The organism is Helicobacter cetorum MIT 99-5656 (assembly GCF_000259275.1).
Lineage (GTDB): Bacteria > Campylobacterota > Campylobacteria > Campylobacterales > Helicobacteraceae > Helicobacter > Helicobacter cetorum.
Map to the genome: position 1 here is coordinate 749,727 of NC_017735.1, position 57,671 is coordinate 807,397.

Below are 57,671 nucleotides of genomic sequence, written 5' to 3' on the forward strand. Positions count from 1 at the left end.
AAAGTTAAAAAGATTGAAAGGCGTAATGATGGCTATGCATTGATTTCAGAAGACGCTGAAGAAGTGTATGCTAAATTTGTTTTAGTGAATGCTGGCTCTTATGCCCTACCCTTAGCTCAAAGCATGGGCTATGGCCTAGATTTAGGGTGCTTACCTGTGGCGGGTAGCTTTTATTTTGTGCCAGATTTGTTAAGGGGTAAGGTCTATACCGTTCAAAACCCCAAACTCCCCTTTGCAGCCGTGCATGGCGACCCTGATGCTGTGATTAAGGGTAAGACACGAATTGGACCCACCGCATTAGCGATGCCCAAATTAGAACGCAATAAGTATTGGCTCAAGGGCATTAGCCTAGAATTATTGAAAATGGATTTGAATAAAGATGTGTTTAAAATCATGTTTGATTTGATGAGCGATAGAGAAATCCGTAATTATGTGTTTAAAAACATGGTTTTTGAATTACCCGCTATCGGCAAACGACAATTTTTAAAAGACGCTCAAAAAATTATCCCTTCGCTCAGTCTAGAAGATTTAGAATACGCCCATGGTTTTGGCGAAGTGCGTCCGCAAGTATTAGACAGAACCAAGCAAAAACTAGAATTGGGCGAAAAAAAGATTTGCACGCATAAAGGCATCACCTTTAACATGACCCCATCTCCTGGTGCGACAAGTTGCATGCAAAACGCCCTTGTTGATTCCCAAGAAATCGCTGAATATTTAGGCGAGAGCTTTGAATTAGAGCGGTTTTATAAAGATTTGTCCCCAGAAGAATTAGAGAGCTTATAAAAAACAATGCAAGAAAACGAAGCCCTTCTCATCGCTAAACGAGCCATTAAAATCGTCTTTTTCTTAGGACTTTTTGTGCTGCTCTTAATGATGATAAACCTTTATATGCTCATCAATCAAATCAATGCAAGCGCTAAAATGAGCCAACAAATCAAGCAATTAGAAGCCAAACTCCATCATCAAAAGCCAGAGTGAAACACTCAAGCCCAAATGGCATTAAAATCAAACATTAAAATTTTCTTAAATTCAGCAACATTTAAGCTTATTTCTTTATAATGAACGCTTTAAATTTATTAAAGGAAGTCCTATGACAAAGACCGCTAAAGTCAATGACATCGTCCGTGATTGGGTTGTTTTAGACGCTAAAGACAAAGTTTTTGGCCGCTTAATCACCGAAATCGCCGTGCTTTTAAGGGGAAAACACCGCCCTTTTTACACCCCTAATGTAGATTGTGGGGATTTTGTAGTGGTTATCAATGCTGACAAAGTTAAGTTTTCTGGCATGAAGTTAGAAGATAAAGAGTATTTTACCCATTCAGGCTATTTTGGTAGCACTAAAAGTAAAACTCTTCAAGAAATGCTAGAAAAAACCCCTGAAAAGCTCTACCACTTAGCCGTTAGGGGTATGCTTCCTAAGACTAAATTAGGAAAAGCAATGATTAAAAAACTCAAAGTTTATCGTAATGATAAGCACCCCCACACCGCACAAATCAGCAAAAAGGATGCTAAATGAAAAAAATCTATGCTACCGGTAAAAGAAAAACCGCTATCGCTAAAGTTTGGCTAAGCGTTGGAAAAGGGGAAATGTCTATCAATGACCAAAGCTTGAATCAATGGTTAGGTGGGCATGAAGCCATCAAAATGAAGGTTATGCAACCCTTACTTTTAACCAAACAAGAACAATCCGTGGATATTAAAGCAGTGGTTTTTGGTGGGGGTTACTCCGCTCAAGCTGAAGCCTTAAGACATGGTATTTCTAAAGCCTTGAACGCTTATGATATTGCTTTCAGAGCGATTTTAAAACCTAAGGGCTTACTCACTAGAGATTCAAGAGTGGTTGAGCGTAAGAAATATGGTAAAAGAAAGGCTAGAAGAAGCCCACAATTCTCTAAGAGATAATCTCTTCCAAAGGGAGGGCTTTAGGCTCTCTTACTCTCTATATTATTAACCTAATTCTTTTCAATATTGCCTTGATTTTGCGAAACATCTTTAGCTATTTTTGAGCTATTGAGTAAAAATTAATATATAATAGTAGGTTTTTTGTAATCAGTAGTTTAAGGTGAAGGCGATGAAATCCACAAAAATTGGTTCTAAAATTGTTATGAGAGTGTGTGCGGTTGTTATCACTATGACCGCCATTATGGGCTTTATTATCAACAATAAGGTTGAAGTTGTCTTACAGCGCCAAGCCACAGAATTATTGCAAAAAAAAGCTCAATTAGTCAGCCTTAATGTTCAAGGTATTATTAAGCGCATTTTTATTGGAGCGAACACTCTTGAAGGGATTTTAAGCGATGAAAACGGCTCCATTGATGACACACTAAAATGGCGTATACTCTCTGATTATTTAGTCTCAAATCCCCACACTTCTGCAATCAGTATCACTTATATTAACAATAATAAACGCACGCTCACAGTAATGAAAATGGGGCAAAAAATCATGCAACATAATACACCCCTTAATCAGAGGGTTGTAAGTCAGGCTAGTTCACTCAAACATCTGGTCCATTCAGAGCCTTATTATAAAGATATTCATGGCCATAGAATCTATGGAATGGATATTGCCTTTCCTTTAACAGATAAAAATCAAAATGCTGTAGGCGTGCTGAATATCTTTTTAAACATTGATTCGTTTTATATAGATGTAGTAGGCAAGAAAAAAAGCAACACTTTTTTAATGGGGAAAGATGGCAGACTTTTAATCAACTCTAATCGTGAGATTCAAGATAAGATTTTAACCGCTATCAATCCGGATAAACGAGTGCTTAAGGCTATTGAGTATTATAATAAAAACAAAGCTGGTACTTTAAGCTATCACTCATTGAGTGAGGATACAGAAACTTTTTTAGCCATACAGCCTTTTGACTTTTTTGAAGGAGTTTCTAAAAAGGATAGCAGCAACAACTTGCATTGGGCTATTGGAAAATACATTAATAAATCAGAAGTGTTTAAAGAAGCTACAAACACTAGGTTTATAATCATTATCACTTTGATTTTAAGCGTGCTGGGGCTAACTATTTTAGTCTTTATTATCGTTGCAAAGCTAGTAACCAAGCGTATTAATGTAGTCAATAATACCTTAAATAATTTCTTCAACTTGCTAAATAACCCTAAAACAAGCCATACCATACGCCTAACGCCCCCTAGTGCCTATGATGAAATTGGGCAAATGCAAGCTTCTATCAATGAAAACATTCTTAAAACCCAAGAGAATATACAGGCGGATACCGAAGCGATTCAAAACAGCATTGAAGTAGCAACCCATGTAGAGAATGGGGATTTTACCAAAGAAATTACATGTGTGCCTAAAAGCGAAGATTTGCAAGCCCTAAGAAACACTATTAATGGCATTATTCAATATTTTCGCAACCAAATCGGCTCTAACATACATGTCTTAAGTAGCACCTTAGAGCATTATAAAAACTTGGATTTTACCCATAATATCCAAAACCCTAAAGCCAATATGGAAAAAGCAATGAATGCCCTAGGGCAAGAAATTTCTAGTATGCTTAAAGCTTCTTTAGGGTTTGCTAACACGCTTGATAATGAATCAAAAAATTTAAAAACTTGCGTAGACAATCTTACCAAAACCGCCCACAAGCAAGATGAGAGTTTGCAAAATACCACCCATTCTTTAGAAGAAATTACAAGCATCATTACCGCTATTGATTCTAAGAGTCAAGAAATGATTGCACAAAGTCAAGACATTAAAAGCGTAGTAGATATTATTAGAGACATCGCCGACCAAACAAATCTATTAGCCCTAAATGCGGCCATTGAAGCTGCACGAGCGGGCGAGCATGGTAGGGGCTTTGCAGTAGTGGCTGATGAAGTGAGAAAACTTGCTGAAAGAACTCAAAAATCTCTAAGTGAAGTAGAAACCAACATCAATATTCTCGTTCAGAGCATTGCTGATAACGCCGAATCTATCAAAATGCAAAATAAGGGAGTGGAAAATATTCACAACTCTATTGACACACTGCAACAAGATGTTCAAGATAATTTGCATATCGCTAACACTTCTTTACAGGTCAGTGATAGAATTGATGGTATTTCACAAGACATCTTAGAAGATGTGGGTGGGAAGAAGTTTTAATACGCTTCCATATCATTCATATCGCCCATATCCACACTATCATCGCCCCCGGGGTTTTCATCGGTAGGGTCATTGGGGGTATCATCAGTATCGGTCGTTTGGTCGGTAGTGGCATCAGAATTATCTTGTGTGGGCGTTGTAATGGTGTCAGTCATTTCTTTATCGGTAGTCGTATTGTTTGTATCATCAGAATGAGTTTCTGTAGTGGTTGTATCAGTCGAGTCAATAGAATGAGTGTCTGTATCGCTACGCTCTGTGTCATGGGCAGTTTCTGTGGTTTGTTTTAGGTCTTGCATTTTATCTTGCCTCTTATCTTGCAGGGTATCTTGTGAAGTGCTGGTATTTTGAGTGGTATCCTTGTTGTCATGTTCTTTCATTGTGCCACGATAATAGCCCATTAAGTTTGTGTGTTCTAAATCTTTGGTGTCGTCATTATCATTATCGTAGGTATCATTGAGATGATTTTCATGCTCTAAACTCTCTTCTTTATTCAAGGCGTAAAGATAATTCTCTAGCATTAAGTAATCTTGGATTTGTGCCATTAAAACCAAGTTGGGATAGAACCCATACATACCATAATAAAAGCCATACATACCATAATAAGGGCTGTAGTAATTTATAAAATTATGGTGATTCATATTGCTTCTATAAAATCTAGTGTTTTGATTTTGCTCGTTTTCTTGTTGCTTGAGATACACCCCTACCACACTCAAATCAGCAAGCATTTTTTGAGCCACTTCTTGGTCTTTTAAAGAAACGCCCAAAGGAATGTAAATGCCGGTGCGATAGCTATAAAAAGAATTTCTGGCGATGATTTTAAGATTGTATCTCAAGTCTTTTTGTAATTTTAAGGCTTGTTTCAAATATGCATGCGTTCTCAAACCCCCCAAATTAGAGCCAAAACGCATTTTTTCTACTAACTCGCTGAATTTTTTCGCATCGCCATTAGCCACATTGATATAGTTTAAAGCCGTAGCCCCCCATTCTTTAGTGTTACCTTTCCAACCCCCAATATCCACTACCTTTGATACTAGCTCCCCTTTTAAATGCGAATCTTTTAAATCAAACAACGCTTTATTCAAGCTTGTGGCTTTTAAGCTAAGCACCACAATAAAAAGGATTTTTACAACTCTCATCTATAGCCCCCAAAAATATCTCTTGCAATCATTATAAACTAGTTTTAGAAATCAAATGACTAAAAAAGCTTGCTTCTTTCAAAGCTTGCTTAGTTTTTAAAAAGCTTTTTATTTAAAAACCATGCTCTATTTTTTCTAATCGCCCCTTGTATTCAACCCATAAAGTGATGTTGTGAATATCTGTATCCTTGCATGGAGTATAGATTGATATCGTTTCATGCGTAGGATTTAAAGTTTGAATGGGTTTGTTTTTGATTTCTGATAAAAATTTTATAGACTCGCTTAGGGGCTGATTATTAATTTTGTTTTTCTTTTCTTCATTTTTGTATGCCACACAACTCCCTTGATTGAGTTGCAAACGATAAATTTTAGCACTTCCAACATATAACTTAATATCTATCTTTGTAGCTTGTTTGTCATCTGCAAGTTTTTTATTAAAGCCAAATGCTAAGCGAGCCTTACAGGCATGCATATCTTTCTTGCCACAAATATCGTTGTATAAAAAAGATAGGTATATGGGAGAAAAAATTAAGAGTATCAAAGGGATAATCAATCTCTTCCAAATTTCAACTTTAAGCAATATCTTTATATAATCTCTTAAAGTTAAATTTAGTAGTTCTTCAGAAATTTTATCTTTTTTAAGTGGCTTAATTTTTGGTTTTTTTATATTTAATAAATGCTTCTTTAATAGTTTTCTCAATTTCTTTATTATAAAAATCCTATAGATTTTTATAAGGATTTTTCTCTTAAATTTTAGATATCTGTCATAAATTCTCTCAAAGAAAGAAATCCCATAAAATACTGGAGTAAATAAAAGTATTAATATTTTAAAAGCAATATAATTTTTAATTTTCTCGTTAGATTTTTTTATATCATCTTTTCTTTTACGCTCACAAATTATTAATAACCATTTTATCCTAGACTCTTCGTATTCTATTAATTCTTTCAAATCCTTAATCTTATTTTTCTTTCTTAAAAACTTACCATTAATCGCTTTTCTTATTTTATGCAAAGCAATGTTTCTACTAATAGAGACTAGAATCTCTTTTGAGATAATCATTAGAACAGTCAGAAATAATATACCAGCCACAACAATTAAGACTTTAGTGAATCTAAAGAACTTCAAAGATAATATTTTATAGGCAATATCTTTATTGACAATAACAAACACAATCCATGTAAGCAATGCAAAATAAAAATGTTTATCAAGAATTTGAGAATAAAGCATGGATTTTTCTATGCTGTTATCAAATTTCAAAAAACGAACAATAAGATAAATAATGTTGCACACCAAAATTAATAATAAAAATAAAGCAAATATTATGGTTATCCAAACCCCAGAGTTTTCTTTGCTCAATAGTTTGAAAGCTTGAAAAATACCATTTTCATAAAAACTATCTATTAGGATAAATACTGATGGAAATAATGAAAATAAAAGAAATAAAATAAAAAAGGGGAAACCCAGTAAAGAAAGCATTCTGACCATTTCTAACCAATCATTATTTTTTATCTCATTATTCTTAATGAGAGATATAGCACCACAGCCATAGTGAATAGCAAGAAAGAATATCAAAAACAATAATCCACCCTGAAACCAGTGGAACATAAAATACTCATTATCAAGAGTGTGCGAATAACTGAGTGACCAAATATCCCATATTTGCTTGCCTGTCATGTAATTCACTACATAGCAAGCTTGATAAATCACGATTATAAAAGTAGTCAATAAAGAAACCAAAAACACCGAAAGCTCTTTAATGTTTTTCAAAGGCTCATTCGCACGCTCTTGTAAAATTTTATAAACTTCTATTTCTTGTAGTCTTTTAACACAATAACTCATCAAACAGCTCCATATAAACAGACATTCAAATACAAATTTTTTAATCCCACAACACCATTTTAAAACAAATAGGGTTCTATTTAGTAAAACATTGATTAACAGAATTTATAGCTAAAAATATTTGACTAGAAAATCATTTAAACAAACATTTTTGGATTTTTGCAAAACTTTTCTTTTTTAACCCTTTAAAATTTAAAGTTTATCTATATTTGTTTTAATCAACACTCTTACAAATAGAACTATAAATCATTACAAGACTTAAAACAACTTACTTTTAATCACATACAAACACGCCATTTAAACCACAATAATAAGTGGCAATCAAGAGAGAATATTTTAAAAAGCCCTAAGTAGTGAGATTATTGCTAAGCAAAAACCAAACGGAGTTTATTCAAACTGGCTTTGAGCGTGAGCGATTAAAGGGTTAATCACTTCATCTAAATTTCCTGAAAGCATGATTTCTTCTAGGCTATACAAGGTCAAGTTGATTCTGTGTTCGCTCAAGCGATTTTGTGGGTAATTGTAAGTGCGCACTCTTTCGCTTCTATCCCCGCTACCAACTTGCTCTTTCCTGTCTTTAGCGTTAGCGAGCTGTTGCTCTTCAATTTGCTTTTCATAAAGGCGTGCTTTTAAGATTTTTAGGGCTTTGTCCTTATTTTTATGCTGGGATTTTTCATCTTGCATGCTCACGCTGATATTAGTAGGAATATGCGTGATACGAACAGCAGAGTCTGTGGTATTTACGCATTGTCCCCCATGACCTCCGGCACGAAAGACTTCAATTCTCAAATCGCTAGGATTGATAGAGACTTCCACATCATCTACTTCAGGCATAATTGCCACCGTGATAGCAGAAGTATGGATGCGTCCTTGAGATTCTGTCTCTGGAACTCTTTGGACTCTGTGTGTACCTGCTTCAAATTTGAGCCTTGAGTACACGCCCTTACCCTTAATAAGAGCAATGATTTCTTTGTAACCCCCTACGCTGTTTTCACTAGAGCTTACAATCTCTACTCTCCACTTTTTCAAATCCGCATAACGGCAATATGCCTTAAACAAATCCCCCACAAAAATGCCTGCCTCATCGCCCCCTGTACCAGCCCTTAGTTCTAAGTAGATGTTTTTATCGTCGTTAGGGTCTTTAGGAATGAGAAGTTGCTTGATACTTGTTTCAAGCTCGCCTTTTTTAACTTCTAAAACTTTTAATTCTTCTTTGGCTAGTTCGCTTAACTCTTTGTCTTCTAAAAGCTCTTTATTTTCCTTGATACTCTCTAAAACACTCAAATACTCCTTGCTTGCCATTGAAAGTTCTTCAATAGAGCTTTGCTCTTTGCTCAATTCAGTGAGCCTTTTGACATCGCTAATGATTTCACTATCGCTTAATAACGCCGTGATTTCATTATATCGTTTGAGAATAGAAGAAAGCTTTTCTACTAAAATGGACATGCTAAACTACCTGTATCAAAGAAAAATAGCTAAAAACGACACCCATAACAACCAACCATTACGGGTAGAGAGAAGTTAAAAAACGCTTCTTAGAAGACTTGCTCTTTAAGAAGCAAGAGCGATTTTTTTCACCGAAGCATTAAGCCTTGAGACTTTCCTAGAAGCGGTATTTTTCTTTAAAATACCCTTGCTGACAAATTTATGCAACTCTTTATTAGCGATTTTCAAACGCTCTTGAGCTTTTGCTACATCATTAGCTGCGACTGCTTCACGCACTGCCTTAATAATATTCTTAATCTTAGTTTTATAAAACCTGTTACGCTCAGTTCTTTTAATGGTCTGTCTGATTCTCTTTTCTGCGGACTTATGATTTGCCATAGCCTTAGTTTAATCCCTTTGTAATTTAAATTTTGGCATAATTCTATCTAAAAATTAATTAAAAGTAGTTTAAAAGGTATTTTTATAGTGATGAAAATTTTTGGAACTGATGGCGTAAGGGGTAAAGCGGGGGTGAAACTCACCCCTATGTTTGTCATGCGTTTGGGTATTGCAGCGGGGTTGTATTTCAAAAAACATGCTAAGACTCATAAAATCCTAATCGGTAAAGACACAAGAAAAAGTGGCTACATGATAGAAAACGCTTTGGTGAGTGCACTCACTTCTATAGGCTACAATATCATTCAAATAGGACCTATGCCTACTCCAGCGATTGCGTTTTTGACTGAAAACATGCGTTGTGATGCGGGTGTTATGATAAGTGCGAGCCACAACCCTTTTGAAGATAATGGCATTAAATTTTTCAACTCCCTTGGTTACAAACTTCAAGAAGAAGATGAAAAAGCCATTGAAGAAATCTTTCATAATGAAGAATTGCTACACTCTAGCTACAAGATAGGCGAGAATATCGGTAGTGCTAAAAGGATAGATGATGTCATAGGGCGTTACATCGTGCATTTAAAGCATTCTTTCCCCAAACATTTGAATTTGCAGGGCTTAAGAATAGTGCTAGATACAGCTAATGGAGCGGCTTACAAGGTAGCTCCGATAGTTTTTAGCGAGCTTGGGGCTGATGTCTTAGTGATTAATGATGAGCCTAATGGGTGTAATATCAACGAGCAATGCGGAGCGATTTATCCTAACCAGCTCAGCCAAGAAGTGAAAAAATATCGTGCGGATTTGGGTTTTGCTTTTGATGGCGATGCAGATAGGCTAGTGGTGGTGGATAATCTAGGAAATATCGTGCATGGAGATAAGCTTCTAGGGGTGTTAGGGGTTTATCAAAAATCTAAAAACGCTCTTTCTTCTAAAGTCGTTGTCGCCACTAGCATGAGCAACTTAGCCCTTAAAGAGTATTTAAAAACCCAAAATTTAGAGCTTAAGCATTGTGCGATTGGCGATAAATTTGTGAGTGAATGCATGCAATTAAATAAAGCCAATTTTGGGGGCGAACAAAGTGGGCATATTATTTTTAGCGATTACGCAAAAACCGGCGATGGCTTGGTGTGTGCATTACAAGTGAGTGCGTTAGTTTTAGAAAGCAAACAAATGAGTTCAGTCGCATTAAACCCCTTTGAACTATATCCCCAAAGCCTTGTGAATCTCAATATCCAAAGAAAGCTCCCCCTAGAGAGTCTAAAAGGCTATGTCCCACTCATTAAAGGGCTAGAAAAATTACAAATACGCCATCTCATTCGTTATAGTGGGACAGAAAATAAATTACGAATTCTTTTGGAATGCAAGGATGAAAAGCTATTGAACTCAAAAATGCAAGAGTTAAAAGAATTTTTTGAAGGGCATTTGTGTTGAAAACCACTCAAAAAAGCCTGTTGGTTTTTATAGGGGTTTTTCTTCTTATCTTAGGTTTAGACCAAGCGATTAAGCACACTATTTTAGAAGGGTTTCGCTATGAAAGTTCTGTTATAGATATTGTTTTAGTGTTTAATAAGGGCGTAGCGTTTTCGCTACTAAGTTTCTTAGATGAAGCGTTGAAATACCTACAAATCCTTTTAATCATAGGGCTTTTTGTTTTTTTAATGCGGCAAATGGATTTTTTCAAAACCCATTCTATAGAGTTTGGCATGGTATTTGGAGCTGGAACATCTAATATCCTAGACAGATTTGTGCATGGGGGCGTTGTGGATTATGTATACTACCATTATGGATTTGATTTTGCCATTTTTAATTTTGCTGATGTGATGATAGATGTAGGCGTGGGTGTTTTATTACTGAGACAATTCTTTTTTAAGCAAAAACAAAACAAAATTAAGGCATAATCAACTCTTTACTTTTCTAAAAAGGTCGCGTAGCTCAGTTGGTAGAGCACTACCTTGACATGGTAGTGGTCGCTGGTTCAAGTCCAGTCGTGGCCACCATTTACCCCTATTTTTAATTCTCATTTTATCAATTTTTAATTTCCACATGAATTTGTTTTAAAGAACATTAAACACGCTCAAACAATGCTTCAAACTGATAATACTAATTTGTTATACATAATACTTAGTTAATAGCCTATTCTGTTAATCTTAGTTAATAAAAACATTGCTACAATTATCCCAACCTTGATTGCGATATGTCTTCAAGGAAAACCACTAAAAGAAGGAGAACGAGATGAAACTCACCCCAAAAGAGTTGGATAAGTTAATGCTCCACTATGCTGGAGAATTAGCCAAAAAACGCAAAGAAAGAGGTATTAAGCTCAACTATGTAGAAGCTGTAGCTTTAATTAGTGCTCATATTATGGAAGAAGCAAGAGCGGGCAAGAAAAGTGCGGCCGATTTGATGCAAGAAGGACGCACTCTTTTGAAAGCCGATGATGTCATGGATGGTGTAGCTAGCATGATTCATGAAGTAGGCATTGAAGCGATGTTTCCTGATGGAACCAAACTCGTAACCGTGCATACTCCTATTGAATGTAACGGCAAATTAACTCCCGGTGAGTTGTTCTTAAAAGATGAAGACATTACTATCAACGAAGGCAAACAAGCCATTAGCTTAAAAGTTAAGAATGTCGGCGATAGACCTGTTCAAATCGGTTCTCACTTCCATTTCTTTGAAGTGAATAAGTGCTTAGATTTTGACAGAGAGAAAGCTTTTGGCAAGCGTTTAGATATTGCTAGCGGAACAGCGGTAAGGTTTGAGCCTGGTGAAGAAAAATCCGTTGAGTTGATTGAAATTGGCGGAAGCAGAAGAATCTTTGGATTTAACGCATTAGTTGATAGACAAGCGGATAATGAAAGCAAGAAAATTGCTTTACATAGAGCTAAAGAGCGTGGTTTTCATGGTGCTAAAAGCGATGATAACTATGTAAAAACAATTAAGGAGTAAATGATGAAAAAGATTAGTAGAAAAGAATACGCATCTATGTATGGTCCCACTACTGGCGATAAAGTGAGATTGGGCGATACAGAACTTATTGCTGAAGTAGAACACGACTACACTATTTATGGTGAAGAGCTTAAATTTGGTGGCGGTAAAACTTTAAGAGAAGGCATGAGTCAGTCTAATAATCCTAGCAAGGAAGAGTTAGATTTAATCATCACTAACTGCCTAATCGTAGATTATACCGGTATCTATAAGGCTGATATTGGCATTAAGGATGGCAAAATCGCTGGCATTGGTAAGGGCGGAAACAAGGATATGCAAGATGGCGTTAAAAACAATCTTTGCGTAGGTCCTGCTACTGAAGCGTTAGCTGGCGAAGGCTTGATTGTTACTGCAGGTGGGATTGATACACATATCCACTTCATTTCTCCGCAACAAATTCCTACAGCTTTTGCAAGCGGTGTAACTACTATGATTGGTGGAGGCACAGGTCCTGCTGATGGAACAAACGCTACAACCATTACTCCGGGCAGAAGAAATTTAAAGTGGATGCTAAGAGCCGCAGAAGAATATTCTATGAACTTAGGTTTCTTAGGTAAAGGTAATGCCTCTAATGACGCATGCTTAGCTGATCAAATTGAGGCGGGTGCGATTGGCTTTAAAATCCACGAAGACTGGGGCACAACTCCATCTGCAATCAACCATGCTTTAGACATTGCTGATAAATATGATGTTCAAGTGGCCATCCATACAGATACTTTAAATGAAGCAGGTTGTGTAGAAGACACTATGGCTGCCATTGCTGGACGCACAATGCATACATTCCACACTGAAGGTGCTGGTGGAGGACACGCTCCTGATATCATTAAAGTAGCTGGTGAGCATAATATTCTACCTGCTTCAACTAACCCTACTATTCCTTTCACAGTGAATACTGAAGCAGAGCATATGGATATGTTGATGGTTTGCCACCACTTAGATAAGAGCATTAAAGAAGATGTTCAGTTCGCTGATTCAAGAATCCGCCCCCAAACCATTGCGGCTGAAGATGCTTTGCATGACATGGGAATTTTCTCTATTACAAGTTCGGACTCACAAGCTATGGGTCGTGTGGGTGAAGTTATCACTAGAACTTGGCAAACCGCTGATAAAAACAAAAAAGAGTTTGGTCGCTTGAAAGAAGAAAAGGGCGATAATGATAACTTTAGAATCAAACGCTACTTGTCTAAATACACTATTAACCCAGCGATTGCTCATGGCATTAGTGAGTATGTTGGTTCTGTAGAAGTAGGCAAGGTGGCTGACTTAGTATTGTGGAGTCCAGCATTCTTTGGTGTGAAGCCAAACATGATTATTAAGGGTGGTTTCATCGCTCTTTCTCAAATGGGTGATGCAAACGCTTCTATTCCTACCCCTCAACCTGTATATTACAGAGAGATGTTTGCTCATCATGGTAAAGCTAAGTATGATGCAAATATCACTTTTGTATCTCAAGTAGCTTATGAAAACGGCATTAAAGAAGAGTTAGGACTTGAAAGACAAGTATTACCAGTTAAAAATTGCAGAAATATCACTAAAAAGGACATGCAATTTAATGACACTACCGCTCATATTGAAGTCAACCCTGAAACCTACCATGTGCATGTAGATGGCAAAGAAGTAACTTCTAAAGCGGCCGATAAAGTAAGCTTGGCCCAACTCTTTAGTATTTTCTAGGGTTTTTAAGGGAGTGCTTCTCCCCCTTAAATCTTAGTTTTAGCTCTCTAAATTTTTGTTTATCAAAGCCTTAGAGAGCTTATTTTGTTTTTTATTTTCGGTAGATTTACTATTTTTTTTTATGATTAACTTAGCAACAAAAGTTATTTCATAGAGTGCATTTGTTGTGAAAATTTTTGTTTAGAAGGACAGAGCAATGCTAGGACTTGTATTGTTGTATGTTGCAATTGTTTTGATTAGCAACGGAATTTGTGGTTTGACTAAGGTTGACCCAAAAAGCACTGCGGTGATGAACTATTTTGTGGGCGGACTTTCCATTATATGTAACACGATTGCAATTACTTATTTTGCACTCAACCCTAGCACTCCTGTAGAAGGTGCAGAGGATGTTGCTCAAGTATCGCATCATTTGACTAGTTTTTATGGTCCAGCTACCGGTTTGTTATTTGGTTTTACCTACCTATATGCAGCCATCAATCACACTTTCAATCTTGATTGGAGACCTTTCTCTTGGTATAGCTTGTTTGTAGCGATTAACACTATCCCTGCAGCGATTTTGGCTCACTACAGCGATGCTTTAGATGACCACAAAGTAATGGGTATTACCGAAGGCGATTGGTGGGCGATTATTTGGTTGGCTTGGGGTGTTTTGTGGCTTACAGCTTTCATTGAAAACATCTTAAAAATTCCTTTAGGAAAATTCACCCCATGGCTTGCTATCATTGAAGGGATTTTAACCGCTTGGATTCCAGCTTGGTTACTATTCATTCAGCACTGGGTGTGAGATGATTATAGAGCGTTTGAGTGGCAATCTAAGAGATTTAAACCCCTTAGATTTCAATGTGGATTATGTAAATTTAGAGTGGTTTGAAACCAGAAAAAAAATCGCTAGGTTTAAAACCGAGCAAGCTAAAGACATAGCCATACGCCTTAAAGACGCTCCCAAATTAGGACTCTCTCACGGAGATATTTTATTTAAAGAAGGTAAGGATATTATTGCCATCAACATCTTAGCTTCTCAAGTCATTCATATTGAAGCTAAGAGTGTTGCTGAAGTGGCAAAGATTTGCTATGAAATAGGCAATCGCCATGCAGCCTTATACTATGGCGAAAACCCATTTGAATTTAAAACACCATTTGACAAACCCATGTTAGCTTTATTAGAAAAGCTAGGCATTCAAAATCGTGTTTTAAGTTCAAGGCTAGATTCAAAAGAACGCTTGACTGTGAGCATGGCTCATAGTGAGCCTAATTTTAAAGTCTCCTTAGCGAGTGATTTTAAAATTGTGATGAAATGAAGGAAGAAGTGTGAAAAACATCAAAAAGAATGCAAATGTGCTTGCGAAAAATGTTTCCCAAAAGATAGATAATGAATTTTTAATCTTACAAGTGAATGATGCGGTGTTTCCCATTGGCTCTTACACACATTCTTTTGGGCTAGAAACTTATATCCAACAACGCAAGGTTACTGACAAAGAAAACTCCTTAGAGTATCTAAAGGCAAATCTCTCTAGCCAGTTTCTCTATACTGAAATGCTAGGCTTAAAGCTCGCCTATACAAGCACTCTCAAACAAGATTTAAAAAAAATCTTAGAAATTGAAGAAATGATTGTACTCTCTACAAGCCCCATGGAACTACGCTTGGCTAACCAAAAGCTAGGCAATCGCTTCATTAAAACCTTACAGGCTATGAATGAATTAGATATGGGTATGTTTTTTACTGCTTATGCTAAAAAGACCATAAACCCCACCCACGCCACCAGCTATGGGGTCTTTTGTGCAAGTTTAGAAATAGAGCTAAAAAAGGCATTAAGACATTATCTTTACGCTCAAACTTCTAATATGGTGATTAATTGCGTTAAAAGTGTTCCCCTACCCCAAAATGATGGGCAAAAAATCTTGTTGAGCTTACAAAGCCATTTCAACAAACTCATAGAAGAAGTCCTAGAATTAGATGAGAGCTATTTATGTGTAGCAAGTATTCAAAACGATATTAAGGCCATGCAACATGAGAGCTTATACTCACGCCTTTATATGTCTTAAATTTTAATCTCAATATTGAAAGGAAAAATATGGTAAAGATTGGAGTTTGTGGTCCTGTAGGAAGCGGTAAAACCGCCTTAATTGAAGCATTAACCCGCCACATGTCAAAAGATTATGACATGGCGGTTATTACAAATGATATTTACACGAAAGAAGATGCGGAATTTATGTGCAAGAATTCTGTAATGCCACGAGACAGGATTATTGGGGTAGAGACAGGTGGCTGTCCGCACACCGCCATTAGAGAAGACGCTTCTATGAATTTAGAAGCTGTAGAAGAGATGCAACAACGCTTCCCTAATTTGGAATTGCTTTTAATTGAAAGTGGGGGCGATAATCTTTCTACGACTTTTAATCCGGAGTTAGCGGATTTTACGATTTTTGTGATTGATGTGGCTGAAGGCGATAAAATCCCACGAAAAGGCGGGCCAGGAATCACTCGCTCAGACTTGCTTGTCATCAATAAAATTGACTTAGCCCCCTATGTCGGAGCGGATTTAGGCGTAATGGAAAGAGATTCTAAAAAAATGCGTGGCGAAAAACCCTTTATTTTCACTAATATCCGCTCTAAAGAAGGTTTAGATGATGTAATTGCTTGGATTAAACATTACGCCCTATTGGAAGATTGATGAATACTTACGCTCAAGAATCTAAGCTCAGATTAAAAACCAAAATAGGGGCTAATGGAAAATGCGTGATTGAAGACAATTTTTTCACACCCCCTTTTAAGCTTATGGCACCCTTTTATCCTAAAGATGATTTAGCAGAAATCATGCTTTTAGCGGTAAGTCCTGGTATGATGAAAGGCGATGCACAGGATATGCAATTAAATATCGGTCAAAATTGCAAGCTCAGAATCACTTCACAATCCTTTGAAAAAATCCATAACACTGAAGATGGATTTGCTAGTAGGAACATGAACATTGAAGTAGAAGAAAACGCTTTTTTAGACTTTGCACCCTTTCCGTTAATCCCTTTTGAAAACGCTCATTTCAAGGGTAATACCACCATTTCTTTACACTCTAGTTCTCAATTGCTCTATAGTGAGATTATTGTGGCTGGGCGGGTGGCACGAGACGAATTGTTTCAATTCAATCGCTTACACACTAAAATCTCTGTTTTACAGGCTAACAGACCTATCTATTATGACAACACGATTTTAGACCCTAAGACTACGGATATGAAGAATATGTGCATGTTTGATAGCTACACGCATTATCTCAATCTCATTCTCATCAATTGCCCCATAGATTTATTGAGCGTGCGGACATTGATTGAAGAAAGCCAAACGACTAACGGAGTTGATGGGGCAGTGAGTGAAATCGCAAGTTCTCATTTATGCGTGAAAGCCCTAGCAAGTGGCTCAGAAGCTCTGCTAGATTTGAGAGAAAAAATCGCTCGCTTAATCACGCAAAAAATATGAAATAAGCTAAAAACCCTCTTAAGAGAGTTTGAATGCTAATGCCGAGTATCCCAGTGAGTGTGATTGGTATAGTAAGGGTCGCCAAAATCCTTAGGGGTGTAGCGAACTTTCTCTTGCTCAGAAGCCTGGTTATTATAAACAAAGTGTTTAGAATCAAAGTAAGAACACCCACTCAATAAAGAAGCCCCAATCAACACGCTATTTCTAATTGTTTCCATTTTATATCCTTTTGTTTTGCTAAATTTTTTATTTTTTAAAAAACTAAATAACTTTTAAATTATTTATGAAGAGATAATAGTTTTACTCATTAAACCAAAAGTAAATAATGCTAAAAAACATAAAATTACCCCTTATATTCTTGTTATTAATCAATAATGAGTAATTATTATGCTATAATTACTCAAATTTAAACTTAAGTTCTATATTTTCTAAAAATTAGGTCTTTTTTAAAGTGTTTTAAAGAATAGAACAAACAAATAAAACAAACATATTGACTAATCGTTTTTAATATCGCTTTAGGGGCATACCTTGAAAGAGTTTATTAAAAGAAATCGTTACTATGTGCTGTTTATCTTTATTATTGGTGCTACCATCGGCATGGTCTTTTCGCTCACACTGGCAGAAATTGTGGAAAAAACCGCCGATGACAAATTCTGTGGCTATTGCCATATCATGCAACCTATGGTTAAATCTTTCTTGCAAGATTCTCATGGGGGCAATAACAAAGTAGGCTTTAAGGCTAAATGCGTAGATTGCCACTTGCCCCATAACAATGTTACGCATTATCTCTTTGAAAAAGCTAGATTAGGCATCAATGATGTAATAGGAAATGTGTTTTTTGACCCAAAAAACCATGTAAATTGGGAAGAAAAACGCAAAGAAGCTAAAAACTATGTGCCTGATTCTGGGTGTTCGCATTGTCATTCAAATTTGAGAGACGCTACTTCAAGCAATTTAAAAGCTTTCTTACCCCACAGAGATTATTTTGAAAAATACACCACCAAAACTTGCGTAGAGTGCCATGCAAATGAAGTGGGGCATAAAAATTTAAGCAAGCATTTAAAAGATTATTTGAAAGATAATTACAGACCCTACCCCAATAGTCCTAATAAAGACGGCCTATCTCAATAGAAAGGAGCAACCATAATGTTTAAAAGTTTGAGTTTTATCCTCTTGGTTTTTGTTGGCTTGCATGCCCATAAAAATCAAGGCTATAGTGGTGCTAGCACACCCGGATTAAAAATTGATGTTCCCCTAAAAGTTTATAGAGAGCTAAAAGACGAAGCAAAAGGCTGTATTGAATGCCATGCTAAAGAAAATCCAGGCATTGTAGATGATTGGCGAAAGTCTAGGCATGCACATGCGGGTGTGAGCTGTATTGATTGCCATGCAACGACTAAAGATTCGCCCATGCTTACTATGGATGGGCATAGAGGCTCTAAAATCCCTATTTCTGTATTGGTTTCGCCTAATGTATGTGGCAAATGCCATGAAAGAGAAGTGAAAGAATTTCATAATAGCGGGCATGCAAGGGGTGGCTTACAGCCCTTAGCTAAAGGAAATATGCGAGAGCTTATGCGTATGATTGAAGGCAGAAACCACCCTGATTTAAAGCATGCCCCAGAAACGACTGGGTGCTTTCAATGCCATGGAACGGTGATTAAATTAGATAAAAATCGCCGACCAACCCCAGAAACTTGGCCTACTTATGGTATTGGCACAGCTTTTCCTGATGGTTCTGTAGGCAATTGTGCTTCTTGTCATAGTGCACATAAATTCAGTCTAGCAGAGAGCAGAAAACCAGCTGCTTGTGCATCTTGTCATTTAGGGCCAGACCATCCCGATATTGAAGTGTATAATAACTCTATGCATGGGCATATCTTCAATGCTGAAGGTAATTCCTGGAATTTTGACGCTGCACCTGGAACTTGGAAAGCAGGAGACTTTAGAGCCCCAACTTGTGCAACATGCCACATGAGTGGGAACTCCAAATCTAATACCACGCACAATGTAAGCCGCCGCTTGAAATGGAACATGTTTGCTCCAAGAAGTGAATTAAGAAATGGTGGGCTAGAAAGTGCAGCTAAAGAATGGGCAGAAGGCTTTAAAATCACTAAAGGTAACATTTTAGCAGGCAATCCTAAGGGCGTAGAAGCAGCTAGAGAAGAAATGAAAGCGGTATGTAAAGATTGCCATACCTCAACTCATATTGATAATTTCTTCTTAATGGGCGATAAAAATGTCATGCTTTATAACACCTATTATGATGACGCTGTAAAAATGCGCGATGAGCTTAAAAAGAAAGGCTTATTAGATAAAGACCCATGGAATGATGAATTTCAAAAAACATTCTACCACTTATGGCACCATGAAGGTCGCAGAATGCGTCATGGTGGGCTTATGGGAGCACCAGATTATTCGCATTGGCATGGAGTCTTTGAGGTGCAACAAGATATTCGTAAGCTCAAAAAGATTTATGAAAAGCGCATGAAAAGTGGCAAAATTGAAGATTAAAAATTCTAATAAAAAGCTTGAATGAAGGTTAAAAGCCTTTGTTTGAGCCACTACCTAATTCTAAAACAATTTTTATCTTTTGAATTTGTTATTCTTAAAAATGTGAATAAGCTACCTAATTAAGCATTTTTACAAGTCCAATAGCCCTACAACAAACATTATTAAATGAAGTTAGTAACTAAAACCATGCTACAATGAAACTAAATTCTAAGGAGATAGCTATGCAAAAAATCATTGATGACACACTAGAGTTAGCTAGAAAGCTACAAAATAGTATCAGTAATAATCTAAGCGAACAAGAAAAAGCCTTTCATTCTAAAATGCAAAAGCTTTTGAGTAACCCTGAAAATAAGGTCATGCTCATAGAGCTTATGGATAGAAGTTTTAGATGTTATGATAATACGGCTCGTTTTGAAATGATTGAGCATGTTTTAGACAAATATAAAAGCCGTGAGATTTTTTCTTCCTTTGAAAAATTGCTTTTAATGGGATTTTTAAGCTTTGGAAAAATGCTCCCTAATATGAGCGTGCCATTTTTTGTGAATAAGATTAGAACCGACACCAAAGCTATGGTTTTAGAGCAAGAAGAAAGCAAGCTAAAAGAACGCATTTTAGCCAGAAAAAACGAAAAAATCACCTTGAATGTGAATTTTATCGGCGAAGAAGTTTTAGGCGAAGAAGAGGCTCATACACGCTTTGAAAAATACTCACAAGCTTTGAAATCTAACTACATTCAATATATCTCCATTAAAATCACTACGATTTTTTCTCAAATCAATATCCTTGATTTTGAATACTCCAAAAAAGAAATTGTCAAACGCTTAGACGCTCTTTATGCCCTAGCCTTAGAAGAAGAGCAAAAGCAAGGCATTCCCAAATTTATCAACCTAGATATGGAAGAATTTAGAGACTTAGAACTCACGGTGGAGTCTTTTATGGAAAGTATCTCTAAATTTGATTTGAATGCGGGTATTGTGTTGCAAGCCTATATTCCTGATTCTTATGAATATTTGAAAAAATTACACGCCTTTTCTAAAGAAAGGGTTTCAAAAGGATTAAAACCTATAAAAATTCGCTTTGTTAAGGGAGCGAATATGGAGAGCGAAGAGACCATTGCGTCTGTAAAAGACTGGGCGTTGCCTACATTTTCTAGCAAACAAGACACCGATTCTAATTACAATAAAATGCTAGATTTTATTTTAGAAGGCGATAATTATAAATACATTCACATCGGCACAGCCAGCCATAATATCTTTGAAATCGCTTATGTATACACCCGCATTCATGCTCTAAATGACCCTATCGCATTAGAGCATTTTACCTTTGAAATGCTAGAAGGCATGAGCTTACAAGCAAGCCTAGAATTAAAAGACATGCATAAACTCATTTTATACGCTCCGGTTTGTGATGCAGCACATTTTAACAATGCGATTGCTTACTTAGTAAGAAGATTAGACGAAAACACATCAAGCGATAACTTTATGAAAGCTTTCTTCAATCTCAAAGTAGACACCAAAGAATGGAAAGACCAAGAACAACGCTTTTTAGACAGCCTTAAAGGCATTGCTACTTTGGATAATTCTACGAAGAGAACCCAAGATAGAAACGCCAAACAAAGCGGATACACCACTTATAAAAACAACTCCTTTAAAAACGAAAGCGATACGGATTTTATCCTAAAAGCCAACAGAGAGTGGGCTAAAAAAGTGCGTGAAAAAATGTATAACGCCCCTATTTTGGAGCTTTACCCAGAGATTGATGGGCGCTTTGAAAACCCTAATCTAACCCCCTTAGAAGTCTTTGACAAAATCCATAATAAAAAAATCGCAAGCGTGCATTTAGCTGATGAAGAAGCGATTTTAAAAGCCTTAGAAGTAGCCAAAAGCGATAAAAGCCATTTTAGTCAAAAAAGCTTTGAAGAAATTCATGCTTTAATGAGCAAGACCGCTCAACTTTTTAGAGAAAGAAGGGGCGATTTAATAGGCATTTCTGCTTTAGAAGTAGGTAAAACCTTTGTAGAAACGGACGCCGAAGTGAGCGAAGCTATTGATTTCTTAGAATTTTATCCTTATAGCTTAAGGGTGTTACAAGAGCAAAACAAAGAAACACAATTCACCCCAAAAGGTGTGGGCGTGGTGATTGCCCCATGGAATTTTCCTGTAGGCATTTCTGTAGGCACTATTGCAGCCCCTTTGAGTGCCGGAAATAGAGTGATTTATAAGCCTTCAAGTTTATCTAGCGTAACTGGTTACAAGCTTTGTGAATGCTTTTGGGATGCGGGTGTGCCTCGAGATGCGCTCATTTACTTGCCTGCTAAGGGGAGTGATATTAGCAAGTATCTCTTAAAAGATGAGAGTATAAAGTTTGCTATTCTCACAGGGGGCGAAGACACCGCTTATAAAATGCTAGAAGCTAACCCTACTTTGGCTTTGAGCGCAGAAACTGGTGGTAAAAACGCCACTATTGTAAGCAAAATGGCAGACAGAGACCAAGCCATTAAAAATATCGTGCATTCAGCCTTTAGTAATTCCGGACAAAAATGCTCCGCCACTTCGCTTTTAGTGTTAGAAAAAGAAGTCTATGAAGATGAAAATTTTAAAAAGACCTTAATAGATGCTACCTTAAGCCTTAATGTGGGCGACCCGTTTGATTTCAAAAATAAAGTTGGCACTCTAGCAGACAAACCTAATGAAAAAGTGCAAAAAGCGATGAGTGAATTAGAAAAACACGAGCATTACGAAATTCCTGTTTCCTTTGTGAATGATAACCCCTATTTGATGCAACCAAGCATAAAATACGGCACTAAAAAAGGCGATTTCACACACTTAACAGAGCTTTTTACCCCTATACTATCTGTAATGAAAGCACAAGATTTAGATGATGCCATAGAGATAGTTAATTCTACCGGTTATGGTCTTACAAGTGCGTTAGAGTCTTTAGATGAAAGGGAGTGGGAGCATTATTTAGAGCGTATTGAAGCGGGTAATATTTATATCAATAAGCCTACCACAGGAGCCATAGTCTTACGCCAACCTTTTGGGGGGATTAAAAAATCTGCCGTAGGTTTTGGAAGAAAGGTGGGGATTTTTAACTACATTACGCAATTTGTGGATATTCATCAAGAAAAAGAAGATAATAATATCTTAGAAAGTAGCTTGAGTGAGTGTCTAGAGAGCCTAACCAAAAAAGGCTATGACGAGCATACTCACGAATTAAATCGTGCGATTTTTATGGCAAAAAGCTATGCCTACCATTATAAACATGAATTTAGTCAAACCAAAGATTATGTCAAAATTAGGGGCGAAGACAATCTCTTTTCTTACACTAAGGTTAAAAATGTCGGCTATCGCATTACAGAAAGTGATAGCTTAAGCGATATGCTAGGCATTGCTCTAGCGTGCCTAGTCGCTCAAATCCCTTTAACTCTTAGCACAGAAAACAAGCAAACAAACAAGAATTTGGCGTTCTTTTTAGAATGTTTAAACGCTCTTAATTTGAACGCTCCTATTTTTTATGAAAGTTTGCAAGAATTTAGCGAAAAATTGAATGGATTTAATCGGGTGCGTTATTTGAATCACAAGCTGGATTTATTACACCAAAAAGCGAGTTCCTTAGGAATTGTGTTGGCCACTGCTAAACCTTGCTTGAATGGGCGTTTTGAATTGCTTTATTATCATTTGGAGCGTTCAGTCAGCATTTCTTATCATCGTTATGGGAATCTAGGCTCAAGAGCTTTAGAACAAAAAGCATGTCATAAATCATGTTGTCATTAAATATAAATATTGTATTTAATAAGGAGACACTATGGAACAAGTTGTTTTAAGCACCCCTATTGTTACAATGTTTATCGCTTATTCACTTTTGATGCTCTATATCGGTTTTTATTTTTATAGACAAAATGAAACCACTGAAGATTACTTCTTAGGCAATCGCTCTATGGGTCCTGTGATTAGTGCTCTGAGTGCGGGAGCCTCTGATATGAGTGGGTGGCTTTTAATGGGTTTACCTGGAGCTTTGTATGTGGGGGGGCTAATCAACTCACACATCGCTATAGGGTTGAGTTTGGGCGCATTGATTAACTGGGTTTTTGTGGCTAAACGCTTACGCATTTATACAAGTGTTATCGCTAATTCTATTACCATTTCGGATTATTTTGAGACTCGTTTTAGCGATGATAAACACATTCTACGCTTGATTTCAGCCTTTGTGATTTTAATCTTCTTTATTTTCTATATTTCTTCAGGGCTAGTGAGTGGGGCTAAACTCTTTGAAGCGACCTTTGGCATTCAATACACCCATGCCCTAAGCATTGGCACTCTTATCATCGTTTCTTATACTTTCTTAGGGGGGTATAAGGCGGTGTGCTGGACAGATTTGATTCAAGGGCTTTTGATGATGGGTGCTTTAATTGTTGTGCCGATTGTTATGGTAAGTCATATCGGTGGGCTTGAAGAGAGCCTAAAAATCATTAAAGAAATCAAGCCTGAAAACCTTTCTTTTTTACAAGGCTCTAGCTTAGTTGCCATTATTTCAAGCCTTGCTTGGGGCTTAGGCTATTTTGGACAACCCCATATCTTAGTGCGTTTTATGTCTATCCGCTCTATTAAAGATGTTCCAAAAGCCACCACCATTGGCATTTCTTGGATGGTAGTTTCTTTAATTGGAGCGTGTGTTATGGGGCTTTTGGGTATTGCTTATGTGCATAAATTTGATTTAAGCTTAGAAGACCCTGAAAAGATTTTTATCGTGATGAGTCAATTACTCTTTAACCCTTGGATTGCTGGGATTTTACTGAGTGCAATTCTAGCTGCTGTGATGAGCACAGCTAGTTCGCAACTACTTGTAAGCTCTTCTACGATTGCTGAAGACTTTTATGCCATGATTTTTAATAAAAATGCCCCCCAAAAACTTGTGATGACTATCTCTAGGCTTTCGGTGCTTGGCGTAGCTTGTATTGCCTTTTTCATCTCAACTGATAGGAATGCGAGCGTTTTAAGTATTGTTAGTTATGCATGGGCAGGATTTGGTGCGAGCTTTGGCTCTGTGATTTTATTCTCACTCTTTTGGGAAAGAATGACAAGAATTGGAGCGATTGCTGGCATGCTCTCTGGGGCTAGCACGGTGATTTTATACGACAAATTTGGCAAAGGCTTTTTAGATATTTATGAAATTGTTCCGGGCTTTATTGTAGCAAGCATAGCTATTATTGTGTTTAGCTTGTTTTCCAATGTGCGTGCAGGCACTAGAGAGGCGTTTGAAACCATGCTTAGAGAAATTGAAAGCTTAAAACATTAAAATGCCTAAAGTAAGCTTATTTTAGTCTTTAAATACCCTCTATATGCTTTCCAATAAAACTTTAACCTGTATTTCTTTATTTTCTGGGGCGGGGGTGGGGTGCTATGGACTTAGAGAAGAGGGGTTTGAATGCATTGCGACTAATGAGATTTTAGAAAAACGCTTGAATATCCAAAAAATTAATCATAAATGTAAATTTGATGAAAGCTATATCTGTGGAGATATTAAAGAGTTAGAAACCAAAGAAAAAATTTTAAAACAAATTGAGTTTTATTCTAAAAATTTTGATAATGACAGAGTTGATTTAATGATAGCAACCCCACCTTGTCAAGGTATGAGCGTAGCTAATCATAAAAAGAAAAATGATGAAATCAAACGAAACTCTTTGGTCGTTGAGAGTATTGAGCTTATCAAACAAATTAAACCTAGATTTTTTATTTTAGAAAATGTGCCTAGTTTTTATAAAACAGGTTGTATAGATAAAAATGACAATTTATTAGAAATAGGAACTATGATAGAGCAAAATTTGAGTGGTGATTATATGCTCTATAATGAAGTGATAAATTTTAAGAATTACGGAGCAAATTCAAGCCGAACAAGAACCTTAGTTATAGGAGTTTGTAAAGATTTTAAAGATTTTGTAAGCGTGTTAGAATTTTTTCCTGATTTTCAAAAAGAAAAAACATTAAAAGAAATAATTGGCTCATTAAAATCGCTTAATTGGGGCGAATTTGATAGCACAGATTTTTATCATAGTTTTAGAACTTACCCAAAGCATATGCAAGAATGGATTAAGGATTTAAAAGAAGGACAGAGTGCGTTTGATAATACAGAATTAAATAAAAAACCCCATAGAGTAATTGATGGTCAAATTGTCTTAAATGTTTCTAAAAATGGCGACAAGTATAAAAGACAAAGATATGACAGCATAGCCCCATGTATTCATACAAGAAACGACCAAATGGCTAGCCAAAACACCATCCACCCCAAAGACAATAGGGTATTTTCTATTAGAGAGCTTATGCTTTTAATGAATATTCCTAGTGGTTTTAGATGGTTGAATTTAGAACTAGAAAAATTAAACACCCTTAGTCAAAAAGAAAAAGAAAAAATTTCTAAACAAAATGAAATGAATATTAGACAGAGTATTGGAGAGGCAGTCCCTACGATTATTTTTAAGCAAGTTGCTTTAAAAATTAAAAATTTTATGTCTCAAATTCATTTAAGTTATAAAGAAATTATTAAACTTATTGACACGCACACTTTGCAAGAGCCACAAAATTTAAAGCGATTTATTTTGAAAAATAAAAATCAAATTTCAAGGGCTAGTCTAATTAGTTTAGCAGAAATGGCTAATTCTAAACGCACAGAAAAAAGTGCGTATTTTACAAACCCTTTCATCGTTAATGAAATCGCTAAGTTATTGCCAAGTTTTAAACAAGATAGTATCACAATCATAGAACCAAGTGTAGGGTGTGGAAACTTTCTAAGTGTGCTTTTCAAAAAATATGCCTCTATTGGAAAAGTTTATTTAAAGTGTATAGATATTGATAAAAACAGCTTAGAAATTTTAGAGATTTTATATAAAGATTACATTCCTAACAATTTTGAAATAGAATTAATTTGTGCGGATTTTTTAACTTGTAAATGCGATAAAGTAGATTTAATTGTAGGTAATCCCCCTTTTAGTAAAACGCTTGAAAAATTTAAAGATTGCAGTTTAAGTTTAACCAATTTAGCAGGGGTATTTTTAGAAAAATCTTTAAAATTAGCAGAGTATATCGCTTTGATTATGCCTAAAAACCTTTTAAATACTAAAGAATATGCACAAACTAGAACTAAGCTTGAAAAAAAGGGTATAAAAGCTATTTTAGATTTTGGCGAGCTTGGTTTTAGGGGGGTTTTAATAGAAACCATTGCTATTATCACACAAAAATCAAAAGAAATTTTGGTGCGCTCATTACCCCTAAATCTAAGCATAGAGCAAAAACCAAGCTATATATTTGACAAGCAATTGCCCTATTGGGTCATTTATCGTAATGCTTTTTTTGATAGTGTGTTTAACTCTATGCAATTTGGTATTTTTGATGTCTTTAGAGACAGACAAATCACTAATTCTAATTCTACCTTGATTAAAAATGATATTGCTGTGATTAAATCTCGCAACATTGATGAAAAAGGCAACATTATAAGCATTAAAAACTATGATAGTTATATCCAAAAAGAAATTTTAGATAAATTTAAAGTCTCTTCATTTTTAGATAGAGATGATGTCTATTTAACGCCCAATATGACCTATAAGCCAAGGCTTTTGAAAAAAGAAAAGGGCTATGTGGTTAATGGCTCTATGGCTATTTTAATCCCTAAAAATCCTATATCTTTAAGCAAAGAACAATGCAATTATATTTCTAGCATTGAATTTAGAGATTTTTATAAAATTGCTAGAAATTATCAAACACGCACCTTAAATATTGATAGCATGAGTTGTTGGTGGTTTGGAATTTTAAAGGATAGCTAATGAAAGAACAACAAATTATTGATTTTTTAAACTCTAAAAATTATGATATTAGAAAAACACAAAATGCAAGATGGATAGATTAGAAAATGCACCGCCGATGTGTTGTCTATCATTTCTGATTGCATTTTAGAATTTACGCAATATGATATTAAAAAATCATTTTCTGTTAAAGATATTTGGGATAGCCCTTACACACATGAAAATGTCAAAATGATTTTTTCTAAACCTGATTTAAATTCTGATTTTTCTGTGCATGAATACGATAAATTTTTTTCTCAGCCCATTAAATTATTAGCCTATAGTGGTATTTTATCTGAAACCAAAAATGGTAATAAAAATACTTATACGATACAAAATATAGAATTATTAGAGTATCTCATGCAACGAGAAACAAATGCTTTAAAGTTCCTTATTTTATACATTCAAAAGGTGTTAAGAAATAGTGGAATTTATCCTATATTTGACAATTTTTTACAAAAACAAAATAAAGAAAGTTTTATTCAACTAAAAGAAAGTTTTGTGGCTTTTACCATAAATAACACAGCTATCAATAACGCCACCGAATGCTTTAGAATTTTTACTAAAATCCTTAATCCTTTGGCTTTTTATTATGGTAAAAAAGGCACAAGAAAGGGGTATTTATCAGAAACGATTATATCAAGAGATGAACTTAATTATAATCGTATCAATTGGCGAGATGTAGGCAAAGATAAAAATATTACTAGACAAGAACACAAGCTTACGAACCCAAAAATCATCGCTAATGCTAACTATCTTGTTCAAAAAGCTAAGAAAGTTGTAAAACAATACAATGATAGATTCAATAACTCTTTTTCAGAAGTAAAACAAGAAAATGAAAACTCACAAGCTACGCAAATGCACCATATTTTTCCTGTGCAAGATTTTCCTAGTATCGCCGACTACATAGAAAATCTTATTACACTCACGCCCAATCAGCACTTTATTTACGCTCACCCTAACAATCAAACTCGTTTTATTGATAAAGATTTTCAATATATCTGTTTGTTAGCTAAAACAACTACAATTCTTAATGATATTCAAGGCATATACGATTGGAATAATTATATTTTTGTATTAAATATGGGTCTCAATACAACTCTTTTTTGTCAAGTAGGCAACGAATGGGAATTATTGCAAACGATAGATACTTTTTATACAGATTTTGATAAAAACAAATATCAAAACTTGCAATCTAAAAACGATTTAAGAGCGTTTTTTAAACCAAATAACTAATCGCATTCAAATAGCTTTTATTGCTCGCTTTGTTTTGATAAGCAATGTCAAACGCTGTGCCATGGTCAGTAGAAGTGCGTAAAATGGGGGCATTCAAGCTTACATTAATGCTTTCATCAAAATAGAGAGCTTTTAAAGGGGCTAAGCCAGCGTCATGGCTCATGCTCACATAAAAGGGTGTTATAGCCCTTCTTCTATAACTAAAAGCACTATCAGCGCTCAAAGGCCCTAGACAGCATTCAAAGCCTAGCATTTCATTACATTGTTGAATCGCTTTTAGAATCTTTTTATCTTCTTTTCCAAATAAGCCATCTTCGCCCGCATGGGGATTAAAGCCACACACCTGAATAAGTTTGGCTTGAGTGCTTTTTTGAAAGGCTAATAAAAACTTCATTAAAGCCTTAGTTTGAATAAGTTCAGAAACCTTACTTAAAGGCACATGGTCAGTGAATAGCCCCACAAAGAGCTTAGAGCACCCAAGCATCATAATGATTTCATGCTCTTTATAGCGTTGCTTTAAAAAATCGGTATGCCCCACATAAGGAATTTGGGCTTGTTGCCATGCAAGCTTGTTAATAGGCATGGTGCAAATCCCATCAACTTCTTTATTATCTGCTAACTCACAAGCTTTTTTAAAACTTTCAAAGCTATACGCCCCACTTGTTGCATCCACTTTTCCTATCGTGCTAGAATCTAGCAAAGGTAAAGGGGCGTTGATAGCAAGTGTTCTAAGAGATTTAATGTCATAGGCGTTATGAAGTAACTGGTTGGCCTGAACTAAAAGCTTGCTATCAACAATGTATAGTGGTTCACAGAGTTTGCTCACTTCTTTATGGCTTTTTAAAATTAGCTCTAAACTGATACCTTGAATATCCCCACAACTAATGGCAATTTTCTTTTTAACCATTTAGCGTTTAATGAGTTGTGCCATTTCTAAAATCGCCTTTTCTAATCCTACAAACACAGCTTTTGAGATAACGCTATGCCCGATATTAAGTTCTCTTAAGGAAGGAATTTTTAACAATTCTTTTACATTAGAATAATTCAATCCATGCCCAGCGCACACTTCAATGCCCATAAAAAACGCTTCTTTGCTCGCTCTTCTTAATTGTAAAAAAGCGTTTTGCAATTCTTCTTTCAATTCTTTAGGGCTTTTTTCTTTAAGTGAGCTTAAAGCATTAATATGATTATTAGCACTAGAGTGTAAAGCATTGTGTAAATTCGCATACACTCCGGTATGAAACTCCACTTGCTTAATCTTGTATTCTCTTGCAAAATCAAGAGCTTCTTTTAAAGGGTCAATAAATAAGGACACTTCAATACCCCTATTTTGATACGCTCTTATAGCTTTTGGCAAATCTTTTAAAGAGCAATCTAATCCGCCTTCTGTAGTAATCTCAGCCCTATTTTCAGGCACGATAGTAACCTTGCTAGGCTTGATTTTTAAAGAGCATAAAAATTCAGTGACATGAGTATTAATAGAGCATTCAATATTGATAGGCAAAAAACTATTTTCAAGCAATCTAAGAACATCTTCATTTTGAATGTGTCGCCTATCTTCTCTTAAATGAATGGTGATTAAATCCACTTTATGGGTGTTTTTAGCAATAAACAAAGCTTCTAAAATTTCAGGTTCGTAAGTCTTTCTCACTTCCCTTAAAGTAACGATATGGTCAATATTTAATCCAAAACGCATGGTTATCCTTTTATTTTAATAATAATGATTTTTGAAATTGTAACACAAAATCTACTTCTTATATCCATAAAGATTTTGTCATCAAGCTATCTTTTAAAATGCTATAATACCCAAACTAAAACCATTAAAAAGTGTTATCTGTGCTATATTTTTTAACCAGCTTCTTCATTTGCTCTCTAGTTGTCCTGTGGTCTAAAAAATCCATGCTCTTTATAGATAATGCGAACAAAATACAAGGCTTTCACCATGCAAAAACCCCACGAGCTGGGGGGCTTGGTATTTTTTTCTCTTTTGTATTAGCCTACTTTTTAGAGCCTTTGGAAATGCCTTTTAAGGGGGTTTTTGTTTTTTTAGGGTTGTTGTTAGTCTTTTTGAGTGGGTTTTTAGAAGACATTAATCTCTCACTCAGCCCAAAAACTCGCCTTATTTTACAGAGCATAGGGATAGTCTGTATTCTTTTCTCCACGCCTTTAGTAGTGAGTGATTTCTCACCCCTTTTTAGTTTGCCCTATGTTTTGGCATTTTTATTCGCTATTTTTATGCTTGTAGGCATTAGCAACGCCATTAACATCATTGATGGGTTTAACGGACTTGCATCAGGAATTTGTGTCATCACTCTTTTAGTCATTCACTATATAGAGCCCATTAGTTTTGCTTGCCTGTTAGCCTACATGGTGCTTGGCTTTATGGTTTTAAATTTTCCTTTAGGAAAAATCTTTTTGGGCGATGGGGGGGCGTATTTTTTAGGATTAGTGTGTGGGATTTTGCTCTTGCATCTGAGTTTAGAACAAAAAATCAGCGTGTTTTTTGGACTCAATTTAATGCTTTATCCGGTCATTGAAGTGCTTTTTAGTATTCTTAGGCGTAAACTCAGACGCCAAAAAGCCACCATGCCCGATAACTTGCATCTGCACACCCTTTTGTTTAAAGCGTTGCAGCAACGCTCTTTGATTTATCCTAACTCCTTGTGTGCTTTCATTCTTATTCTATGCAACTTGCCTTTTGTTTTGGTGAGCGTCTTTTTTTGTTTGAACGCCCCTGTTTTGATTGCAATAAGCTTAGTTTTTATAGCGTGCTATTTAGTAGCATACGCCTATTTAAACAGACAAGTCCATCCACCCAAAAGGCAAAAATTTTAATGAAAAAACTTAAAAGTCTTTTTTTCAGTTTGCTACTATGGGTATGTCCACTAGAGAGCAAACCCTTGAATGAAGGGGCTTATATCCTACAAGAAATTGGCGATGTGCTTCGTTTCTTGCCTATTTTTGTCGGCACGGTGAGTTTGGCTATGCGAGATTATAGGGGCTTTGGAGAATTAGCTGTAGGGACTTTAGCCGCTCAAACAGTTATCTATGGGATTAAAGGAGCTTTTAGCGCTGCACATAAAAATGGGGCTAAAGTAGAATTTGCTAAACGCCCATGCTGTAATTCATGGCGAGGCATGCCAAGTGGGCATGCTGGGGGGGTGTTTAGTGCGGCTGGGTTTGTATATTATCGCTATGGGTGGAAACCAGCCATTCCTGTTATCGCCCTTGCAATACTCACTGATGCAAGCAGAGTGGTCGCTAAAAAACATAGCGTTTTACAAGTAGTGGTAGGGAGTCTTATAGGCTGGGGAGTTGCGTATTTATTTACCACACGCTACAGACCCAAACAATGGATGCTCTACCCTGAAATCTCTAGTGATTTTAAGGGCAGTAACCGCTATGGGGTGAGCTTTTCTTATCAATGGTGAATAAAAGGTTTTAAAGTGTTAAAAAGATTATTATTAGTGTTATTGTTTTTAGGATTTTTAAGAGCAGAAGCAGATTTGGGGCATTATGAAATAATTGCCGAACTTTCAAAGGCTTTTTTGAAAGCTAAGAATGCCTTTACTATGCTTAATCAAACTCTCAAAACTTGCGTTGAAACAGAAGATGATGCCACTCAAATACGCATTCAAAGCGCTTTCTTGGGAAGTCTGTCTAGTTCAGAGCAACAATTTTATGACTACTTTGAGCAGGGTTTTAAAAGTATAGAAAATCTAAAAACCTTGCTTAAAAACATTGAATCTTTAGAGGAGTCTTCAAGCAAGATTCCATGTGCAATCCAAAAAAATGCTAAAAATTTTGAAATTCTAGATGAAGTTATGGTGCAAATCATAGATTTAGAAGAGCAAATGGATAGGTTTATTAACAACACCAAATAAGGTTGTTTTATCCCTTACTTTAACAAGCTTCATTGTAAATCATCACACAAAACTTCAAAAAGAATAAGTGAGTTGGCAACGCACCCGATACATTCTAATCTGTCCGAATAAATTCGCATAATAAAGTTGGGCTGTGAATCGGTTGCCCACCTTGTAAGCAATGCTTGGGGTAATCTCTCCAAAAGTCGCATTCTTAGTTGCTCTAAAGCCCCTATAGGCTGGATCCCAACCACGATATTGTTTTAAGTCGCTCAAATCAGTATCCCCTTCCCACAAAGTGAAGTTATTTTTACCGGTAACAAACACTAAATCCAACGCAAACAATAAATTCTTGTAGCGATAATCTAGTTGCGAATACACCGAATACATGCTTGTATTCTTAGTCGCTCCCCCACCAATAAGTCCAAAGCCCATGCTACCATGCCCTTGGCTACCATTCCATAATTTACCAGCCGTTTTTAGCCCCCCTACATTATCAATTAAACTTGCATAGCCTTGAGCAAAACTCCCAAAAGTCCCAACCATCGCATAAAACCCATGCCTTTCTACGCTCACTTGAAAATTATAAACCCCCCTACTTTGGGCTAATTCTTGTGGGGCATGACCTAGCATAGTTTCTCGCTTGACTTTATCTTTAAAATAAGTGGCTAAGAATTGCGAACGCTTAGTTTGAAACTCCGCCTTGTTATTCACTCCTGCTGTGGCTAACTGAAACAAGACATTCACAAATTGATGCTCCCCACCCCATTGATAACGATAACTAGCTTCAGTAAAAATCATGTAATCAATAAGCTTATGAGCATATAAATCATACAATTTTGCCCTAAAATGATGGCGGTTTTCAAAACCAAATTTCTTACCATACCCTACCCCACCTATCAAAAGGGCGTTCCCTATGCCAGCTCCCCAAATGCTCCCCTTTGTATTAGCTCCAAGAGTTTTCCCCCTACAATCAAAACGCCCGGTTTTAGGGTTGAGTTTGACACCAGTCAAGCTTCCTTCACATTTCACCCCATTAGTATCATAGCCAACGCCTGCACTATACAAATCGTCCGCCATCCAGCTTCCAAAAGCCGAAAAATCAAATACAAAATCCTTTAAATCCTTACTGCTAAAACTCGCCCCAATCGCTCTGTCCGTGCTTTTATCGTTAAAGGGCGTGTTTAAATTCATCTCGCCCACCTGTGCGTAAGACTTGAATAATGATTTTTTAACAAAAAGATTATTGAAACTAAAAATATCATATTGACTTTTCATTCTCACGCCCCTAGAGCCTTGAATGTCATCCCACACCTGCCTATTTTTAGGTGGCACGCCTGAACCTTGCGAAAAGAATATTCCCGAAGTGAAAGAAAAGCCCTTGTATTCACCAGTGCTTAAATCCGCCTTAATACGAAATTGAAAGCCATTTCCATTACCCGTTTTACCTCCATCCTGAGTGAAACGCCCAAAAACAAACCCATCTAAATTTGCATTTTGCACTAAATCTATTAAAGGGGTTTTAGCATTTAATACAGACACTAATAATAGTATGCCATTCAAACCCAAGAAAGCTATTCTACCCATTCGCACTTCTAACTCCTTGCTTTGGCTATTCGCACTTTAGATTTTACAATCTTGTAAATAAAAAGTTAATAAATTTTATTAAAAAAGATAGAAAATGAAAAGCACTGAAAAAAAAACTTTTTTATATTCTCTTCTTTATTGTTAAACATGATAATAAGGATTGAGTTTAAAAATTCTTTTATTTCTTAATTTTTATAATATTGGGTTGATTTTAAAAATTCTTTTTTAGTCCTATATCAAACAAATATGGATTGTTAAAAAGCGTTTATCAATACAACTTAACCCACTATTGTATTTGGCAAGAAACATCTTTTTTTTGAATCCATATAAATCACATAAAGAAACTTGCAAATCATAGCAATTGGCTTGTCAATGCAATGCCTAATAAATGGCATTTAATATCTTGCCTAGACTTAATATTAAGAACTCCAAATAATATTTAAAAATAACAAAAAGTCTTTAAGGGGATGCTTTCTTTAAAAACCTATCAATGGGTAAGCATATTTTTATACTTACAGACACTAGATTGACAGAGACAGATTTTTGTTATTACCCCCACATAATTTATTCTCAATTTAAAAAGTTTAATAGAATTCTTTAGCTCTACTAAAAATGCTTTCTATACATATTTCATTGAAAGAGAGCTAAAGATTGAGTAAGAGACCCTTTTTCAAATCTCAAAACAAAATATACAGCGCGGCATAGAATGAAACGCCACGCTTAAGTTTTTCTTGATAATCATAATGTCTATCTTTTTCCCTATATTTTAAGAATGGGGTCTCTGACATAGGAATCTTAGCTCCAACTTCTAAGCCAATATGCTTAATCATCACACTACGCACACCCACATTAAACATCCAATCAAAATGTGTTTTTTCAAAATCCGTCTGCAAAGCCCCTACAACGCTATTTAATTGCTGATTTTTGGCACTCCAAACTTCTCCTCCAATAGCCACACCCCCAAAAGCACCCAAATTAAAATAGCTAAAATTGATAATATTAACCAACAAGTCTATGCCTGCACCATAACCATAACGATTAAAGCTACTGGACCTTGAATAATTTTTGGCATATTGACCTATCTCAACACTACCAAGATCGGCTTTCGCCCAGTCAAAAAAGCCGTAATAACGCAAACCTACCCAGCCTTTTAATCCAAAGAGTTGGTTGTAACCTATGCGTGCACCAAAGCCTTGCAAGGTGGAATGGCGTTTGGTAATTAAGTCATCAAAGCCATTAGACACGCTAGAACGATACTCTTTCATGGTGCCGTTTAATGAAGCTTTCCCTAAATCATAAGTTGCACCAAGGAAAAAGGCACTCTTCTCAGCTTGTGCAACCTGAAATCCCAAAAATAATAAAAAACTTGTTTTTAATAGCGTATTGATTTTCTTCATATTAATCCTTTATTAAAAAAATAGTGTCTAAAACGACTCTGTAGTGTAGGGCAAAAAACCTTAAAATAAACTTTGATAAAATAATATATGCGTTAAATCAATATTCTAATAACCATGTCTTTTCAAGCGTTTCACCAAATAATCCCCACCGCTTTGAATGACTTGAACCAAAACAATAATAACCACTACCGCATAAAAAAGCACATCACCCCTATAAGTTTGATAACCAATCCTAATAGCTAAATCCCCTAAGCCCCCAGCTCCTAAAGCTCCAGCCATAGCCGAATAACCTATTAAAGAAATTAAAGTGATAGTGATGTTATTTACTAAAGAAGGCAAGCTCTCTAAAAGCATCATTTTAATCACTTGAAAATTAGACGCCCCTAAACTTAAAGTAGTTTCAATCTTGCCATGCCCCACTTCCATTAAAGAATTTTCAAAAAGTTTGGCGACAAAAGGAATGGCTGAAATAGCTAAAGGAATAATACTCGCACTTGAGCCAATGCTTGTGCCAATAATGAAGCGAGATAAAGGTAAAAGCAAAATAATAAGAATGATAAAAGGAAAAGAGCGAGTCACATTAATGAGTGTGTCTAAAACCTTATGCAAAAGAGGTTTGTTTAGCAAATGCCCCTTCTTACTCACCAATAATAAAACCCCCAAAGGCAAACCAAAAAGCACGGCTAAAAAACTCGCCACAAACACCATATAAAGTGTTTCTAGAGTGGCTTGAAATAACATTTGAGTTATCATATTCTCAATCCTTTATCTTTTCAACTTTTAGCCCTAAAGAATCTAAATACTCTAAAGCCCCTTGTATTTCCATAGCACTACCTAAAAACCGCACCACCAAATACCCTATATCTTTGGTTGTAAGCTCTTCAATATTGCCAGAAATAATGCTCACATCTATTTTAAAACGCTTAATCAAATTAGAAATAATAGGCTCATCTAAATGCTCTCCTAAAAATACAATGCGATAAATGTCTTGTGATTTTTTATCTACATGCTCATTTCCCACGCCAAGCAACTCTTTAGTTACGGCGTGTTTTGGGTTAGCAAAAATTTCTTCTACCGCACCTTTTTCTACGATTTTTCCGCCACTCATCACACACATCTGATTGCACAATTCTTTAACCACTTCAATATGGTGCGTAATAAAAACAATGCTTAAATCAAGCTTTTTTTGAATATCCTTTAAAAGCATCAAAATAGAATGCGTGGTTCTTGGGTCAAGGGCCGAAGTGGCTTCATCACAAAGTAGCAAACTAGGGCAATTAGCCAAACTTCTTGCAATAGCTACTCGCTGTTGCTGCCCACCGCTCAATTCTTTAGGATAAAAATGGGCTTTATCTTTTAGTCCCACTAATTCTAATAATTCATACACTCTTGATTTAATCTCTGTTTTTTTCCATTGAGCGATTTCTAGAGCAAACGCAACATTCTCAAACACATTTTTAGCACTCAATAAATTGAAATGCTGAAAAATCATGCCTATTTTTTGGCGGGCCATTTGCAATTCTTTGGGCTTTAAACTCAATAGATTGACTCCATTGACTAAAACTTCGCCAGAACTGGGGCGTTCTAAACAATTGATTAAACGAATGAGCGTGGACTTCCCCGCCCCTGAATAGCCTATCACGCCTAAAACACCGCCTTTTTCAAGCTCTAAATTTACACCTTTTAAAGCATGAAATCCATTTTCATAAATCTTCTCAATATTTTTTAATTCTACTATCATATTTATTTGACTTTACACTTTATTTACTTTGACATTTGTGCGTCATTTTCTACGCTATTAAGCCACAAAAACACTTGCACCACGCTTTCATACAATTCTTCTGGTATCGCACTATCTAATTCCACCTTTAAAAGCGAATCTACTAGCACAGGATTAGAAAATAACGCTATATCGTATTCTTTAGCTTTTTGAATAATCCTTTTAGCCACTTCGCCTACCCCACTTGCTACCACTTTTGGGGCATGATCTTGCCCCATATTATAGGCTAGAGCGGCGGCTTTTAGGGTCTTATTCATTCAATATCCTAAGGTTAAAGCATCTGATTCTTCCCAAGAAAGGGCTAATTTATTGTGGCGTTTTAACAAGCTTGCGACACTGCGAACTAACAAATCGGTTTCAATATTTACACGCCTTTTAAGTTTGTAAGTTTTAAAAAGGGTATTCTCTAAGGTATAAGAGATAATTGTCAACCAAAACCCCTTTTCTTCAACCTTACTCAAAGTTAAACTCACCCCATCAATAGCGATAGAGCCTTGCTCAATGCATAACAAAAGCGTTTCTTTAGAAGCACTGATAAAAAAATCCACTTGATTAGCATTTTGAATGATATTCTCAACAACCCCTATAGCATCAATATGCCCTTGCACAAAATGCCCATCTAAGCTAGCGTTAGCTTTTAGAGCTGGCTCAATATGGACTAAATCCTTGTAATTCTCTAATGCCACGCTCATTTGGGTTTTTTGACTTAGCTCTACGCTAAAATGCTTAGCGGTGCTTTCTATAGCCGTCAAACACGCTCCATTAATGGCAATGCTATCGCCAAGCTTTGGATTCAAATCGCTTTCAATCGTTAAAACATTATTTTGAAAACTCTTTACTTTAGCTATTTGAGTGATTAATCCGCTAAACATAATTGATTGTTGCTTTCCTTATGTTAAAATGCCCCCTTATTGTAACATAATTAAACCCCTAAATAAAACCCACAAATTAGGATAAAAATGTTTGTAGATACGCATTGTCATTTAGACCACAAGGATTATGAGAACGATTTAGAACAAGTCTTACAGGACGCTTTAAATTGCGGTGTTTCTAGGTGTGTCATTCCTGGTGCAGATATGAAAGATTTAAACAGAGCCATAGAAATTAGCGAAAAATATGAAGGCGTGTTTTTTGCCATAGGAGCTCATCCCTATGATGTTAGTAGCTTTGATAAAAGCTTGTTTGAAAAATTTGTTACACACAAAAAATGTGTTGCAATAGGCGAGTGCGGACTAGATTACTACCGCTTGCTTGAATTAAATGAGCGAGAGACTTATAAAAACAAGCAACAAGAAATCTTTATCAAACAAATTGAATTTTCTATTGAACATCACAAGCCTTTGATTATTCACATTAGAGAAGCGAGTTTTGATAGCTTAGAGATTTTAAAAAGCTATCCTAAGGCTTTTGGAGTGTTGCATTGCTTTAACGCTGATAGCATGCTCTTAGAATTGAATGAACGCTTTTATTATGGAATAGGGGGGGTTAGCACTTTTAAAAACGCCAAAAAACTCATAGAAATTCTGCCTAAAATCCCTAAAAATAGGCTTGTCTTAGAGACTGATTCACCTTATTTAACCCCACACCCTTTTAGAGGCACAAGAAATAGTCCTACCTATATCCCTTTAATCGCTCAAAAAATTGCCGAAATACTTAGCATAGAAATTGAAGAGCTTACCCATTTAAGCACCTATAACGCTCAAAAGCTCTTCAGCTTGCCCTAAAAGAAAGGGCTGTTTGTAAAAGTATCATAAAGTTTAGCTATAATCAAGGCTACTTTTTAAAAAGCTCTTGTGCTATAACTAAGAACAATAAATTACACCATAGGATTTTGTATCAAAAAGAATGAAGTGTTTTAATAAGAAGTGGTTTTTTTCTCTTGTTGCTAGTATGCTTGTTTTCATTACTTTGGGGCATTCTAAAATAGCCTTTGAGTCTGGTATAGACACTAAGACTTTAGAAGCCTTTGGAGTGAATGCGAGCTTTTTGTCTCAAATGCCAAACGCTCTAAAAAACATGGACGAAGAGCAAGAATGGCAAAAATTAGTTCAAAAATTTGACGCTAATTATCGGTTTATCCCCATTATTAAGAGCATGTTAAGAGAGGCTAATGTGCCACAAGAATTTTTGTTTTTAGCGATGGCTGAGTCTCGGTTTTCAACAAGGGCTTATAGCCATAAAAAAGCGGTAGGAATTTGGCAATTCATGCCAAGCACCGCTAAAGAATTACACCTTAAGGTCAACCACTACATTGATGAGAGAAGAGACCCTATTAAAAGCACCAAAGCTGCCATCACTTACTTGAAAAGATTATATAAGCAAACCGGCGAATGGTATTTAGTGGCTATGGCGTATAATTACGGCTTACGCAAGGTTCAAAACGCTATTAAAAACGCTAAAAGTTCAGATATTAAAGTCCTACTAGATGAAGATAAAAAATATTTGCCTAGAGAGACACGCAATTATATCCGCTTGATTTTAAGCTTAGCATTGAAATTCAACAACCTAGACAATCTCAGAAACAAGGAGTATTTACTCAATCGTGGGGCAAGGGTGAGCTTAGTGGGTATCCAACTTAAAAGACACACTTCCTTAGCCCAAGTCGCTAAAAATCTACACCTACCCCTAAGCACCCTAAAATCTTACAACCATCAATTCCGCTACAACTACTTACCTTCTAAAGCCCCTACTTACACAGTTTATATTCCTTATGAAAAACTCGCCCTGTTTAAACAGCGGCAATTCAAACAAGCAAGATGGGTTGAAACAAATCCGAAAAACCCTTTTATCACCCATGTAGTCCTACCTAAAGAGACCCTATTTTCCATTGCCAAACGCTATCAGGTCAGTATCTCAAGCATTCAACTAGCGAATAATCTTAAAAGTTCTAATATTCTTATCCACCAACGCCTATTAATTCCTGTTAATAGAAAGTTGCTCGCCATAAGGTAGTTTGATGTATTTGGCCTTAAAGATTTGCTTTCTAAGCCTTATGCTTTTCATCAGTGCTTGTGCCACCAAAAAAGAGAATGTGGCTACAAAAAATTTATCTTATAAGCACGAGAGCTTACGAGCTTATGAAAATGCTAAAGATTATGACCCTAAAACTAAAACAGCAACCTACAAACGCAATTTCTTTGAACGCCATTTCAAACACCAAAAAACCCCACAAGAAGCCCCACAAAATAGCGGCACAACAAACCAAACCCTAGATAACGGCATGCGTGATTCTAGTGCCATTCAGAGAGCCACCATGCGGCCTTATCAAGTGGGGGGTAAGTGGTATTACCCTACTAAGGTGGATTTGGGCGAAACTTTTGATGGGGTTGCAAGCTGGTATGGTCCAAACTTCCATGCAAAAAAAACCAGTAATGGCGAAATCTACAACATGTATGCCCACACTGCCGCTCATAAAACCTTGCCCATGAATACCATTGTCAAAGTGATTAACAAAGAAAATAATCTAAGCACTATCGTGCGTATTAATGATAGAGGGCCTTTTGTAAATAATCGCATTATTGATTTATCTAATGTGGCCGCCAGAGATATTGACATGGTTAAAAAAGGCACGGCTAATGTGCGTTTGGTTATCTTGGGCTTTGGTGGGGTCATTTCTAAACAATATGAACAAACCTTTAACGCTCATTCTTCAAAAACTTTGCAAAAGGAATTTAAAATCGGCGAAAGTCAAAAAAGCGTGAGTGGGGGAAGATTTTCCTTACAAATGGGAGCCTTTAGAAACCAGTTAGGGGCTAGAACTCTAGCGGACAAGTTAGAAAAGCAGAGTAAAAATTATAGCGTTAAAGTGGTTTTAAAGAATGATTTGTATAAAGTCCTAGTTCAGGGATTTCAAAGCGAAGAAGAAGCAAGGGATTTTATGAAAAACCATAACCAAAATGCGATTTTAATAAGAGAATGATTAAGTTACTGCTTTTAGATGTGGATGGCACGCTCACTGATGGGGCGTTGTATTTTGATGAAAGCTTGCGAGAAATCAAAGCTTTTAATGTCAAAGATGGGCTTGGTATGGTAGTATGGAAGCAATTGAAAAAAGAAATCGCCATTATTACCGGAAGGACTTCAGCTATCGTGAAAAAACGCATGGAAGATTTAGGCATTCAACATGTTTTTATGGGGGTCAAAAATAAAGGCGTTATTGTGGAGCAACTCAAAAAAGATTTGAAGTTAAGCACGCAAGAAATCGCATGTGTAGGTGATGATTATAATGATTTGGGCATGTTTAAAGCATGTGCGTTAAGTTTTGCCCCTTTTGATGCACACCCTATTGTCAAAAAAAAAGCTAGTAAGGTGCTACAAAACTTAGGGGGCAAGGGAGCTGTGAGAGAAGCGATTGATTATCTCTTAGAATTAGAAGGCTTACACGATGAAGCTCTTAGGCTTTACCTCTAATAGTGTTTTAAATTTCTTCATCATCTTATCTGTTATTACCATAGGGCTTGTCTTTTTCTTTTTACACTCTCAGCCTACAGATATTGTTTCTAAAGAAAACATTCCTAAAATTGAATTAGAAAATTTTAAAGCCTTTCAAATGAGCGAACAAATCATTGATTTGTCTATAGAAGGCAAAAAGGCTCTGCAATATGATGATTATGAAATCTTTTTTGATTCTAAAATCAGTCGTTATGATGAAAATACCATTGAAAGTGTCAAATCGCCCAAAGCTAAACGACAACAAGATTTATACTTCTTTCCTAAGGGAGTAACTTATACAAGAAGCGATAATTCTAGTTTTTGGAGTGAAACAGGAATCTATAACCATAAAGAGCAAAGTTTTAGGGGGCAAGGTAATTTTATCCTTACTTCAAATGAAGGGGAAGTGAAGGGATTTGATATTTTCTATTCGCATGCTTTAGAAATCATTGAAGCTAAGAGCATTCAAGCTTATTTACGAATAGATGAAATCAAAGAAAGCCAGCAAAAAAACAAGAAGCGACCTACTTTAAAAGAGAGGATTTAATGCGTTTTTTATGGTGTTGCTTAGTTTTTATGAGTTGCTTTAGTATGAGTGCTAAAAATATCCATGACAAAGGATTGAAAAAAGAAGCCAAAAGGGAACTTTTAGAAATTACAGGCAATCAGTTTGTGGCGAATGACAAAACTAAAACCGCCATCATTCAGGGTAATGTGCAAATTAAAAAAGGAAAAGACAGATTATTTGCGGATAAGGTCAGTGTTTTTTTGAATGATAAACGCAAGCCTGAACGCTATGAAGCTACAGGAAACACACGCTTTAACATCTTTACAGAAGATAATCGTGAAATTAGCGGGAGTGCTAACAAACTCATCTACAACGCCTTGAATGGGGAATACAGATTGCTACAAAATGCTGTGGTTAAGGAAGTAGGAAAATCTAATGTGATAACCGGCGATGAAATCATTCTCAATAAAACTAAGGGCTATGCTGATGTGCTAGGAAGCACAAAACGCCCCGCTAAATTTGTATTTGATATGGAAGATATTAATGAAGAAAACCGCAAAGCCAAGCAAAAAACTCAAAAACCTAAGCAAGAGAAACCTTAATGATTGCCATTAAAGACGCTCATTTTGTAACTTCTTCCAGCAAACTTTCAGAATGCCCCGCCAGCTTAACTTCTGAAATGGTTGTTTTGGGGCGTAGCAATGTGGGAAAAAGCACTTTTATTAACACTCTATTAGGAAAAAATCTAGCTAAAAGTTCAGCGACCCCCGGAAAAACTCGTTTAGCGAATTTCTTCTCCACCACTTGGGAAGACAAAGAAAATGCTCTGACAACGACCTTTAATGTGATTGATTTGCCCGGATTTGGCTATGCAAAAGTTTCTAAAAGTTTGAAAAAAGAATGGGAAGGGTTTTTATGGGAATTATTGAGCGCTAGAGTTTCCATTAAACTTTTTATCCATTTGATTGATGCACGCCATTTAGGTTTAGCCATTGATAGGAATGCAAAAGAAAATATTCAAGCCCTTTTGAGACCCGACCAGGCTTATCTCTCTCTTTTTACCAAATTTGACAAGCTCAACAAGAACGAGCAACACCGCCTTTTTATGAATGCCCCTAAACCCTTTTTAATCAACGCCAGCCACTTCCACGCTCTTTCTTTGAAATATCCAAACCTTGAAGTCGTGCGTCAAACCCTTTTGAAATACTTGCTCACCAATCTCTCACAAGCCACAAAGTCATGCACCCTTCTTTAAGACGAAATTATCTCTATTCTTTACTATTAGGGTGCTTATGCTTTTATTTTTACAGCCTTTTAAGGGATTTAATTCCTTATTTGCCCCCTATGCTTGGGTTTTTATTTTTGCTCTATGCCAGAGTGTGCGAAAAGTTTTTAGCCACTTTAGGCGTGTTTTTATGCTTATTTTTGTTTGAAAGCATGCATTTGAAAACCTTGGGCGTTCTAGCCCTATTGTTTTTAATCTACCACCAGCTTATTTATAAAAATTCTTTGCGTTTTTTCCACAATGGCTTTTTTTTCAAGGTCTTGCATGTGTTTTTAATCTACTATCTTTTTTTATCGCATTTTGTTTCTAATTCTTTGAGCTTGAACTTGCTTGGACTTTTGGTGGTTTTTACGCTAATAGAGAGTGTTTTGTGGAGCGTGTATGAAAAATCTTCGTTATAACCTTTTGCTCTTTCTTTTTCTTGGGGTTTGGGGTTTATTAACCTTAAATCTCTTTATACTTGGCATTAAAAATCAGGAATATTACGAAAAGTTAGCTGAACGCAACATGACTAAAAAAGAGTTTCTGATTCCTAAAAGGGGGAATATCACTGACAGAAACCATGAATTTTTAGCGATTAATGAATTAGTTTTTGGGGTTTTTTTACCCAGTAGGCTCAAAAACAAAGAGCTTTTAGAAAAGATTGAAACCATACAGCAATTCTTTCCTAACCTTTCAAAAGAAACGCTTTTAAACAATTATCAAAAAGAAAATTCTCTCTATAACCATAATCTCATTAAAGTTATCGGCTTCATTCCTTATGCCACAATGCAACCCCTTTATGCCAAACTCATACAGGTTGAAGGGCTTTTTGTGCTTCCTTTAGACAAACGCTACTACCCTAACGCTTCTCTAGCTTCTCATGTCTTAGGCTATGTAGGGGTGGCAAGCTTACAAGATTTGAAAGATGATGAAGAAAATCAATACAGCCAAATTGTAGGAAAAACCGGCATTGAAAAAGAATACAACAAGCACTTACAAGGCAAAGTAGGCTATAAAATCATGCATGTGAACGCTCTTAATCAAGAATTAGCCACTTTAGAAGTTGTGCCACCAAGCACCAACAACCACTTACAGCTAAGCTTAGACAAACGCCTACAAGAAGAAGCTGATAAATTATTTGAAAATAAAAGGGGAGCTATTTTGGTAATGGATGTGAAAAATGGGGAGCTATTAGTGGCTGGAAGCTACCCTGAATACAATTTAAATGATTTTGTAGGGGGCATTAGCCAAGAAAAATGGCAAAACCTTCAAGATGATATTTATAACCCCCTACTCAATCGTTTTACTAACGCACTCTATCCGCCCGGTTCAGTGGTAAAAATGGGCGTAGGGCTGAGCTTTTTAGAAAATCTTAATATTAATGAAAACACTATTATCTCTACACCCCCCTATATTGAAGTGGGCAAACGAAAATTTAGAGACTGGAAAAGAACCGGTCATGGCAACTCTAATTTGTATAAGGCCATAAGAGAGTCTGTAGATGTGTATTTTTATAAATTTGGACTTGAAATATCCATAGAAAAACTCTCCAAAACCTTAAGGCAAGTGGGTTTTGGAGAAAAAACAGGCATAGATTTACCGAGTGAATTTATAGGGATTGTGCCTGATAATTTATGGAAACTCAAACGCTTCAATCAGGACTGGAAAACAGGCGACACATTGATTACTGCTATAGGACAAGGCTCTTTTCTAGCCACACCCTTACAAGTGCTAGTTTATACAGGACTCATCGCTACAGGCGAATTAGTTACACCCCATTTTGCTTTAAATAATCAGCAACCCCCCAAAGACCCCTTGAATAATTTTCAAAAAAAGAAACTTCAAGCTTTACGCATAGGCATGTATGAAGTGTGCAACCATAAAGATGGCACCGCCTATTATTCTACCAAAGGAGCCAAAGTAACTTTAGCCTGTAAGACTGGCACCGCACAAGTTGTAGAAATCCCCCAAAGCATGATAGAGCGTATCAAGGAGAAGGATATGGAATATTTCCACCGCTCGCACGCTTGGATTACAGCATACTTGCCCTATGAAAACCCTAAATACGCTATTACTATTCTAGTAGAGCATGGAGAAGGGGGGTCAAAACTTGGAGGCTTATTAGTTAAGATGAGCAACAAGCTCTCTGAGCTTGGCTATCTCACCCCTAGTAAAAAGACTCACACCCCAAAGAAAAACTAGAAAGCAGGAATAATCGCACCCTTAAAGGTGTCTAAAATAAATTGTTTAGTCTTATCGCTTCTAAGGGCTTGAACCAATCTTTTAACCCCTTCATCTTGTGCGTTATCTTCACGAGTGGCTAAAATATTAGCGTAGGGCGAATCTTTACCTTCTGAAAATAAAGCGTCTGTAAGCTTTGCTTGCAAGGCATAATTTCCCGGCACTACAGCCCCATCCACATCAGCTAAAACTTTGGGCAACATAGCAGATTCTAAGGGCTTGATTTTAATATTATAAGGATTTTTAATAATATCAAACTCATTAGCGTATAAATTGCTTGGGTCTTTGAGCGTGATAATCTCTTGCTTGTGCAATAAAATCAACGCCCTACCCTGATTGCTTGGGTCATTTGGCACAGCAATTACAGAACCTTTCTTGAAATTCTTCATGCTAGTAATTTTTTTAGAATAAAATCTTAAAGGCTCTACATGAATGCTTGCCACATCAACCAAGTGCATCTTTCTGTCTAAATTGAATCTATCCAAATAGGGGCGATGCTGGAAAAAATTCACATCTATAGAACCATCATTAAGAGCCAGATTAGGCAGCACATAGTCTGTAAAAGGCACGATGGTTAAAGTAATCCCTTGTGCTTTTAAATCTTCTACTACAGATTGTAAAATCTGAGCATGCGGAACAGGCGTAGCACCCACCTTGATTTCTTGAGTGGGTTCATTTTTTTTCTTATGGTGCTTTGCTTGCAAGAGATTAAAAAGCCCTAAAGTAACCATAACAACACAGATAATACGCTTCAATACATTCATAAAAGTCCTTTATTGCTTGAATTTAAAAACTAATCAAAAAATTTCATAAAGAGTAAAAACGACACAGAAAAGTTGAGAAACAAACAGAAACTAGACAGAGAAAAGAACCTAATCAAGAAAATCCAAACTCTCTCTTGATTAAGCGACAGGTTAAATACAGATTAAAGCTTATCAGCGTGGTCTTTGAGATACTCTGCAACGCCCTCAGCCGTAGCTTTCATACCCTTATCACCTTTTCTCCAACCAGCTGGGCACACTTCACCATATTCTTCAAAGAATAAAAGTGCATCAACCATGCGAAGCATTTCATCTACATTTCTACCTAGTGGCAAGTCGTTGATAACTGCGTGTCTTACTTTCATATTCTTGTCAATCAAGAAAGAACCTCTCAATGCAATCGCTTCTTCAAACAATACATCATAGTCTCTAGAAATACTCTTAGTAATATCAGCTACCATAGGGAAAGACACCTGACCGATGCCACCTTTTTCTACAGGGGTGTTCTTCCAAGCAAAATGCACTTGCTCGCTATCAATAGACACGCCAATTACATTGAAACCTTTTTCTTGAAAGTCTTTCACTCTGTGGTCAAACGCAATGATTTCTGAAGGGCATACGAAAGTAAAGTCCTTTGGCCAGAAAAAAAGAACGGCACCATTTTTACCTAAATTCTTAGAAAGCTCAAAGCTCTCATCAATTTGATTGTTGCCTAAAACAGCTGGTGCCTTAAAGTCAGGGGCAAGTTTTGTAACTAACATCTACAACTCCTATTTATATTTTTTATTAAAATTTTATCAAACCAAAATTTTGATTGTCGTTTTCCAAAAAAGGAAACATAGCGAAGTATATTCATAAAAGGTTAATGAAAAGATATTTTCTTTCACATTTTAAGAATTTATGAAAAATAGTTTCATTTTTACTATTTTTATTTTCTTAAATGTTATAATTATTCTATAAATCATACCACACGAAAGGATTACCATGCTAATCACCCGTTTTAAAAAGGCTCTAGCTCCCTATTTTTTCATGTTTTTGATTTCATTGACCCTGAATGTTTCTAGTGCTTCTGTTGAAGAAATCAAAGTCAAAGACTATTTTGGGGAACAAACCATACAATTACCTATCTCAAAAATAGTTTATATCGGTAGTTATGTAGAAGTGCCCGCAATGCTTGGCATTTGGGATAGGGTTGTAGGCATTTCTGATTACGCTTTCAATTCAAACATTGTAAAAGCCACTCTCAAAGACCCTAAGCATATTAAATCCATGAGTAGCGACCATGTAGCCGCACTCAATATTGAGCTTTTGAAAAAACTTAGTCCTAACTTAGTGGTAACCTTTGTGGGTAGCCCTAAAGCTTTAGAGCATGCTAAGAAATTTGGCATTTCCTTTCTCTCTTTTCAAGAGCGGAGCATTAAGGAAGCTATGCAAGCAATTGAGTCTCAGGCTAAAGTCCTACAAATTGATGCTTCTAAAAAATTTGCAAAAATGCAAGAAACTTTGGATTTTATCAAAGAGCGTTTAAAAAATGTTAAAAAGAAAAAAGGTGTAGAGCTTTTTGACAAGCCCAATAAAGTCAGCGGTCATCAAGCCATTAGCTCGGATATTTTAGAAAAAGGGGGCATTGATAATTTTGGCTTGAAATATGTCAAGTTTGGGCGTGCTGAAATCAGCATGGAGAAAATGGTTAAAGAAAACCCTGAAATCATCTTCATTTGGTGGATAAGTTCGCTTAAACCTGAAGATATTTTAAACAATCCCAAATTTTCTACCATAAAAGCCATAAAGAATAAGCAAGTCTATAAACTCCCCACAATGGATATAGGCGGACCTAGAGCCCCACTCATAAGTCTATTCATCGCTTCAAAAGCCCACCCTGAAGCCTTTAAAGGCGTAGATATTAATGCGATTGTGAAAGATTATTACAAAGTTGTTTTTGGTTTGAGTGATGCAGAAATTAAACCATTCCTATGGCAATAATTCTCATCGCACAAAAGGGCTAACACTCTTTAGCCCTTAGCATATCGTGCAAGGCTAAGAACTAGTCCGATAGCAACACAATTAGCCAGAAGCGAACTGCCCCCATAGCTCAAAAACGGCACCGCTAGACCTTTAATAGGAAAGATCCCCCCCACTCCAAAAGCATTAATCACAAAAGAAAACCCTAACAATAACACCACCCCCACGCAAAACAACGCATATTTTGGTTCTTTCAAGCGATTAGCAATTCTAAATACCAACACAAGCAAAACAACAAATAACATAACACAAACACATAGCCCCAAAAAACCCCATTCTTCCGCAATTCCAGCTAAAACCATGTCTGTATGCACTTCGCTCAAAAACCCAAGTTTGATTTGCCCTAGTCCTAGCCCCTGCCCAAGCAACCCCCCATTATGCATCGCATTACCCGCATGAAAGACTTGATAGGATTCTGGCAAATCGCTAACCTTAAGAGCGTTCGCTAACTTATCTGGCAAGAGCGTAAAAATGGTGTTTTGTAAATTAGACCACCACAATTTCAAACGCAAAATCCTATGAGCGCTTGTAACAATCGCTAAAACACTAATAGCAAATGCCCCCGAAATAATCAGACTAACCAAGTGTGCACTCCCCCCAGAAAAGACTAATAACACCGCCAAAACTGCCCCCAAAAGGATAATCTGTCCCAAATCATTTTGCATAACCCCAACCACAAACGCTAAGAGCAAAAAAACAAGTGAGTAAGGCACGAAAGTAATAAATTCTTCTTTTACGCTGGCTTTATCCTGTAATACAAAGGTGCGAGACAAACTCCACGCAAGAAAAAAGGTAAAACCAATTTTTAAAAACTCCAAAGGGGCTAGAGAGAAAAAACCCAAACGAATCCAACGCTTCGCTCCCCCTGCACTACTTGAAAGGCTTTCTGGCAAAAAAACCATGCCAATGGTTAAGAATAATGGAAGAAAGAATAGCAAGAATCCCAAACGACTAAACCATTCATTAGGGTCTAATTTAGACAATCCCCACATAATAGTAATTCCCATCACAGCACTCAAAAGCTGTCGTATGAAAAAGTGGAACTCCCCATAATGATACAACACTATTGTGGTGTAACTTGAAAGCGAATAGCTCATCAACACCCCTAAAAAAATCAACAACGAAGCACAAAAAAACAAATTTCTACCCATAGCCATTTATCCTTACTAACTCAGTTTAATTTTTTAAAATTAGCGTTACAATTAAGGTATTTTAGAGATATTTTACACTATAATGGATTGAATTTTTGCTCGCTTTGTAGCGTTTGAAAAGTGTAGCTACTATTCTAAGTGCACACTCTTTGAATAGCATGTGGAGTGTGTTTTGCGTGGTTTTTCTTAAGGTTTTGAAATGAAAGGGTTTTTATGGATTTTTCTAAGGCATTTGGGCTTGTTTATAAAGCATTAGATTATAGGGCTTTGCGTCAAGATATGATTGCTTCTAATATTGCTAATGTGGACACGCCTTTTTACAGACCAAGAGATTTAGACTTTGAAAGCGTTTTAGCTGAAAAGAAAGCTGAAATTTTTGAGAACCAGTCTGCTAAAGATTTATCTCTAGCCCACACTGACCCTAGGCATTTAGATTTTGAAAATAGCATTAACCATGGAGCGAGTCTCTTTTACAGAGATGGACATTTAGCTAAAAATGATGGCAATAGCGTGGACTTAGACATTGAAACGAGCGAAATGGGTAAAAACTCCACCATGTATTTAGCCCTAAGTACAGCGTTAAAAAAATATCGTAGCGTAGTGAATTACGCAATTGATTCTAGCAAGAATTTATAAGTTAAGGAAATAGCATGTTCTTATCCTCTTTTGATATTAGTGGTTATGGCTTGTCTGCTCAACGCTTAAGAGCCAATCTTATTTCTTCTAACATTGCCAACGCTAACACTACTCGCACAAGCGAAGGGGGTCCCTACAGGAGACAAGAAGCGGTATTCAAAGCTTTTGATTTCAATGAGATTTTGAATCAAAAACTCACTCAAAATAATAAGGTCATCCCCTATGAAGACCCCTTAAACGAAGGCGATGATAGTCCTTTAATCCCTATTACAAGCGTGGTTGTGGATAAGATTGTGCGTGATGATAACGAGCCTTTGATGAAATACGACCCCAGCCATCCTGATGCTAACGCTCAAGGCTATGTGGCTTACCCCAATGTGAATGCGGTCGTTGAAATGGCGGATTTAGTGGAAGCTACTAGGGCGTATCAAGCTAATGTTGCTGCCTTTCAAAGCGCTAAAAATATGGCACACAATGCCATAGGCATGCTACAAACTTAAATATTTATGGTAGTATAACCATTGAAAATTAGAAAATATTAACCAAAACATGGATAAAATATTTCACAAGGTTGATGATTTGAAAAAATCAAGGAGCTTAAGGAGGTTCTATGCAAGCTATACATAATGACAAAAGCTTATTAAACCCTTTCTCTGAGCTTAATACGGACAATAGAGCCAAAAGAGAGGAAGCAGGCAGTGCCTTTAGAGAACAAAAAGGTGGGGAGTTTTCCAAACTACTCAAGCAATCTATCAATGAGCTTAACAACACTCAAGAGCAGTCTGATAAGGCGTTGGCAGATATGGCAACGGGGCAGATTAAAGATTTGCACCAAGCGGCCATTGCGATAGGGAGGGCTGAAACAAGCATGAAGCTCATGCTTGAAGTGCGTAACAAAGCTATCAGTGCCTATAAAGAACTCTTAAGAACCCAAATCTAAGTCTCTAGGTGGCTACTAAGCGTTCGGTTGACACTCAGCCGGCTAACTATAGGGTTTACTTTGGAGTCGCTGTGTTGTTTTTTTGACTTTTAAAGAGTCATTGTTTTGAATACCACGCTCCAAAATAGTAGATGAGATGATATAGCAAAGTGCGTGAATGGATACTAAGAACATTGAGACTAGCTTCAACTCAGAGCGATTCCTACAAACCCAAAAATATAAAAGCGTTCTCACTACCCTAGTCTTTTTGGTGCTTTTTTTATTTTTTTTAGTGGTAGCTTTCATTAAAGCTGTTTTTCCACGAACTAATATGCCGACCTTAATTATCAGCAAACAAGATGTCGCTACCAGGGGGACTATTTATAGCCAAGACAATTATAGTCTAGCAAGCTCACAAAAACTCTTTAAGTTAGGCTTTGACACAAGGTTTCTAAACCCTGACAAAAAAGATTTTTTTATTGACTTTCTCTCAATTTATAGCAATATTTCTAAAAAATCCTTAAAAAACGCACTCAATACTAAAGGCTACACGACTTTAGCCTATGACCTTACGCCAAATACCGCTGCTAATCTCAAGGACTTGAATAAAAAATTTTTAGCCTTTGGAGTTTTTCAAAATTTTAAAGACAAACACAACAAAGTATGGCAAAAACAGGGCTTAGATATTGAAGTGAGCGGAGTTTCTAGGCATTACCCTTATCAAAGTAGCTTAGAGCCTATCGTAGGCTATGTGCAAAAACAAGAAGAAGAAAAACTCACCCTAACTACAGGTAAAAAAGGGGTTGAGAAGTCTCAAAACCACCTACTTAAAGCCCAGCAAAACGGAATAAGAACAGGCAAAAGAGATGTGAGTTTCAATTTCATTCAAAACCACTCTTACACAGAGCATGAACGCCTTGATGGTTATGAAGTGTATTTAAGCATTCCCCTAAAACTCCAAAAAGAAATTGAAACCTTACTGGACGCAGCCAAGGACAAACTCAAAGCCAAAGAAATTTTGGTGGGTATTATCAACCCTAAAAGTGGGGAAATCCTATCTTTAGCTACAAGCAATCGCTTCAACCCTAACACCATTAAAACCAGTGATTATGAAAACTTGAATCTGAGTATCGCTGAAAAGGTCTTTGAACCCGGTAGCACTATCAAACCTATTGTCTATTCGTTGCTATTAGAAAAAAGCCTTATTAACCCCAAAGAACGCATCAATTTGAATAATGGCTACTACCAACTTGGAAAATACACCATTAAAGATGATTTTATCCCTAGTAAGAAAGCGACTATTGAAGATATTTTGATTAAATCTAGTAATGTGGGCATGATAAAAATCACTCAAAACCTAAGCCCTAAAGACTTCTATAACGGGCTTTTAGGCTATGGATTCGCTCAAAAAACGGGTATTGACTTATCTTTGGAAGCCACAGGAAAAATCCCCCCCCTAAACGCTTTTAAGCGTGAAGTGTTGAAAGGAAGTATCTCTTATGGCTATGGGCTTAATGCGACTTTCTTACAACTTTTAAGAGCTTATGCGGTGTTTTCTAACGAAGGTAAATTATGCACCCCCTATTTAGTGCAACGAAAAACAGCACCCAATGGCGACATTTATATTCCTAGTCAAAAACCCGCTTTTCAAGCCATTAGTCAAAAAAGTGCCAGGAAAATGAGAAAAACCTTGCTTAAAGTGGTGCGTTATGGCACAGGCAAAAACGCTCAATTTGAAGGGCTATATGTGGGGGGCAAGACAGGTACCGCTAGAATCGCAAAAAATGGGAGCTATAGTGAAGAGTCCTATAACAGCTCTTTCTTTGGCTTTGTTGAAGATGAAAGGCAAGTTTTTACAATTGGTGTGGTTATCTTAGGCTCACATGGTAAAGAAGAGTATTACGCCAGCAAAATCGCAGCCCCTATTTTTAAAGAAATTACAGAAATTTTGGTGCGTTATCATTATTTGTCGCCCTCTATTGCCATTCAAAATGCATTAGAAAAAACTAAAAATACAAAATGAATCCGCTTTTCAAAACCCCTTAATCTCTTTTTAACCTTAATTGAGATATAATAATGGGATAGTTACATACATACATACATACATACATACATACATACATACATACATACATACATCAAGAAAGGAAAGGTTTGTTATGTCTCTTGTTTCAAAAAATCTGCGTTTTTTAATTCGTATCGTTTTTAAAATTTTAAAAAAACTCACCCCTAAAAGCTTCCAAAAATTTCTTGTCTCTATCACTTTAAAATGTTTGAGAAAAGGCTTTTCTGAATTTTATTATCAAAATATATTCAATATGATAAGCCATAAGCATAACCCCCATTTTTTAGACAATATCATTTCAAAGAGCCATCTAACCAATAACCCACAACAATTAGAAAGTTTTTATGACAACCTTTTTAAAGTGGTAACCAATAACCCACAACAATTAGAAAGTTTTTATGACAACCTTTTTAAAGTGGTAACCAATAACCCACAACAATTAGAAAGTTTTTATGACAACCTTTTTAAAGTGGTAACCAATAACCCACAACAATTAGAAAGTTTTTATGACAACCTTTTTAAAGTGGTAACCAATAACCCACAACAATTAGAAAGTTTTTATGACAACCTTTTTAAAGTGGTAACCAATAACCCACAACAATTAGAAAGTTTTTATGACAACCTTTTCAGACACATAGATAATAGAATTAAGCAGTCTAAAAAAGAAGCCCTTGTTGTTGTGGCAAACATCATACAAATGATAGTTTATCGCATGTATAAATTTGCTTGCGACTTTGAAACCACTTATAAAAAAGCTCATTTAATGGGGGCAAATTTAAGAGCTATAGAATGGCTATTGTCTCGCCCAAATATTCTCATAACCATAAGAGATACTTTCTCCAATTTTTGCGATACTCGTTACAACAAAGAACAACACCTTGATTTATTCATTCAAAACTTAATTTTTTTACACAATTTACAAGTCAAAGACCCCACAACTTCTCAAGCCGTTTCTCTTTTAAAAGCAAAAGCCCTTACCTTTCATCGTGCAGAAATAGATGGGGGGGGGGCGTACTACTTTAATCTAACAAGCGAACATGTTTACCTTAATGAGGGATTTTTAGGGATAACACTTGAATACGAAAAAGAGAAAAAACAACTTCTTTATACTATGAAGTTCCATATCTTAGACAATAAATATCTCGTTATATCTTGTATGCAAGGCATTCAGAATTTAGAAGAAAGCTATAAACTCTTTACTAAAAATTATCATAGAATACGCCCCAATTTTTTCTTAGTTAAACTTGCTAGAGAATTAGGAAAACTTTTAGGTTGTTCTAAATTGCTCGGTCTTCCTACTGAGGCACAAATATCTTTTCGCTTTCATGCTAACGATGAGATTAATGTTTTTAAGTTTAACTATGACAACTTTTTTACTGAATGTGAGGCACAACTCATAGAAATAGAGGGACGCACCTATTGGGATATTCCCTTAAATGAAAAGCCTATTGAAGAATACCCACAAAAGTATCGTTCTAGACAGAGAGCTAGAAGAAAAGTGTTAGAAACCTTTAAAGAAGATTTAGAAAAAATCCTTGTTCTAGATGAATAACCGCTACTTTCTTGCTTGCTAATTAGCCTTTTATGGCAAGCTCATAGTTTTTGCTTTTCCACCATCACTACAATAACCCCCATTCTTTTGTTAGCACATCTCTTGTCAGCCCAAAACTCCCTTAAAGCTAAATTTCATTGCGCTGCAAAACCACAAAAATTACAATAACATCCAAATTTAGTTGAGGTAAGGTAAAATTAGTTTAACTATAATTATGTCAACAACTTAGTTGGTTCAATTAAAAGCAACTCAAAGGCGAATTCAAATGATTCAAAGCGTAGAGATTAAAAATTATAAAAATTTCAAACATCTTAAAATGGAAAATTTTAAGCTCATCAACTTTTTTACCGGCAACAATGATACAGGTAAAACTAATATTTTAGAAGCTCTCTACATTAACACTGGTTTCTATGACCCAGCTACTAATCGGGGAAGTCTTCCTACTCACCATTTTAAAAACATTAGCGAAATTAGAAATATTGCACTCAATAAAGACAATCTGAAGACCCTTTTTTATCAAGAAAATACTGCTAAGCCTATTAGCATTCACACCAAATTTGAACATACAGACATTCCTCTCAAAATCCAACTCGCACAGATAAATGACAATAAAAAAATTGACCTAGCTAACGATGACATTAACATAAAAAATTCCATAGATGGCATAAAGACCAAGCTACAGCTTCAATTCTCCTACAACCCCTCTCTTTCTCCTATGACAATGACTTACGAGCCTAAAAAGCGTGATTTCAACTTAAGACATCCAAACTTAGATAAAATAGGTCAAACTTATAGAGAACGCGCAATATTCATTCCCATAGAGTTATCCTTTATTGATTCTCTTAAAGCGTTGCAAAATTTACGAAAAAAAAGCAAAGAGTGGGAATTGATTGAAGCTTTACAATGCTTCAATCCTGATATTTTGAACGCCGAAGATATAGATGGCTCTATCTATATTCAAGTCAAAGATGAAAAATTGCCACCAGAACGGATAAAAGAAAGTCCTAAAAGACTCCTAGATTTGTTTGGTTGGGGTTTTACCAAATTCTTTACTACTACAAGCATCCTTATTGACAATCGCATTAAGTATCTATTCATTGATGAAATAGAGAATGGTTTGCACTATACAAAAATGCGAGAGTTTTTAAAAAATTTATTTAAGTTAGCTAAAAAACTACAAATTCAAATCTTTGCCACTACGCACAATATAGAATTTTTATGGAAAGCTACCAACAACATACTAGACAAAGAACCTGAAGTTTTTAAAGATATAGCCTTGTTTGAGTTAAATAAAGAAAGTAGTTCTGGTTTTATTAGACACAGCTATTCTATGTTAGAAGAAGAACTGCCTAGGGGTATGGAGGTTAGAGGCTAATGAAACGAAAAATCATCTATGTAGAGGGCGAATCAGATAAAATCTTTTTAATGCTTTTGAACAAAATTAAAGGCTTGGGCATTGAGCATCCCTACATTATTGACTGCGAAAGCAATACCAAGCTTTCAAAAAAAGCAGAGGGTATTAAAGAATATCTAAAAGCTCATGATGTCTATATCATTTTTGACTCAGACAACAACATGGATAAAACTCACGAAGACATAAAGAAACAACTTCAAGAAAAACCAAATAGAGAACATCGCCTAAGCGATGAAGAATTTGAAAAAATTAAGATTTTTTTATTACCAAAAAATGATGGAAAGAAACATAGTCCCAAATATTGTGAATTAGAGCATTTGCTAGAAAAAATAGCAAAGCAAAGTGAAAATAAAGCATGTTATGAAAAATTTCGCGAACACTACGATAACCTTTTTAATGAAATCAAGGAAATTAAATCTATTAAAAAAGAACAAAAGACACGCAGTAAATACTGGCTATACCCCTATATTATGCTCTTTGTTTGTTTAAGGAGAAGCTTTGTTCCTTGTGGAATGACCGATTTGGATTCTATCGCAACAGCCGCTAAGATACTAGATGACCCAAAAAATGTAGAAATTCTTAAAAAGCTTTTCAATTTTGAAGCAAAAGAACTTGACCCCTTGATTGAATTTTTAAAACATGATAAATCTGATAAGAACCATTGATTTTTTAACTCAAACTGCTTGCACCATGCATTTTTGACAAGCCCGTTTATACTCATTAAATTCTAAGTTTTTCTCAAATTCAGTCTAAGCCGCTAAGTCCCCAGCAATAACGCACCAAATCCAAACAACTCAGAGAGACTTATCGCTTAACACCCCTTTTAACCAACTCAAAATTTCTAAAAGCACTTCTTCTTTGTTTTTCTCATTCAATATCTCATGCCTTAAACCACTAAAGAGCTTTACAACCACGCCAGAAGCCCCTTGTTTTTCTAAACACTCCATAGCACGCACCACGCCTTTTGAAAAATCACCGCACACATCATCAGCCCCACTCACAAACAACACTTTCAAGTCCTTAGGCACTTTCTCAAAACGAGAAAAACACCGCCTAGCCCCCACCAACAGATTATAAAAACTATTGCTCGTAAAGTTAAAACGACACAGCGAATCATTCATATATGTTTCAACAATTTGCTCGTTTTTACAAAGCCAGCTTCCCCTTAAGCCCCCACCAAAGCGCCTGACTCTAGGGTGTTTAGAAAAAATCTTACCTATATCATATTGATGAATCAAGCCTAATTTTTTCAACACACCCACAACAGCCACGCTTAGTGGAAGCAATATAGAAGGGCTTGGCGTGCCTACAAGAATGAGTGCGTCCAAAAGAATGTTTTGTTTTTGAGCTAAACGCCTAGAGAGTAATGAGCCCATGCTATGCCCTAATAAAACATGTTTATGGTTAGGAAACTGCTCTTTGATAATACGGCTCAATTTTTCCAAATCACTTACGGCTTCTTCAAAACCATC

At 36.1% G+C, this 57,671-nt stretch carries 55 protein-coding genes, 1 tRNA gene and 2 pseudogenes (2 of these 58 cut by a window edge); 41 read left to right on the forward strand and 17 right to left on the reverse strand.

The window, feature by feature from the left end; all coding sequences use genetic code 11:
* The 5 genes from HCD_RS03595 to HCD_RS03615 all read left to right on the forward strand — a co-directional run.
* Window positions 1-783 carry the 3' portion of an FAD-dependent oxidoreductase gene (locus HCD_RS03595; protein ID WP_014659230.1) on the forward strand. Its footprint begins 573 nt before the window's first position, so 783 of the gene's 1,356 nt are visible here — the last part of the coding sequence; the start codon falls outside the window, past its left edge; the stop codon is at window positions 781-783.
* 6 nt (window positions 784-789) lie between these two features.
* A complete protein-coding gene (locus HCD_RS03600) occupies window positions 790-978 on the forward strand; it encodes a DUF5408 family protein (protein WP_014659231.1) in 189 nt (62 codons plus the stop codon).
* A gap of 112 nt (window positions 979-1,090) precedes the next feature.
* Complete coding sequence (gene rplM, locus HCD_RS03605; protein WP_014659232.1) at window positions 1,091-1,516, forward strand: 50S ribosomal protein L13; 426 nt, start codon at window positions 1,091-1,093, stop codon at window positions 1,514-1,516.
* Window positions 1,513-1,902 (forward strand): 30S ribosomal protein S9, encoded by a 390-nt coding sequence (gene rpsI / locus HCD_RS03610; RefSeq protein ID WP_014659233.1) that lies wholly within the window; start codon window positions 1,513-1,515, stop codon window positions 1,900-1,902. Before rplM ends, rpsI begins: the two co-directional genes overlap by 4 nt.
* Window positions 1,903-2,071: 169 nt before the next feature.
* The gene (locus HCD_RS03615) at window positions 2,072-4,099 is read left to right on the forward strand and encodes a methyl-accepting chemotaxis protein (protein WP_014659234.1); all 2,028 of its coding nucleotides are present in this window, start codon (window positions 2,072-2,074) and stop codon (window positions 4,097-4,099) included.
* 389 nt (window positions 4,100-4,488) lie between these two features.
* Here HCD_RS03615 and HCD_RS03620 read toward each other — a convergent pair.
* The 4 genes and pseudogenes from HCD_RS03620 to rpsT form a co-directional block, all read right to left on the reverse strand.
* A pseudogene (locus tag HCD_RS03620) lies at window positions 4,489-5,235 on the reverse strand (dentin sialophosphopreproprotein); the annotation flags it as partial.
* A 112-nt stretch (window positions 5,236-5,347) separates the two neighbouring features.
* Window positions 5,348-7,075, reverse strand: a complete 1,728-nt coding sequence (locus HCD_RS03625; RefSeq protein WP_014659236.1) for a hypothetical protein — start codon at window positions 7,073-7,075, stop codon at window positions 5,348-5,350.
* Window positions 7,076-7,462: 387 nt separating this feature from the next.
* Entirely contained in the window at window positions 7,463-8,521 is a 1,059-nt protein-coding gene (prfA, locus tag HCD_RS03630) for a peptide chain release factor 1 (protein WP_014659237.1), read from the reverse strand.
* Between the two features lie 105 nt (window positions 8,522-8,626).
* A complete protein-coding gene (gene rpsT, locus HCD_RS03635; RefSeq protein ID WP_014659238.1) occupies window positions 8,627-8,899 on the reverse strand; it encodes a 30S ribosomal protein S20 in 273 nt (90 codons plus the stop codon).
* Between the two features lie 90 nt (window positions 8,900-8,989).
* On the opposite strand from rpsT, the gene glmM reads away from it, so the two are divergent.
* The 10 genes from glmM to HCD_RS03685 all read left to right on the forward strand — a co-directional run bounded on the left by glmM (window position 8,990) and on the right by HCD_RS03685 (window position 17,024).
* Window positions 8,990-10,327 carry a phosphoglucosamine mutase gene (gene glmM / locus HCD_RS03640; protein ID WP_014659239.1) on the forward strand — a complete coding sequence of 446 codons (1,338 nt, stop codon included), beginning with the start codon at window positions 8,990-8,992 and terminating at the stop codon, window positions 10,325-10,327.
* Window positions 10,321-10,794 (forward strand): signal peptidase II, encoded by a 474-nt coding sequence (lspA, locus tag HCD_RS03645; RefSeq protein WP_014659240.1) that lies wholly within the window; start codon window positions 10,321-10,323, stop codon window positions 10,792-10,794. The genes glmM and lspA overlap by 7 nt, the downstream gene beginning before the upstream one ends.
* A gap of 23 nt (window positions 10,795-10,817) precedes the next feature.
* Window positions 10,818-10,893 (forward strand) — tRNA-Val (locus HCD_RS03650).
* A 235-nt stretch (window positions 10,894-11,128) separates the two neighbouring features.
* Window positions 11,129-11,845: an urease subunit alpha gene (gene ureA / locus HCD_RS03655; protein ID WP_014659241.1), complete on the forward strand. Its 717-nt coding sequence runs from the start codon at window positions 11,129-11,131 to the stop codon at window positions 11,843-11,845.
* 3 nt (window positions 11,846-11,848) lie between these two features.
* Window positions 11,849-13,558, forward strand: coding sequence for an urease subunit beta (ureB, locus tag HCD_RS03660; protein WP_014659242.1), 1,710 nt, complete (start codon window positions 11,849-11,851; stop codon window positions 13,556-13,558).
* Window positions 13,559-13,754: 196 nt separating this feature from the next.
* Window positions 13,755-14,342, forward strand: a complete 588-nt coding sequence (locus HCD_RS03665) for an AmiS/UreI family transporter (protein ID WP_014659243.1) — start codon at window positions 13,755-13,757, stop codon at window positions 14,340-14,342.
* A gap of 1 nt (window position 14,343) precedes the next feature.
* A complete protein-coding gene (gene ureE / locus HCD_RS03670) occupies window positions 14,344-14,856 on the forward strand; it encodes an urease accessory protein UreE (RefSeq protein ID WP_014659244.1) in 513 nt (170 codons plus the stop codon).
* A gap of 10 nt (window positions 14,857-14,866) precedes the next feature.
* Window positions 14,867-15,601, forward strand: a complete 735-nt coding sequence (locus HCD_RS03675; RefSeq protein WP_014659245.1) for an urease accessory protein UreF — start codon at window positions 14,867-14,869, stop codon at window positions 15,599-15,601.
* Window positions 15,602-15,630: 29 nt separating this feature from the next.
* Entirely contained in the window at window positions 15,631-16,230 is a 600-nt protein-coding gene (gene ureG / locus HCD_RS03680; RefSeq protein ID WP_014659246.1) for an urease accessory protein UreG, read from the forward strand.
* A complete protein-coding gene (locus HCD_RS03685; RefSeq protein ID WP_014659247.1) occupies window positions 16,230-17,024 on the forward strand; it encodes an urease accessory protein UreD in 795 nt (264 codons plus the stop codon). Before ureG ends, HCD_RS03685 begins: the two co-directional genes overlap by 1 nt.
* A gap of 35 nt (window positions 17,025-17,059) precedes the next feature.
* Here HCD_RS03685 and HCD_RS03690 read toward each other — a convergent pair whose 3' ends face one another.
* A complete protein-coding gene (locus HCD_RS03690; RefSeq protein WP_014659248.1) occupies window positions 17,060-17,242 on the reverse strand; it encodes a hypothetical protein in 183 nt (60 codons plus the stop codon).
* Window positions 17,243-17,552: 310 nt separating this feature from the next.
* Here HCD_RS03690 and HCD_RS03695 point away from each other — a divergent pair, with 310 nt between their 5' ends.
* From HCD_RS03695 to HCD_RS03725, 6 genes and pseudogenes are all read left to right on the forward strand, one after another.
* Entirely contained in the window at window positions 17,553-18,155 is a 603-nt protein-coding gene (locus tag HCD_RS03695; RefSeq protein ID WP_014659249.1) for a cytochrome c3 family protein, read from the forward strand.
* Between the two features lie 15 nt (window positions 18,156-18,170).
* Window positions 18,171-19,538 carry a multiheme c-type cytochrome gene (locus tag HCD_RS03700; protein WP_014659250.1) on the forward strand — a complete coding sequence of 456 codons (1,368 nt, stop codon included), beginning with the start codon at window positions 18,171-18,173 and terminating at the stop codon, window positions 19,536-19,538.
* Between the two features lie 221 nt (window positions 19,539-19,759).
* Window positions 19,760-23,311 carry a bifunctional proline dehydrogenase/L-glutamate gamma-semialdehyde dehydrogenase gene (locus HCD_RS03705; protein ID WP_014659251.1) on the forward strand — a complete coding sequence of 1,184 codons (3,552 nt, stop codon included), beginning with the start codon at window positions 19,760-19,762 and terminating at the stop codon, window positions 23,309-23,311.
* Between the two features lie 31 nt (window positions 23,312-23,342).
* Window positions 23,343-24,833, forward strand: coding sequence for a sodium/proline symporter PutP (gene putP, locus HCD_RS03710; RefSeq protein ID WP_014659252.1), 1,491 nt, complete (start codon window positions 23,343-23,345; stop codon window positions 24,831-24,833).
* A 43-nt stretch (window positions 24,834-24,876) separates the two neighbouring features.
* Window positions 24,877-27,351, forward strand: coding sequence for a DNA cytosine methyltransferase (locus HCD_RS03715; protein WP_014659253.1), 2,475 nt, complete (start codon window positions 24,877-24,879; stop codon window positions 27,349-27,351).
* Window positions 27,351-28,605: pseudogene (locus HCD_RS03725) on the forward strand (restriction endonuclease). Before HCD_RS03715 ends, HCD_RS03725 begins: the two are co-directional and overlap by 1 nt.
* On the opposite strand, the gene pdxA reads toward HCD_RS03725, so the two are convergent.
* Both pdxA and pdxJ read right to left on the reverse strand, forming a co-directional pair.
* Entirely contained in the window at window positions 28,589-29,512 is a 924-nt protein-coding gene (gene pdxA / locus HCD_RS03730; RefSeq protein ID WP_014659256.1) for a 4-hydroxythreonine-4-phosphate dehydrogenase, read from the reverse strand. The pseudogene HCD_RS03725 and the gene pdxA sit on opposite strands and share 17 nt — an antisense overlap.
* Window positions 29,513-30,301: a pyridoxine 5'-phosphate synthase gene (pdxJ, locus tag HCD_RS03735; protein ID WP_014659257.1), complete on the reverse strand. Its 789-nt coding sequence runs from the start codon at window positions 30,299-30,301 to the stop codon at window positions 29,513-29,515.
* Between the two features lie 131 nt (window positions 30,302-30,432).
* Here pdxJ and wecA point away from each other — a divergent pair, with 131 nt between their 5' ends.
* The 3 genes from wecA to HCD_RS03750 are packed head-to-tail and all read left to right on the forward strand — an operon-like array spanning window position 30,433 to window position 32,489.
* Window positions 30,433-31,440 (forward strand): undecaprenylphosphate N-acetylglucosaminyl transferase WecA, encoded by a 1,008-nt coding sequence (gene wecA / locus HCD_RS03740; protein WP_014659258.1) that lies wholly within the window; start codon window positions 30,433-30,435, stop codon window positions 31,438-31,440.
* Window positions 31,440-32,036 (forward strand): phosphatase PAP2 family protein, encoded by a 597-nt coding sequence (locus HCD_RS03745; protein ID WP_014659259.1) that lies wholly within the window; start codon window positions 31,440-31,442, stop codon window positions 32,034-32,036. The genes wecA and HCD_RS03745 overlap by 1 nt, the downstream gene beginning before the upstream one ends.
* 15 nt (window positions 32,037-32,051) lie before the next feature.
* Window positions 32,052-32,489, forward strand: a complete 438-nt coding sequence (locus HCD_RS03750; RefSeq protein ID WP_014659260.1) for a hypothetical protein — start codon at window positions 32,052-32,054, stop codon at window positions 32,487-32,489.
* Window positions 32,490-32,543: 54 nt separating this feature from the next.
* Here HCD_RS03750 and HCD_RS03755 read toward each other — a convergent pair whose 3' ends face one another.
* The 6 genes from HCD_RS03755 to ribE all read right to left on the reverse strand — a co-directional run bounded on the left by HCD_RS03755 (window position 32,544) and on the right by ribE (window position 38,104).
* Window positions 32,544-34,055 carry a hypothetical protein gene (locus HCD_RS03755; RefSeq protein WP_014659261.1) on the reverse strand — a complete coding sequence of 504 codons (1,512 nt, stop codon included), beginning with the start codon at window positions 34,053-34,055 and terminating at the stop codon, window positions 32,544-32,546.
* 677 nt (window positions 34,056-34,732) lie between these two features.
* The gene (locus tag HCD_RS03760) at window positions 34,733-35,452 is read right to left on the reverse strand and encodes an outer membrane protein (RefSeq protein WP_014659262.1); all 720 of its coding nucleotides are present in this window, start codon (window positions 35,450-35,452) and stop codon (window positions 34,733-34,735) included.
* 105 nt (window positions 35,453-35,557) lie between these two features.
* Window positions 35,558-36,205: a methionine ABC transporter permease gene (locus tag HCD_RS03765; protein ID WP_014659263.1), complete on the reverse strand. Its 648-nt coding sequence runs from the start codon at window positions 36,203-36,205 to the stop codon at window positions 35,558-35,560.
* A 4-nt stretch (window positions 36,206-36,209) separates the two neighbouring features.
* Window positions 36,210-37,193, reverse strand: a complete 984-nt coding sequence (locus tag HCD_RS03770) for a methionine ABC transporter ATP-binding protein (protein ID WP_014659264.1) — start codon at window positions 37,191-37,193, stop codon at window positions 36,210-36,212.
* Window positions 37,194-37,216: 23 nt separating this feature from the next.
* Window positions 37,217-37,489 (reverse strand): FlhB-like flagellar biosynthesis protein, encoded by a 273-nt coding sequence (locus tag HCD_RS03775; protein ID WP_014659265.1) that lies wholly within the window; start codon window positions 37,487-37,489, stop codon window positions 37,217-37,219.
* Entirely contained in the window at window positions 37,490-38,104 is a 615-nt protein-coding gene (gene ribE / locus HCD_RS03780) for a riboflavin synthase (RefSeq protein ID WP_014659266.1), read from the reverse strand.
* 87 nt (window positions 38,105-38,191) lie between these two features.
* On the opposite strand from ribE, the gene HCD_RS03785 reads away from it, so the two are divergent.
* From HCD_RS03785 to mrdA, 9 genes are all read left to right on the forward strand, one after another.
* Window positions 38,192-38,956: a TatD family hydrolase gene (locus tag HCD_RS03785; protein WP_014659267.1), complete on the forward strand. Its 765-nt coding sequence runs from the start codon at window positions 38,192-38,194 to the stop codon at window positions 38,954-38,956.
* Between the two features lie 121 nt (window positions 38,957-39,077).
* Window positions 39,078-40,184 (forward strand): lytic transglycosylase domain-containing protein, encoded by a 1,107-nt coding sequence (locus HCD_RS03790; protein ID WP_014659268.1) that lies wholly within the window; start codon window positions 39,078-39,080, stop codon window positions 40,182-40,184.
* Between the two features lie 4 nt (window positions 40,185-40,188).
* A complete protein-coding gene (locus HCD_RS03795) occupies window positions 40,189-41,151 on the forward strand; it encodes a septal ring lytic transglycosylase RlpA family protein (RefSeq protein ID WP_014659269.1) in 963 nt (320 codons plus the stop codon).
* Window positions 41,148-41,642 carry a KdsC family phosphatase gene (locus HCD_RS03800; protein WP_014659270.1) on the forward strand — a complete coding sequence of 165 codons (495 nt, stop codon included), beginning with the start codon at window positions 41,148-41,150 and terminating at the stop codon, window positions 41,640-41,642. Before HCD_RS03795 ends, HCD_RS03800 begins: the two co-directional genes overlap by 4 nt.
* Window positions 41,617-42,210 (forward strand): hypothetical protein, encoded by a 594-nt coding sequence (locus tag HCD_RS03805; protein ID WP_014659271.1) that lies wholly within the window; start codon window positions 41,617-41,619, stop codon window positions 42,208-42,210. The genes HCD_RS03800 and HCD_RS03805 overlap by 26 nt, the downstream gene beginning before the upstream one ends.
* A complete protein-coding gene (gene lptA / locus HCD_RS03810; protein ID WP_014659272.1) occupies window positions 42,210-42,773 on the forward strand; it encodes a lipopolysaccharide transport periplasmic protein LptA in 564 nt (187 codons plus the stop codon). Before HCD_RS03805 ends, lptA begins: the two co-directional genes overlap by 1 nt.
* Window positions 42,773-43,426, forward strand: a complete 654-nt coding sequence (gene yihA, locus HCD_RS03815) for a ribosome biogenesis GTP-binding protein YihA/YsxC (RefSeq protein ID WP_014659273.1) — start codon at window positions 42,773-42,775, stop codon at window positions 43,424-43,426. Before lptA ends, yihA begins: the two co-directional genes overlap by 1 nt.
* Window positions 43,411-43,857 (forward strand): hypothetical protein, encoded by a 447-nt coding sequence (locus HCD_RS03820; protein ID WP_014659274.1) that lies wholly within the window; start codon window positions 43,411-43,413, stop codon window positions 43,855-43,857. The genes yihA and HCD_RS03820 overlap by 16 nt, the downstream gene beginning before the upstream one ends.
* On the forward strand, window positions 43,838-45,640 hold the full coding sequence (gene mrdA / locus HCD_RS03825) for a penicillin-binding protein 2 (protein WP_014659275.1): 1,803 nt from the start codon (window positions 43,838-43,840) through the stop codon (window positions 45,638-45,640). The genes HCD_RS03820 and mrdA overlap by 20 nt, the downstream gene beginning before the upstream one ends.
* On the opposite strand, the gene HCD_RS03830 is transcribed toward mrdA, so the two are convergent.
* The gene (locus HCD_RS03830; RefSeq protein WP_014659276.1) at window positions 45,637-46,443 is read right to left on the reverse strand and encodes a MetQ/NlpA family ABC transporter substrate-binding protein; all 807 of its coding nucleotides are present in this window, start codon (window positions 46,441-46,443) and stop codon (window positions 45,637-45,639) included. The genes mrdA and HCD_RS03830 overlap by 4 nt on opposite strands.
* A gap of 161 nt (window positions 46,444-46,604) precedes the next feature.
* Window positions 46,605-47,201: a peroxiredoxin gene (locus HCD_RS03835; RefSeq protein WP_014659277.1), complete on the reverse strand. Its 597-nt coding sequence runs from the start codon at window positions 47,199-47,201 to the stop codon at window positions 46,605-46,607.
* Window positions 47,202-47,424: 223 nt separating this feature from the next.
* On the opposite strand from HCD_RS03835, the gene HCD_RS03840 reads away from it, so the two are divergent.
* Window positions 47,425-48,423, forward strand: coding sequence for an ABC transporter substrate-binding protein (locus HCD_RS03840; protein WP_014659278.1), 999 nt, complete (start codon window positions 47,425-47,427; stop codon window positions 48,421-48,423).
* Between the two features lie 29 nt (window positions 48,424-48,452).
* Here the strand turns inward: HCD_RS03840 and HCD_RS03845 are convergent, their stop codons facing one another.
* Window positions 48,453-49,619: an FtsW/RodA/SpoVE family cell cycle protein gene (locus tag HCD_RS03845; protein WP_041594823.1), complete on the reverse strand. Its 1,167-nt coding sequence runs from the start codon at window positions 49,617-49,619 to the stop codon at window positions 48,453-48,455.
* A gap of 207 nt (window positions 49,620-49,826) precedes the next feature.
* On the opposite strand from HCD_RS03845, the gene flgB reads away from it, so the two are divergent.
* The 7 genes from flgB (at window position 49,827) to HCD_RS03880 (ending at window position 56,864) form a co-directional block, all read left to right on the forward strand.
* The gene (gene flgB / locus HCD_RS03850) at window positions 49,827-50,249 is read left to right on the forward strand and encodes a flagellar basal body rod protein FlgB (protein WP_014659280.1); all 423 of its coding nucleotides are present in this window, start codon (window positions 49,827-49,829) and stop codon (window positions 50,247-50,249) included.
* Window positions 50,250-50,263: 14 nt separating this feature from the next.
* Window positions 50,264-50,749: a flagellar basal body rod protein FlgC gene (flgC, locus tag HCD_RS03855; protein ID WP_014659281.1), complete on the forward strand. Its 486-nt coding sequence runs from the start codon at window positions 50,264-50,266 to the stop codon at window positions 50,747-50,749.
* Window positions 50,750-50,859: 110 nt separating this feature from the next.
* Window positions 50,860-51,189, forward strand: coding sequence for a flagellar hook-basal body complex protein FliE (gene fliE, locus HCD_RS03860; protein ID WP_014659282.1), 330 nt, complete (start codon window positions 50,860-50,862; stop codon window positions 51,187-51,189).
* 157 nt (window positions 51,190-51,346) lie between these two features.
* A complete protein-coding gene (locus HCD_RS03865) occupies window positions 51,347-53,191 on the forward strand; it encodes a peptidoglycan D,D-transpeptidase FtsI family protein (RefSeq protein ID WP_014659283.1) in 1,845 nt (614 codons plus the stop codon).
* 295 nt (window positions 53,192-53,486) lie between these two features.
* On the forward strand, window positions 53,487-54,785 hold the full coding sequence (locus tag HCD_RS03870; protein ID WP_158308555.1) for a DUF535 family protein: 1,299 nt from the start codon (window positions 53,487-53,489) through the stop codon (window positions 54,783-54,785).
* A gap of 265 nt (window positions 54,786-55,050) precedes the next feature.
* On the forward strand, window positions 55,051-56,160 hold the full coding sequence (locus tag HCD_RS03875) for an AAA family ATPase (RefSeq protein WP_014659285.1): 1,110 nt from the start codon (window positions 55,051-55,053) through the stop codon (window positions 56,158-56,160).
* Window positions 56,160-56,864 carry a DUF3226 domain-containing protein gene (locus HCD_RS03880; RefSeq protein WP_014659286.1) on the forward strand — a complete coding sequence of 235 codons (705 nt, stop codon included), beginning with the start codon at window positions 56,160-56,162 and terminating at the stop codon, window positions 56,862-56,864. Before HCD_RS03875 ends, HCD_RS03880 begins: the two co-directional genes overlap by 1 nt.
* A gap of 129 nt (window positions 56,865-56,993) precedes the next feature.
* Here HCD_RS03880 and HCD_RS03885 read toward each other — a convergent pair whose 3' ends face one another.
* A protein-coding gene (locus HCD_RS03885; protein WP_014659287.1) for an alpha/beta fold hydrolase crosses the window boundary here: on the reverse strand, window positions 56,994-57,671 show its 3' portion. Its footprint extends 246 nt past the window's final position; 678 of the gene's 924 nt are visible here — the last part of the coding sequence; its start codon lies beyond the right edge, outside the window — the gene reads right to left on this strand; it ends in the stop codon at window positions 56,994-56,996.

Excerpts from the sequence above, each read along its gene's own strand:
- HCD_RS03600 (WP_014659231.1), top strand. The coding sequence starts at position 790 with ATGCAAGAAAACGAAGCCCTTCTCATCGCTAAACGAGCCATTAAAATC.
- rplM (WP_014659232.1), top strand. The coding sequence starts at position 1,091 with ATGACAAAGACCGCTAAAGTCAATGACATCGTCCGTGATTGGGTTGTT.
- rpsI (WP_014659233.1), top strand. The coding sequence starts at position 1,513 with ATGAAAAAAATCTATGCTACCGGTAAAAGAAAAACCGCTATCGCTAAA.
- HCD_RS03615 (WP_014659234.1), top strand. The coding sequence starts at position 2,072 with ATGAAATCCACAAAAATTGGTTCTAAAATTGTTATGAGAGTGTGTGCG.
- HCD_RS03625 (WP_014659236.1), bottom strand. The coding sequence starts at position 7,075 with ATGAGTTATTGTGTTAAAAGACTACAAGAAATAGAAGTTTATAAAATT.
- prfA (WP_014659237.1), bottom strand. The coding sequence starts at position 8,521 with ATGTCCATTTTAGTAGAAAAGCTTTCTTCTATTCTCAAACGATATAAT.
- rpsT (WP_014659238.1), bottom strand. The coding sequence starts at position 8,899 with ATGGCAAATCATAAGTCCGCAGAAAAGAGAATCAGACAGACCATTAAA.
- glmM (WP_014659239.1), top strand. The coding sequence starts at position 8,990 with ATGAAAATTTTTGGAACTGATGGCGTAAGGGGTAAAGCGGGGGTGAAA.
- ureA (WP_014659241.1), top strand. The coding sequence starts at position 11,129 with ATGAAACTCACCCCAAAAGAGTTGGATAAGTTAATGCTCCACTATGCT.
- ureB (WP_014659242.1), top strand. The coding sequence starts at position 11,849 with ATGAAAAAGATTAGTAGAAAAGAATACGCATCTATGTATGGTCCCACT.
- HCD_RS03665 (WP_014659243.1), top strand. The coding sequence starts at position 13,755 with ATGCTAGGACTTGTATTGTTGTATGTTGCAATTGTTTTGATTAGCAAC.
- ureE (WP_014659244.1), top strand. The coding sequence starts at position 14,344 with ATGATTATAGAGCGTTTGAGTGGCAATCTAAGAGATTTAAACCCCTTA.
- ureG (WP_014659246.1), top strand. The coding sequence starts at position 15,631 with ATGGTAAAGATTGGAGTTTGTGGTCCTGTAGGAAGCGGTAAAACCGCC.
- HCD_RS03685 (WP_014659247.1), top strand. The coding sequence starts at position 16,230 with ATGAATACTTACGCTCAAGAATCTAAGCTCAGATTAAAAACCAAAATA.
- HCD_RS03690 (WP_014659248.1), bottom strand. The coding sequence starts at position 17,242 with ATGGAAACAATTAGAAATAGCGTGTTGATTGGGGCTTCTTTATTGAGT.
- HCD_RS03700 (WP_014659250.1), top strand. The coding sequence starts at position 18,171 with ATGTTTAAAAGTTTGAGTTTTATCCTCTTGGTTTTTGTTGGCTTGCAT.
- HCD_RS03705 (WP_014659251.1), top strand. The coding sequence starts at position 19,760 with ATGCAAAAAATCATTGATGACACACTAGAGTTAGCTAGAAAGCTACAA.
- putP (WP_014659252.1), top strand. The coding sequence starts at position 23,343 with ATGGAACAAGTTGTTTTAAGCACCCCTATTGTTACAATGTTTATCGCT.
- HCD_RS03715 (WP_014659253.1), top strand. The coding sequence starts at position 24,877 with ATGCTTTCCAATAAAACTTTAACCTGTATTTCTTTATTTTCTGGGGCG.
- pdxA (WP_014659256.1), bottom strand. The coding sequence starts at position 29,512 with ATGGTTAAAAAGAAAATTGCCATTAGTTGTGGGGATATTCAAGGTATC.
- pdxJ (WP_014659257.1), bottom strand. The coding sequence starts at position 30,301 with ATGCGTTTTGGATTAAATATTGACCATATCGTTACTTTAAGGGAAGTG.
- HCD_RS03745 (WP_014659259.1), top strand. The coding sequence starts at position 31,440 with ATGAAAAAACTTAAAAGTCTTTTTTTCAGTTTGCTACTATGGGTATGT.
- HCD_RS03755 (WP_014659261.1), bottom strand. The coding sequence starts at position 34,055 with ATGGGTAGAATAGCTTTCTTGGGTTTGAATGGCATACTATTATTAGTG.
- HCD_RS03760 (WP_014659262.1), bottom strand. The coding sequence starts at position 35,452 with ATGAAGAAAATCAATACGCTATTAAAAACAAGTTTTTTATTATTTTTG.
- HCD_RS03765 (WP_014659263.1), bottom strand. The coding sequence starts at position 36,205 with ATGATAACTCAAATGTTATTTCAAGCCACTCTAGAAACACTTTATATG.
- HCD_RS03770 (WP_014659264.1), bottom strand. The coding sequence starts at position 37,193 with ATGATAGTAGAATTAAAAAATATTGAGAAGATTTATGAAAATGGATTT.
- HCD_RS03775 (WP_014659265.1), bottom strand. The coding sequence starts at position 37,489 with ATGAATAAGACCCTAAAAGCCGCCGCTCTAGCCTATAATATGGGGCAA.
- ribE (WP_014659266.1), bottom strand. The coding sequence starts at position 38,104 with ATGTTTAGCGGATTAATCACTCAAATAGCTAAAGTAAAGAGTTTTCAA.
- HCD_RS03785 (WP_014659267.1), top strand. The coding sequence starts at position 38,192 with ATGTTTGTAGATACGCATTGTCATTTAGACCACAAGGATTATGAGAAC.
- HCD_RS03790 (WP_014659268.1), top strand. The coding sequence starts at position 39,078 with ATGAAGTGTTTTAATAAGAAGTGGTTTTTTTCTCTTGTTGCTAGTATG.
- HCD_RS03795 (WP_014659269.1), top strand. The coding sequence starts at position 40,189 with ATGTATTTGGCCTTAAAGATTTGCTTTCTAAGCCTTATGCTTTTCATC.
- HCD_RS03800 (WP_014659270.1), top strand. The coding sequence starts at position 41,148 with ATGATTAAGTTACTGCTTTTAGATGTGGATGGCACGCTCACTGATGGG.
- HCD_RS03805 (WP_014659271.1), top strand. The coding sequence starts at position 41,617 with ATGAAGCTCTTAGGCTTTACCTCTAATAGTGTTTTAAATTTCTTCATC.
- lptA (WP_014659272.1), top strand. The coding sequence starts at position 42,210 with ATGCGTTTTTTATGGTGTTGCTTAGTTTTTATGAGTTGCTTTAGTATG.
- yihA (WP_014659273.1), top strand. The coding sequence starts at position 42,773 with ATGATTGCCATTAAAGACGCTCATTTTGTAACTTCTTCCAGCAAACTT.
- HCD_RS03820 (WP_014659274.1), top strand. The coding sequence starts at position 43,411 with ATGCACCCTTCTTTAAGACGAAATTATCTCTATTCTTTACTATTAGGG.
- mrdA (WP_014659275.1), top strand. The coding sequence starts at position 43,838 with ATGAAAAATCTTCGTTATAACCTTTTGCTCTTTCTTTTTCTTGGGGTT.
- HCD_RS03830 (WP_014659276.1), bottom strand. The coding sequence starts at position 46,443 with ATGAATGTATTGAAGCGTATTATCTGTGTTGTTATGGTTACTTTAGGG.
- HCD_RS03835 (WP_014659277.1), bottom strand. The coding sequence starts at position 47,201 with ATGTTAGTTACAAAACTTGCCCCTGACTTTAAGGCACCAGCTGTTTTA.
- HCD_RS03840 (WP_014659278.1), top strand. The coding sequence starts at position 47,425 with ATGCTAATCACCCGTTTTAAAAAGGCTCTAGCTCCCTATTTTTTCATG.
- HCD_RS03845 (WP_041594823.1), bottom strand. The coding sequence starts at position 49,619 with ATGGCTATGGGTAGAAATTTGTTTTTTTGTGCTTCGTTGTTGATTTTT.
- flgB (WP_014659280.1), top strand. The coding sequence starts at position 49,827 with ATGGATTTTTCTAAGGCATTTGGGCTTGTTTATAAAGCATTAGATTAT.
- flgC (WP_014659281.1), top strand. The coding sequence starts at position 50,264 with ATGTTCTTATCCTCTTTTGATATTAGTGGTTATGGCTTGTCTGCTCAA.
- fliE (WP_014659282.1), top strand. The coding sequence starts at position 50,860 with ATGCAAGCTATACATAATGACAAAAGCTTATTAAACCCTTTCTCTGAG.
- HCD_RS03865 (WP_014659283.1), top strand. The coding sequence starts at position 51,347 with ATGGATACTAAGAACATTGAGACTAGCTTCAACTCAGAGCGATTCCTA.
- HCD_RS03870 (WP_158308555.1), top strand. The coding sequence starts at position 53,487 with ATGATAAGCCATAAGCATAACCCCCATTTTTTAGACAATATCATTTCA.
- HCD_RS03875 (WP_014659285.1), top strand. The coding sequence starts at position 55,051 with ATGATTCAAAGCGTAGAGATTAAAAATTATAAAAATTTCAAACATCTT.
- HCD_RS03880 (WP_014659286.1), top strand. The coding sequence starts at position 56,160 with ATGAAACGAAAAATCATCTATGTAGAGGGCGAATCAGATAAAATCTTT.